This is a genomic window from Fulvimarina thalattae (assembly GCF_040239565.1).
Taxonomy (GTDB): domain Bacteria; phylum Pseudomonadota; class Alphaproteobacteria; order Rhizobiales; family Rhizobiaceae; genus Fulvimarina.
In genome coordinates this window covers 1-55939 of record NZ_JBEHWS010000017.1, presented here as the reverse complement: position 1 = coordinate 55939, position 55939 = coordinate 1, and the positions used below count along the sequence as shown (strand labels likewise).

Sequence of the window (55939 nt, the reverse complement as noted above, 5' to 3'; positions counted from 1 at the left end):
GCATCTTTTCTTCGATGACGCGCTCGAGCTTCTCGGGTTTCAGGTCGACATAGAGTTCGGCAAGGTCCGGTTTCTCGACCCAGACGATCGCGGAATTCTTGCCCGGCATCGGTACCTGTGTGAACGGTCCGGTGCGGGTGTGAAATTCCGTCGAGACCGAATTGTGCGGGACGGCGTGGGAGATGTTGAGAACCAGCGCCGTCTGCGGATAGCGCCAGCTGCGCGTCTTGATGCCCGCCGCCTCGCGCATTGCCGATTTCCGTCCATCGGCCGCAATGACAAGGCCGACTCCGATTGCCGAACCGTCGGAAAGGCGAACCGTGGCACCATCGCGATCCGCTTCGAAGCCGACCGCACTCGCGTCCCGTCGTTCGAGATTTCTCTCGTCTTCGGCGGCCTTGTCCAGAATCTCCGCCAGATCGCGGTTCATGATGTTGTAGCCGAAGGCCGGCAGATCGATTTCCGTTGCCCGAAACTCGACATTGGGCGCGCGAAAGAGCCGGCCGGTGTCGTCGATGAGCCGCATCACGGCGAGCGGCTCGGACTTTTCGCCCACGGCTGATTCGAGGCCGATCCGTTCGAGAAACGCCATCGACGAGCCGATCAGCGCGGTCGTGCGTGTATCGGGCTTGCCGGACGGGGCGATCAGGATCGTGTCGAAGCCGGATTGGGCGAGGGCGATCGCCATGGCGGTTCCGGCCAGTCCGCCGCCGACGACTGCGATATCGCGCTTTTCCATGGCTTGCCTTTGCCTCCAACGTTTCTGGTCTATGCCTCAGTTGAAAGGCAGGACCGAAAATTCGTTCCTCAACCCCGCGAATTACAGGCGAATGCTGCTATGTCCATAAGCGAGATCATGCTTCATGCAGCGACAGATTGCAGCGCTTGAGACCAAGATAAAGGTACCTTCGACGTCATGTCCTTCGATTTGAGCCGGTTTGCGCAATGGCGAGCCTTCCTCGTCCACATCCTCACGGCGACAGGGGCCTTTTTTGCGTTCCTGTCCCTGATTGCGGCGGGCGAGGGCCGATTCGTCGATGCCTTCCTCTGGCTCGGCGTCGGGCTCTTCGTCGACGGCATCGACGGGCCGATCGCGCGCAAGTTCGAGATCAAGCGACGGCTTCCGAACTGGTCGGGCGACATGCTCGATTCGGTGATCGACTATTCCACCTTCAGCCTCATCCCTGCCGTCGCGCTTTATCATTCCGGTATCATCGGCAGACCGCTTTCTTTCGTTGCTGCGGCGCTGATCGTCATCACCAGCGCGATCTATTACGCCGATCTGCGCATGAAGACGAAGGACAACTTCTTCCGTGGCTTTCCGGTGTGCTGGAACATGCTGGTCTTCACGCTCTTTGCGATACATCCGAACGAGCTGACGGCCTTTCTCTTCGTGGCGCTCTGTGCCGTCGCCACCTTCATGCCGATCAAGTTCCTACATCCGGTGCGCGTTCAGCGCTGGCGGGTGCTCAACCTCACTGTGTTCGCGGTCTGGTCGGTTCTCGGTATCGTCGCGCTGATCCAGGGGCTGGAGCCTTCTTTCCTCGTCAAGGCGGGACTCGTGGCTTCGGGCCTCTACCTCTTCGCCATCGGCGGCTTCTTCCAGCTCTACGACAAGTTCACCGGGGCCACCCCGGACGCGGAAGAACCGACCAAACACTGAGATTTTGGGGAGCGAAGACACCATGACGAAAGCAATGCGTATTTACGAAACCGGCGCGCCTGAGGTGATGAAGTGGGAAGAGATCGATCTTCCCGCGCCGTCCGAAGGCCAGATCCGGGTTCGCCAGACCGCCGTCGGGGTCAATTTCATCGACACCTATTTTCGCGACGGCACCTATCCTGCGCCGAGCTTTCCCTTCACGCCGGGCAAGGAGGGCGCCGGCGTCGTCGAAGCGGTGGGGCCGGGCGTCACCGATCTGAAGGAAGGCGACCGCGTCGCCTATGCGGCGGCTGATGGCTCGTACGCCGAAGAGCTGATCATCGATGCCGCCAAGGTCGTGCCGATCCCGGATGGTGTGTCCGACGAGACGGCCGCCGGCATGATGCTGAAGGGCATGACCGCCGAATATCTCCTGAACCGCACCTTCAAGGTCGGCAAGGATACGACACTACTGTTTCATGCTGCCGCTGGCGGCGTCGGCTTGATCGCCGGACAGTGGGCAAAGCACCTCGGCGCGACGGTGATTGGCACCGCCGGCAGCCCGGAAAAGTGCGAACTCGCCAGGGCGAATGGCTACGATCACGTGATCAATTACCGCGAGGAGAACTTCGTTGAACGGGTTGCCGATCTCACCGACGGCAGGAAATGCGACGTCGTCTACGATTCGGTCGGCAAGGATACGTTCGATGGCAGTCTCGACTGCGTGAAACGGCTCGGTATGATCGTCACCTTCGGCCAGTCGTCCGGCGTGGTTCCGCCTTTCTCGACGGCTATCCTCAACCAGAAGGGCTCGCTCTTCCTGACGCGCCCGAGCCTCTTCAATTATACCGCGACGCGCGAAGAATTGCTCGACTGCGCGAAGAACCTGTTCGAGGTGGTGAAGTCCGGCGCGGTCAAGATCGAGATCGGCCAGACCTATCCTCTGTCGGAAGCCGTCCAGGCCCATCGCGATCTGCACGCGCGGAAGACGACCGGGACGACGGTTCTGACAATCGGCTGACAACCGATTCCGACGCGATGCGCGGGGAGGGCGGTTCAGCCGCCCCTCCGCTCGTCAGATTTTGCGTCGCACAATGGAACACCCGGCCTTACTATCGATTGAAGCCAAGTCTCTTCTCTTGCGCTACGGGGCACCCGGTTGACCATTCACATCACACCCAACACCAAAGCATCCCACCAACAAGGCGCTGATCGTCCAGCGTGGCGCGTGCGAGAAGGTCGACCCTATCCGCTCGGCGCAACCTGGGACGGCCTCGGCGTCAATTTCGCAATCTTTTCCGCGCACGCCACGAAGGTCGAACTCTGTATATTTTCGCCAGACGGCGAGACCGAGATCGAGCGGATCGAGCTGCCCGAATATACGGATGAGATCTATCACGGCTATCTGCCCGAAGCGCGGCCGGGGCTCATCTACGGCTATCGCGTGCACGGACCCTACGAGCCCGATGCCGGCCATCGTTTCAATCCGAACAAGCTGCTGCTCGATCCTTACGCGAAACAGCTGCGCGGCGAGGTGAAGTGGGACCACGCGCTGTTCGGCTATACGATTGGTCATGCGGACGAGGACCTTTCCTACGACGAACGCGACTCGGCGCCTTTCATGCCGCGCTGCGTCGTGGTGGATCCGGCGTTTACCTGGGGCAATGAGCGCAAGCCCAATGTGCCTTGGGACCGGACGATCTTCTACGAGACCCACGTAAAGGGGTTCACCCAGCGCCATCCGTCCGTGACCGACTTCGATCGCGGCAAGTTCGCCGGTCTCATGAACCGCGATGTCGTCAACTACATCCGCTCGCTTGGCGTGACCTCCGTCGAATTCCTGCCGATCCATGCTCTCGTCGACGACAGCTATCTCGTCGATCAGGGCCTTCGGAACTACTGGGGCTATAACTCCATCGGTTTCTTCGCGCCCGATCCGCGCTATCTGGCCTCACCTGTCGTCAACGAGTTCAAGGAACTTGTGGCAGCGTTCCACAGTGCCGGGCTCGAGGTGATTCTCGACGTCGTCTACAACCACACGGCCGAGGGTAACGAGAAGGGCCCGACGCTCTCCTTCAAGGGTATCGACAACGCCGCCTATTACCGGCTGCTTCCCGATCAGCCGCGCTACTACATCAATGACACCGGCACCGGGAATACGGTCAACACAAGCCACCCGCGCGTCATGCAGATGGTGACCGACTCGCTGCGCTACTGGGCTGGTGAGATGCGCGTCGACGGCTTCCGCTTCGATCTCGCGACGATCCTCGCGCGCGAACCGAGCGGCTTCTCGCAGGAGTCGAGCTTCCTCCATGCCTGCATGCAGGACCCGCTGCTTTCTCAGGTGAAGCTGATCGCGGAACCTTGGGATTGCGGTCCGGGCGGCTATCAGGTGGGTCAGTTCCCGCCGGGCTGGGCCGAGTGGAACGATACCTATCGCGACATCGTGCGCGGGTACTGGCGCGGCGACGAGGGCTTCATTCCGAAGCTCGCAGGCAAGCTCTCGGCCTCGGCCGACCTCTTCGACAGCCGCGGTCGCAAGCCGTGGGCCAGTGTCAACTTCATCACCGCCCATGACGGTTTCACGCTGAACGATCTCGTCACCTACAACGAAAAGCACAACGAGGCGAATGGCGAGAACAATCAGGACGGCCACGACCATAATATCTCTTACAATTATGGGGCCGAGGGCGAGACTGACGACGAGGAGATCAAGGATGTCCGCCTGAGGCAGATGCGGAACTTCTTCGCGACGCTGCTTTTTTCGCGCGGCACGCCGATGATTCTCGCGGGCGACGAGTTTGCTCGATCGCAGGGCGGCAACAACAACGCCTATGCGCAGGACAACGAAATCGGCTGGGTCGACTGGGAAGCCCCGGAAGAGTCCCGACAGCTTGCTCGTTTCGTCCAGCGCCTCATCAAGCTTCGCCAGAGCCTTCCGATCTTAAGGCGCGGCACGTTCCTGCACGGCACGTTCGACGAGGAATTGGGCGTCAAGGATGTCGCCTGGATACGGCCGGATGGTGAAGAGTTCGAGGATGACGACTGGGAGGACCCGGCTGCCAAATGCTTTGGCGTTCTCCTCGATGGCCGCGCCCAGTCGACCGGTATCCGCCGTCCCGGCACCGATGCGACGATGCTGCTCGTCATGAATTCTCACGACGATGTCGTGAACTTCAAACTCCCGGAAGCCCCCGGAGGTCTACGCTGGCAGCGGGTCTTCGACACGAACACGCCGGAGGAGTTCGAGTTCGAACCCTTCGACTTCGGCCACGACTATATGGTCACCGCTCGCTCGTTCCTGATGTTCCTGATTGAACCAGATAAGAACGAGGAAGGACAGGAAGAGGCGATCCGGTCCTTTGCCTATATCCGCGAAGCACTCGCGCAGGCCGCGGGCGATCCGCTGCCGCTCAAATAGAAGAGAGCGGAAATCGGTCGCTTGGCGTAAAATCGCGATAGCGACCGAACATGATTGGAAGAGGTCGCGCGGCTTAAACCGCGCGACCGATTACTGATCTGAAGGCGCCGATTCGGAATCATCTGCGAACTCCGCCGGATCGAAGACATATTCCGAAGAGCAGAATTCGCATGTGACCTCGATCTTGCCGTCCTCGATGCTCTCCTGGAATTCTTCTTCCGAAAAGCTTTCGAGAACGGTGCGGATGCGCTCGCGCGAGCAGGAGCAATCGTCCGCGACGGTGTTCGCCGGAAACACGCGCACGCCCCGCTCGTGGAAGAGGCGATAGAGCAAACGCTCGACGCCGATCTCAGGATCGGTGAGTTCGGAGGCGTCCACCGTGTCGACGAGCGCGCGGGTTTCGAGCCAGGTATCGTCGAACTCGATCGTGTCGCCGGCCTCGTCGCTGCCTTGCGGTGCATCGCCACCCGGTAGATCAGGCATGCGCATCCGCTCGGGCGCTTCGGGCAGAAACTGGACGACCATGCCGCCAGCCCGCCAGGTCTCGTTGAAGCCATGCTCGCCGCGCCGTGCGATGCGTGCGACCGCAAGCTTCACCGTGGTCGGGATCTGCTCGGACTGGCGGAAATAGGACTCTGCCACCTCTTCCATCGAGGCGCCGTTCAATTCGACGATCCCCTGATAACGCTGGGTGTACTCGCCCTGATCGACGGTGAGCGCGAGGATGCCTTGGCCGAGAAGCGCCTCGGGCGAGGTCGCGCCACTTTCAACGGCCGCCGCGAGCTTCTCCTCGTTGTAGCGGGCATAGGCTCGCACGGATGAGGGCGTCGTGAAGTCGACCACGAGAAGATCGACCGCGCCGTCGGTCTGTGTCTGGGCGATGAACTTGCCGTCGAATTTCAGCGAGGTGCCGAGGAGCACGGTCAGCACGATCGTTTCCGCAAGCAGCCGCGCGACCGGCTCGGGATAGTCGTGCCGATCGAGAATGCTGTCGAGCATCGGGCCGAGCTGCACGGCGCGGCCGCGCGCATCGAGCGGCTCGACATGGAACGGCACCACGGCGTCGTCGCCCGCGAGCGTCATCTCGGCGAGCGTTGTTTCCTGATCAGCCATAAGGTCCGGCCTCCTATGCGAGCCCCAATTTGCTGTCTTCAAGCGCTCCGAAGACCCATGCCATGATGGACTTCTGCGCATGCAGCCGGTTCTCGGCCTCGTCGAAAACCACCGATTGGGGACCGTCCATGACGGCATCGGTGACCTCCTCGCCGCGATGCGCCGGCAGGCAGTGCATGAAGAGGGCTTCGGATTTCGCGTGACGCATCAGGTCTTCGTTGACCTGATAGGGCATGAACACGTTGTGGCCGCGCGCTTGAGCTTCGCGGCCCATGGACACCCAGGTATCGGTGATGACGCAATCCGCGCCGCTCACCGCTTCGACCGGGTCGTTCATAGTTAGGATTTCGGCGCCCTGGTTGCGAGCCCAGGTGACGAAGCGTGCATCGGCTTCCGAGCCTTCCGGCGTCGCGATGGTCATCTTGAAGTCGAACCGGGCGGCCGCCTCGATCCAGGAGGCGGTGACGTTGTTGCCGTCGCCGACCCAGGCGAAGGTCTTGCCCTTCACCGGACCGCGCTTTTCCTCGAAGGTGAGGATGTCGGCCATGATCTGGCAAGGATGGGTGTCGTCGGTCAGGCCGTTGATGACTGGCACCGTCGCACTCTCGGCAAGCTCCATGAGGCGCGCATGCTCCGTCGTGCGGATCATGATCGCATCGACATAGCGCGACATGACCTTGGCGGTATCGGCTATCGTCTCGGAACGGCCCAACTGCATCTCGGTGCCCGACAGGAACAGCGTCTCGCCGCCGAGTTGGCGCATGCCGACATCGAAGGAAACGCGCGTGCGGGTCGATGGTTTGTCGAAGATCATGGCGAGGACCTTGCCTTCGAGCGGCTTGGGCTGCCTCGCACCCAGGGATTTGCGATACGCCGCATCGGCGATGATGGTCCGAAGGTCCCCGCTTTCGACGGCGGCGATATCGAGAAAATGCTTCACAGAGGTCATCGTCGGATCTTACGGCGCTCAGGCGCTCTTCTTGTTTTCGGAAAGGGCGGCGAAGGCGTCTTCGAGGCGCTGCATGGCCTCGCGGATTTCCTCCGGCGTGATCGTCAGAGGCGGCAGCAGGCGTACGACGTTGTCACCGGCCGGGACCGAGAGAAGACCCTCGGCACGAAGGGCTGTGACAGCTTCCGTGTTCGGGCAGACGGTTTTCAGGCCAATAAGGAGGCCCGAGCCGCGCACCTCTTCAAGAACGTCCGGATAGCGATCCTTCAGGGACTCGAGCGACTGCTTGAACAGGATCGCCTTGTCGCGGACGCTTTCGAGAAAGCCGTCTTCGAGGACGACGTCGAGAACCGCGTTACCGACGGCCATGGCCAGCGGGTTGCCGCCATAGGTGGTGCCGTGGGTACCCGGCGTCATCGCCGACCCGGCCGCTTCCGTCGCCAGGCAGGCGCCAAGCGGGAAGCCGCCGCCGATGCCTTTGGCAGTTGCAAGGATATCGGGCTCGGCGCCGCCAGCGTTCTGATGGGCAAAAAAGCGACCCGTCCGACCGACGCCGGTCTGTACCTCGTCGTAGATGAGGAGGATACCGAGTTCGTCGCAGAGTTCGCGCAGGCCGGTGAGGCAGGGTAGGGGCAGTTTGCGCACGCCGCCTTCGCCCTGCACCGGCTCGACGAGGATTGCAGCAACGTCCGGCTCGGTAGCCGCCTTGCGCAAAGCGTCATGATCACCAAAGGGCAGGGATGTGAAGCCGGGCGCCTTGGGTCCGAAGCCTTCAAGATATTTCGCCTGGCCGCCAGCTGCGATGGTGCCGAGGGTCCGGCCATGGAAAGCGCCTTCGAAGGTGAGGACGTTCACCCGTTCCGGCGCGCCGTTTACATAGTGATAGCGTCTCGCCGTCTTGATGGCGCATTCCAGCGCCTCGGCGCCGGAATTGGTGAAGAAGACGCGTTCGGCAAAAGTCGCCTGACACAGCCGATCGGCGAGGCGTTTCTGGCCCGGTATCTCGAAAATATTCGAAACGTGCCAGAGCTTGTCGGCCTGGCTTTTCAGAGCTTCCACGAGATGCGGATGGGCGTGGCCCAGCGCATTGACCGCGATGCCGCCGGCGCAATCGAGATATCGCTTGCCGTCGTTTCCATTCAGCCAGACCCCCTCACCGGACTCGAAGGAGAGCGGCGCCCGGTTATAGGTCGGATAGATCGAAGACGAAGTCTGAGCGGTTGAAGACGGCATGAGCTCGACGAGAGTCCAGAGGAAAGTTGTTGCGCGAACTGGTCCTTCAAAAACGACAAGCCCGCCGCGAAGGGCAGGCTTTCGAGGACCGGTTCGCCGCCGGTGATGTTTCTGGCCTATACCATGCGATAGGCCGTTTTTGTCAACGAAACGCATTCCGCGCGGGCATTTTCGGCCGACTTCGCAGCAGTTCGAAGAGGATGCTTCAGCAAGTCGCGGTCATCACGCTCGGCATTGGCGATCTGGAAGCCTCCACACGCTTCTACGGCGACGGATTTGGCTGGAAGTCGGTTTTCAGCGACGAGTAGATCGTCTTCTACCAGAAGAACCGCTTAGTTCTCGGCACCTGGCTCGTCGATCGGTTGCGGGCGGATGCCGACGTTCTCGAGATGCGGGCACCGGCTGCGATGGCGCTTGCGCACAATGTTCGGGAAGAGGGCGAAGTCGCGCCTTCGATGGAGCGGCTCGTGGCGGCGGGCGGGACCACCCTGCGTCCTGCGGATGCGCCGCCCCATGGCGGACTTCGCGGCTATGTCGCCGATCCCGACGGGAATGTCTGGGAGGTCGCAGTCAATCCGGCCTGGTTGATCGGCGAAGATGGGTTCGTGACATTTGCGGCGGGATAGGACGAAAAAATCGTCCGTAAACGTTCGAACCGGCGACACATGAAGCTTGTGCGAAAGTGTTGCCGGGATGCAAAGGTTGGGGAAAAGCAGAACGAGACGGCGCTGGAAAGCCCGTTTCCCTTGTCACCCGATTCGTCATCATTATAGATAGTAGCCAACGACACTATATTTCGTAGTGAGGCTCGACCAACCATCCAGATGCTGTATGCGTGGCGCAACTCCCAATGTGCCGGCCTGTCTGGATGCGGCCGAAAGCGGCGAAAGGAAGCATGATGAGCTGGACCGACGAACGCGTCAGCACTCTTAAGCAACTCTGGACCGAAGGGCTCAGCGCGAGCCAGATCGCCGACAAGCTCGGCGGCGTGACCCGAAACGCGGTGATCGGCAAGGTGCATCGCCTGAAGCTCGAATCCCGCGGTAAGACGGCGGCCGAAGAGGCTCCTGTAGAGGCAAAGCCAGTGGAAGAGCCCGTTGAGACCGTACAGCAGCAGCCCCAGGTCGAAATAATCGAAGAGACCGTTGTCGCCGGGCGCTTTGCCGCTGCTGCTTCAGCAGCGTCCGCGCCGCGCCCGCAGTCTTTCGGTGCGACGGCTCTCAAGATGGAGCCCGAAGAGGACGAGGATTACGAGGTCGAGCCGGAAACCCGCACCGATGCGAAGACCGGCGAAGTTGTCCCGATCGCGCGCAAGCTGACCCTCGTGCAGCTGACTGAGCGGACCTGCAAATGGCCGGTCGGCGACCCGATGCATGACGATTTCCACTTCTGCGGCAACTCTTCGCGCGATTCATCGCCCTATTGCGAGTTTCACGCCAAGCTCGCCTTCCAGGCCGTGGAACGCCGCCGGGTTCGGTGACAAGGGTCGAGAAGCTGGTTGTCTGATATTCGCCAGCTTACCTGAAGTCGAAACTTCTCAGGCTCGGCTCGGTAGCCGCTTGCGGATTGCGTAAAGCGCGACGGCGGCTGCATTCGAGACATTGAGCGAATGGATCGCGCCCGGCATTTCGAGCCGGGCGAGGGTGTCGCAGGTCGAACGCGTCTTCTGGCGCAGACCCTTACCCTCCGCACCGAGGACGATCGCGATCTTCTCGCCGTCGATCGCCGTCTCGAAATCGCTTTTGCCTTCCGAGTCGAGGCCGATCGTGCGGAATCCCTGCGCCGAAAGCTTCTCCAGTGTCTCGGCCAAATTTCGAACTTCGATCTGCTTGACGTGCTCCAAGGCACCCGATGCCGCCTTGGCGAGGACGCCGCTTTCAGCCGGCGAATGGCGGGACGTCGTGATGAGGCCGTCAGCGGCAAAAGCCGTCGCCGATCTGAGGATCGCGCCGACATTATGCGGATCGGTGACCTGATCGAGAACGAGGATCAGGCTCGCATCGCCCAGCTGATTCAGCCGCAACGGCTCCAGTGGTTCTGTTTCAAGGCACGCGCCTTGATGCACCGCATCGCCGCCGAGAAGTTTGTCGAGGTCTTTCGGCTCGAGCATCTCGACCGGGCAGGGGATTTCACCTTCCGCCATATCAAGCCTGCCGAGCGCATTGCGGGTGACGAAGAGCCGATGGCAGATCCGATCGGGATTCTTGAGAGCCGCCGCCACTGTATGCAGGCCGTAGAGCCGCAGCGGCTCGGGCGCGGAAGGCTCACGCTCGCGTTTCCTGTCGCGGTGCGCCCGCCGCAGGGTGGCGTAGTGAGTATCCTTGGGCGTGTGGGAAGGCTGATCTGAGGTCATTGGGATGCCTTATCGAACCCGGTGACCGCCGACAACTCGGGGTCTTGAGCAGCACTGGTGAAAACCTCCCAAAATTGCAGTTAGAAGGCGTTGACAGACAGGCTCTGTCCGACCATAACGCCACCCGGATGCGGACGGCGCTGCTGCTCGCACCCAACCGGTTTGATGCTTGACCGACAGGCATCGAAACGGCGGCTCGGAGGGGTGTCCGAGTGGTTAAAGGAGACGGACTGTAAATCCGTTCGCTATGCGTACGCTGGTTCGAATCCAGCCCCCTCCACCACCGCCGTCTGTTGTCCGGTTCCGCGGGTATAGCTCAATGGTAGAGCAGCAGCCTTCCAAGCTGAATACGCGGGTTCGATTCCCGCTACCCGCTCCAGACTCAAACTGAACAATCCGTAATTCGAAGAAGGTCGAGGACTTGGTCCGATCGACGGGCATAGCCCCCCTGGCAGCAGAAGCATCGAAAAAGTCTCAGGCCGGAAACATTTCGGTAAGGATATTGGCCCATTCTGACGCGCGATGCGTTGCTGCTTGAACACAGGCTGGATTCAAATCCACGAAGAGCGAAAAAGTGAGTCGATGCGCAAGTCCCGCGCCAGCTTCGCCATGGACGCGCACTGTCATCAATCCGCCAGCCGTCGCTTTTATGGTCGGCATGGGAGTGTTCCAAGCCCATCAAACCGTTTTCAGATCATGGTCTTGCGCGGAGCCGCGGCATCTGACGCCGAAGAACGGCTGCGTCTGAAGTCGACGGTTCGTGACGAGCGAGAAGGAAGACCCCGGCAAGCTTCGGCTGCCATTTTGTCCGGCAAGAAAAGCGTCTTCATAAAATCTCAATGCGGGTCTGCGGCTTCTTGCGGCTTGATTGGCGATGGTGCGCTTTGTTACAGAAACGTGCTCCGGTCACGATCCTTCGAAAGTGGGGACTTTCATAAGGGGACGCGACCGAAGAATGGTGAGAGGGAAAACGTCTATGGTTTCCAACGTTGCGGCGACACGTCGCCGACAGGTCATGATCGCCTCTCTTCTGGGGGTCGGTCTCGGACTGACAGGCTGCCAGGACAAGGGTGCGACGGGCGCGATGGACGACATCGCGACGGACGTGAAATTCGACGAGAAAACCTACGGCGTACCGGCCTCGCCTCGAATGGCCGAACGGACAGCCAGAAACATCAGGAAGGGCGGGGGACGCTCTCAGATCGGCAAACCCTACAAGATCAAGGGTGAGTGGTATTATCCGAAGGACGAGCCGGGTTACGTCGCTTCCGGACAGGCCTCCTGGTACGGGCCGAACTTTCACGGTCGCCTGACCGCCAACGGCGAAACCTACGACATGCGCCATCTGTCGGCGGCCCATAAGACCTTCCCGCTGCCTTCCTATGCGATGGTCACCAATCTCGAAAACGGCAATCGGGTGAAGGTACGCGTCAACGATCGTGGGCCCTTCGCCCATGGCCGGGAGATCGATCTTTCCCAGAAGGCCGCCGAACTCCTCGACTTCAAACACAGCGGCACCGCCGAAGTTCAGGTCGAATATCTCGGCCGCGCGCCGCTGGAAGGCGATGACAGCCAGATGCTGCTCGCAAGCTATTCCCAAGGCGGCGGCACGGCGCAGGACGTGATGGTGGCGTCTTCGGACGATCGCCGTAACGGCATGGCCAGTGCGGCGGCCTATGATAGTTCGGCCAATGCGCCGGTCCCCGGCATCCGGCCGATGCAGAGCCTGTTCCAGAACCAGCCGTCGCGCACCGGCAGGATGATCGACACGCTGAGCTCTTTCCGCGGCGAAGAACGCCGTTCGGGCGCCACCAAGGCGCTAGAAGCGCTGGGCGCCGCGAACGCACCGAAGACCGAGAAAATCCATCTCGGTACGATCGATCGCAACCTGATGGCGAAGGTCGGCAACGTCATCGGCGTCGGATCGAGCGCACGCGCGGAGGCAACAAACCGCGCAGACCTCGTATCGGCCACGGTGACGGCAAATCCGAGTGTCGACAAGGACCGGCTTCTGAAGAAGCTTTGGTCCGCCGGTTTCACGGATGCATTCCCGGTCCGCGACTGAGACTTTCGCGAAACGGCCGCGAGATGGCGCGCTTTCGTAAGGGATAACGGCAATCGGCGCTTTCGCGCGCCGGTGAGGGGCGATAAGAAGGTATATACCTTATCCATCCTTTCCGACGCTGCACCGATGATGCCATTTCAAAAGCCGATGACAGGAGCGCTGCTCGCGGCGCTCGCATTCATTGTCCTCCCCCTCCACGAGGTGTCAGGCCAAGAGGCGGCCAAGAGTGGATACGGCCTGGAAACAGAAGCCCCGCGTGCGATTCTTATCGAAGATCGTACGGGGACTGTGATCCTCGACAAGAACGCCTCCCAGCCCTTCGAACCGGCATCTCTCGCAAAGCTGATGACGATGGAAATCGTCTTCGAGGCGCTTAAAGCGGGCGAAATATCGCTCTCCACTGAATACACTGTCACGGAGCACGCCTGGCGCACGGGCGGCGCGCCGTCCGGCGCCGCGACGATGTTTGCGGCCATCAACTCCTCTATACCGGTCGCTGATCTGATCCGCGGCACGATCATCCAGGGCGCGAACGATGGTGCGATCATCCTGGCGGAGGGTATGGCCGGCTCCGAGGAAGAATTCACCGAGCGCATGAACGCTCGGGCCGAAGAGCTTGGCCTCAAGGATACGCGCTACGCCAATCCGACAGGTCTTCCTTCGGAGGAGGGCGCGCAGCAGACGACCGCGCGCGACCTCGTCACCCTTACGCGGCATCTGCGCACCGAGCATCCCGACCTTTACAAGATCTACGCCGAGCCGGCCTTCGAGTGGAACAAGATCTTCCAGCGCAACCGCAATCCCGTGCTGCGCGGCGATCTCGGCGGGGAGGGGGTCGGAACAGGCTTCTCTGAGGCGAGCGGCTATTCGCTGATGGGTGCAGCCTCCAAGAAGGGGCGCACCTTGCTCCTAGCGCTTTCGGGCCTTGAAAGCGGCGCGGCACGCGAACAGGAGGCCCAGCGGCTTCTGGAGTTCGGCTTCGACGGGCTGATCGAGGCGGACGTGCTCGAAGCCGGCGCCGAACTCGGCGAAGTTCCGGTCTTCAATGGCGTCGTGGAAACCGTGCCGGTGCGCATCCAGGAACCGATCGCGATCCTGCTACCGGAAGATTCGCTCGAAGAGGTGAGCGCGCGCCTTCGATTCGAAGGACCGGTGATTGCACCGGTCGAGGAGGGAGATCTGGTGGGGCTCGTTGATATTCAGGTTTCCGGTGAGACTGTGTATAGCCAGCAGATCTTTGCGGCCGCGCCGGCACCGGTTGGCAGCTTCGCCGAACGGGCGAGCGGTGCCCTTTCGGAACTTGCCTTCGGCTGGACACGTTCGTTCTGAGCTGAACGACAGACGGGAGCTTGGGTGGCCGGAAAATTCATCACGTTCGAAGGTGGCGACGGAAGTGGCAAGACCACGCAGGTTTTGCGGCTTGCAGAGGCGCTTCGCAGGAGCGGCCACGACGTCGTGACGACCCGGGAGCCGGGCGGAACGCCGGGTGCCGATGCAATCCGCCACGTTGTCCTCTCTGGAGCGGCGAAAGATCTCGGCCCGAATATGGAAGCCGTTCTTTTCGCGGCGGCGCGCGCCGATCATCTGAGCAGCGTGATCCGTCCAGCCCTGGAAAAAGGGGCTATCGTCATCTGCGACCGCTTTCACGATTCGACGCGGGTCTACCAGGCGGCGACCGACGAGACCGATCTCAACTTTCTCGACAGGCTTGAGACCGCGACGCTCGATGGCGTGTCGCCGGATCTGACGATCATTCTCGACGTTCCGGCAGAACTCGGTTTCGAGCGCGCCCGCGTTCGGCGATCGGAAGCTGCGGCGGACCGGTTCGAGGCTGATGAGCTGGACATTCATGCGGAGCGTCGCGAACGCTTCCTGGCGATTGCCGAGGACGAGCCGGAGCGCTGCATCGTCATCGACGGGCGAGGCGAGGAGGACGAGATCGCCGAGGATATCGCCGCGGCGGTCGAGGACCGCTTGGGTTTGAAGGCTGACGACGCCAAGGACGAAGCGGTTCGATCCGGCGAAACGGTTTCCGGCTGAATATGGATATCTCCACGCAGGCCGAGCACGACGATCTCGACGGCGTGCCGCCGCCGAAGGCGCAGACAGCGCTTATTGGCCAAAATGGCCCCTTCAAGGAGTTCCGGTCGGCCTTCGCGGCTGGGAGGCTGCATCACGCCTGGCTGCTTCAGGGGCCGCGCGGCGTCGGTAAGGCGACCGCCGCCTTCGCCTTTGCACGCATGCTGCTGGGGGCCGAGCCGACGATGGCGGAGGAGGGCGTTTCGTTTCCGGATCAGGGTTCGATTACGCGGCAGATCGCGACCGACGCCCATCCCGGCGTCATCCACGTCACTCGCGCCGCGCAAGAGCGTGGAGCGGGTTTCCGCAGCCAGATTACCGTCGACGAGGTGAGGCGGCTCGCCCGCTTCTTCCACGCGACCGGCGCCCAGAACAGCTACCGGATCGCGATCATCGATCCGGCAGACGACATGAACCGCAACGCCGCGAACGCGCTCCTGAAAATGCTGGAGGAGCCGCCACGCCGGGCAATCTTCTTCATCATCAATCACGCGCCGGGGCGGCTCCTGCCCACCATCCGCTCGCGCTGCCGCTTCCTGCGGTTTTCAGAACTCGGCGACGATGCATTGCTTGCCGCGATCCGAGCCGTGAAGCCTGACGCCGCCGACGAGAACGCTGATGTTCTGGTCGAGGCCGCCGAAGGCTCGGTTCGGCGGGCGCTTCAAATCGCCGAATATGGCGGGGTCGAGATCCTTAAGGCGCTTGAGCCGCTGCTCGTCGCAGATCGGCCCGATTGGAACGCCTTCGGCGCGATGGCCGATCAGCTGGCGATGCGCGGGCGCGAGGCCTCTTACGATCTGGCGGTCGAAGCAATCACCTCGACGATCGCGAAGGCGAGCGAGAACGCGCTGAGGGCAGGGGCGCTTGGCCGGGCCGCCGAACTTTCCGCGCTCTGGCAGAGCGAGAAAGATCGCGTTCGCGAGGCGGCGGCCTATAATCTCGATCGCAAGCAGGTGCTTTTCACGCTTTACGACCGCTTTCACGAGGCGAATGCCAGCGAGCATGTCGCGGCGGCCTGATCCGCGTCTGAGAGAGATCGCCGTGCTTCATTGAGGCCCGCGCGCTTTTGGTCTATCCCGCGCGCAACCAATGCCAATCTTCAAGAGACCGAATAATACCCATGGCCGAACGGTACTATCTGACCACCGCGATCTCGTATCCGAACGGCAAGCCGCATATCGGACATGCCTACGAGCTGATCGCGACGGATGCGCTGGCGCGCTTCAAGCGGCTCGACGGATACGACGTGTTCTTCCTGACCGGCACGGACGAGCACGGCATCAAGATGCTTCAGAACGCGCGGGCTCAAGGGCTGACGGCGCGCGAGCTCGCGGATGCGAACTCCGCCGAATTCCAGCGCATGTCCGTGGCCCTCGGCGGGTCGAACGACGACTTCATCCGCACCAGCGAGGCGCGGCACAAGATCACCTGTCAGGCGATCTGGAAGCGGATGGAAGAAGCGGGCGACATCTACAAGGATTCCTATTCCGGCTGGTACTCGGTGCGCGACGAAGCCTATTACGGCGAGGACGAGACCGAGCTTAAGGAAGACGGCACGCGGATCGGCCCCCAAGGGACACCCGTCGAGTGGATCGAGGAGGAGAGCTACTTCTTCCGCCTCTCGAAGTTTCAGGAGCCGCTCCTGAAGCTCTACGCCGAGAGCCCGGATTTCATCGGTCCGAACGAGCGGCGCAATGAGGTCGTTTCCTTCGTGAAGTCGGGCCTGCGCGATCTCTCGATCTCGCGCACTACGTTCGATTGGGGTATTCCGGTGCCCGGCGACGAGAAGCACGTGATGTATGTCTGGGTGGACGCGCTCACGAACTATCTGACTGCGACCGGCTATCTTGAGGATGAGAACGGCGAGCGGGCGGGCTTCTGGCCGGCGGACCTTCACGTGATCGGCAAGGACATCACGCGCTTCCACACTGTCTACTGGCCGGCATTCCTGATGTCTGCGGGCCTGCCGCTGCCCAAGCGCGTCTATGCCCACGGCTTTCTCTTCAATCGCGGGGAGAAGATGTCGAAGTCGGTCGGCAATGTGATCGACCCCTTCGCGCTGGTCGAAACCTATGGGCTCGATCGGCTGCGCTATTTCCTGCTGCGCGAAGTGCCTTTCGGCCAGGACGGCAACTACTCGCATGACGGCATCGTCAACCGGACGAATTCCGAACTCGCCAACGATCTCGGCAATCTCGCCCAGCGCTCGCTGTCGATGGTCGCCAAGCATTGCGAGGGCAGGGTGCCGCAGCCGGGCACATTTACGGAGGCGGACAACGCGATCCTGAAGGCGGCGTCCGATCTTCTGCCGCTTTGCCGCGACGCTGCCGACAAGCAGCAGCTGCACCAGATCCTTGCGGCGATCATTGCCGTCGTCAGCCAGGCCAATCGCTATTTCGCGGGAGAAGAGCCGTGGGCGCTGCGCAAGACGGATTTCGATCGGATGCAGACGGTGCTTTATGTAACGGCCGAGGTGCTGCGGACGGTGACAATCCTGCTCCAGCCCTTCACGCCGGAAAGTGCGGGGAAACTCCTCGATATTCTCGGCGTTCATGAGGACGACCGTGGTTTCGACGAATTGACGAATAATGCGCGGCTTGCTCCAGGCAGTGATCTGCCGGCTCCGAAGCCGATCTTCCCGAAATTTGTCGAAGAAGAAGCGACGGCCGCCAGCTGATGTTCATCGTCGACAGCCATTGCCATCTGGACTTTCCGGATTTCGAGGAAGACCGCGACGCGCTGATCGCGCGGGCGAACGCCAATGACGTACGCCTGTTCGTGACCATCTCGACGAAGGTCGCGAAGATCGAGCGGCTCATCGAGCTGACGCGCCGCTATGACAGTGTCTACGCCTCCGTCGGCACCCATCCGAACTCGGCCGACGAGGAGCCGGACGTTGCGACCGAGACACTGGTCGAGACCGCTGGCAAGAACGAGAAGATCGTCGCGATCGGCGAGGCCGGGCTCGACTATCACTATGATCGCGCGCCTCGTGACGTCCAGAAGGCTGTCTTCCGCCGGCATATCGCGGCAGCGCGCGAGACGCAGCTGCCGCTCGTGATCCATGCGCGCGACGCTGACGATGACGTAGCGGAAATCCTGCGCGATGAAAGCGGGAAGGGGGCTTTCCCCTTCATCCTGCACTGCTTTTCCTCGGGCCGAGCTCTGGCGGAAACCGGGCTCGAACTCGGCGGGCACGTGTCCTTCTCCGGCATCCTGACCTTCAAGAAGTCGGACGAACTGAGGGCAATCGCAGCCGACGTGCCGATGGACCGGCTGCTCGTCGAGACCGACGCGCCTTATCTCGCGCCGACGCCCTATCGCGGCAAGCGCAACGAACCCGGCTATACCCGCCACACGGCGGAGGTGTTGGCGGAGGTAAAGGGCGTCTCGTTGGACGAGATCGCGCAGGTGACCTCCGACAACTTCTTCAAGCTGTTCACCAAGGTGCCGGACCCCCGGCCCGCGGCCTAGCCTCGCATGGTGGACGCCGATCCTGGCACGCGGCTGCGGCTCACGATCCTCGGCTGTTCATCATCGCCCGGCGTGCCGCGCGTTTCCGGCGACTGGGGCAATTGCGACCCTTTGAACCCGAAGAACCGGCGCACGCGAACGGCGGCGCTGATCGAACGCATTTCGCCGGCGGGCATCACCCGCGTCGCGATCGATTGCGGACCGGATTTCCGCCAGCAGATGCTCAGCGCCGAGGTTGACCGGCTCGACGCGATTATCCTCACGCATGCCCATGCCGACCACATTCACGGCATCGACGACATGCGCGGCTTCACGCAAATCCAGGGCAATCGCATTCCGGTCTATGGCGATACGGAAACGCTGGCGCGGGTGAAGGAAGCTTTTGGCTACATCTTCAAGACGCCGCGCGGCAGTTCCTATCCGCCAGTCGGCGAAGCGCGTGAAATCGAGGCGGGCAGGGCATTCGCCATCGACGGCCCCGGCGGCGCGCTGTCGATCCTGCCGCTTCTCCAGGTTCACGGCTCCATCACCTCGCTCGCTTTTCGGTTCGGCTCGCTCGCTTACTGCACCGATGTCAGCGATATCCCGCCCTCAACCGAGGCGCAGCTTCAGAACCTCGACCATCTGGTTCTCGGCGCTCTGCAATACTGGACGCATCCAAGCCATTTCTCGCTCGACCAGGCTCTCGGCTGGATCGAGCAGATCGCGCCGAAGGCCGCGACGCTGACTCACATGCACACGCCGCTCGACTATGAGACGGTTCTCCGCGAAACGCCCGAGCATGTGGAGCCCGGCTATGACGGGCTGGTGATCGAACTGCCGGCTACGGACTGAGTATGACAAGCGCGCGAAGTCGCGTTCGGACGAAACGAGCCATCGAAGGGCAGACGCTCGCAGTGCCACACAGCTTCACACGGACCGATCACCCTCGATTCAAAAGTTGCATAATATAGATTATGGAACTGATATGGATGTGGGTCGGCTTGCGCGGGCCTCGTTAACCAAGAAGCCGCCCGCGCCGCTGTTCAGTCAGCCGACATAGCGCCCAGAAGCTTCGATCCCGTTACCGGCATCACTGAAGGTCGGCAGTGAAGCAGCGTCGCGCGGCGGCGGCGCGCCCGCCGGGCTACCGATATCCGGCTTCGTGCTTTCCAAGGCTGCGTCTTATCCTTTTCAGTGGAAAGCACCGCCAACTGGGTTGATGCCGTCGCGCATTCGCGTCTTCGTCTCGAGACCGAACCCACGGAGCCGATGCCATGGAACCTGCCCGCGACATCTCGCGCCTGATCGAGATCATGGCCGCGCTGCGCAATCCCGACGGGGGCTGTCCGTGGGATCTGGAACAGGACTTCGCGACAATCGCCCCGTACACGATCGAGGAAGCCTACGAAGTTTCCGACGCGATCGAACGCGGCGATCGAATCGACCTCAAGGAGGAGCTCGGCGATCTGCTGCTCCAGGTCGTCTACCATTCGCAGATGGCGAAAGAAGCCGGCTGGTTCACCTTCGAGGACGTGGTTGAGGCCATCACCAAGAAGATGATCCGCCGCCATCCGCATGTCTTTGGCGACGCAGAAGCGCGTTCGGCCGGAAGTGCGAAGGGCCAGTGGGAGCGCATCAAGGCGGCGGAAAAGGAAGAAAAAGCCGTTGAAAGGGCGAAAATCCTAGGAGAAAATGCCGGACAAGCCGGCGAGGGGTTTTTGGATAAAGTTCCTAGCGCCTTCCCTGCCCTGACGCTCGCCCTGAAAATCCAAAAGGAAGCCGCGAAGGTCGGCTTCGACTGGTCCGATCCGGAGCCGATCTTTGCGAAGATCGAGGAAGAGATCGGCGAGTTCCGCGAGGCGCTGGAAGCCGTCGGAGGGGGGTCAGACGGAGCGCAGACGGCAAATTCGGCCCGGCCGAATGGCGCGCCGTCCGAGCCGGAAACCGAACGGCGATCGCTCGCCCGCCGCGAGGAAGAGCTCGGCGATCTCGTCTTCTCTGTCGTCAATCTCGCGCGGTTCTACGACGTCGATCCTGAGAAGGCGCTGCGCGGCTGCGTCACCAAGTTCCGTACCCGCTTCCATCACATCGAAACCGCCCTCGCCTCCGAAGGAAAATCGCTTCAGGATGCCAGCCTCGATGAGATGGAGGCGCATTGGATCGCGGCGAAGACCCGTGGTGGGCAGCGGTGAGCGGTGCAGAGATGGAAGCGAGAGTGCTTCGGAAGGCTTGGCTTCGGCAAATCGTGCGCTTCGGCACATCCTGTGAAACCGGGAGATCGCCGTCGTCTGGCGGTCGCCTATGGAGCCGGCAACAACCATGACGCCACTCAAGATCGCTGTCGTGGGGGCGGGGCCGGCGGGGCTCGCCGCAGCCATTCTCCTCGCCCGCCTGGACCATAGCGTCACGATCTTCGAGCAGTTTCCGGAGCCCCGGCCGGTGGGATCCGGGCTCTTGCTTCAGCCGACCGGCATGGCGGTTCTGGCCGAAATCGGCGCTCTTGAAGCGACGTTGGCGCGGGGGCAGCGTATCGACAATCTCGAAGGCCGGCGCGCGTCAGATAAAAGACTCGTGCTCGACGTCGCCTATCGCGATGCCGGGCCGGGCCGTTTTGGCCATGCCGTCCACCGGCACGTTCTGTTCGATGTGCTCTATCAGATCGTCCGCGGCGAGGATTTCGATCTGCGTACGGGCTTCCCGTGTGAAGCGCTCGAAGCGACCGGCGATGGCAATAGGCTGGTTTCGGCATCGGGCGCGAAGACCGAAAGCTTCGACCTCGTCATCGACGCCTCCGGCGCGAGGTCGAAGCTGCGAAGCCTTGCTTTTCCGGATGTAGAGCCAAAGCAACTTCCCTTTGGTGCGATCTGGACGACCGTCGATTTCAGAAGTGAGACGGAGCCGCACAGGCTCGTCCAGCGCTACCGGAAGGCCGATGTGATGGTCGGCGTGCTGCCGCTCGGGCAGCCGTTTGCAGGCGAGGGCAACAAAGCCGCCCTCTTCTGGAGCGTCAAGCCGGATGAATATCCGGACCTCGTGGCAAAGCGCTATGACGCGTTCGCAAACCGGATCGGCAGCTTCTTCCCCGAAGCAGAACCCCTCTTCCGTCGCGCCGAAGGCTTCGAGGCGATGACGCTCGCGCGTTACACTCACCATACCCTGCCAAATCCCGTGAAAGGCCGCCTCGTCTTCATCGGCGATGCCGCACACTCTGCGAGCCCGCAGCTCGGCCAGGGCGCCAACATGGCGCTGCTCGACGCCGCGGCCCTAGCTGCAGCGTTTGCGACGGAGCGGACGGCCGAGGATGCACTGCCGGCCTACGTGAAAAGCAGGCGTCTTCATCTTCGCCTTTTCCAGGCGCTATCGGCTGCGTTCACTCCGTTCTATCAGTCGGATTCGTCTGTCTTTCCGCTCATTCGTGACCGCTTAGTCCCGCCGCTCGCCAGCCTCGGCGTCAGCCGAAAACTGCTGGCGCACATGGTCAGCGGAACGCTGCTCGATCCTATGAAGCGGATTGGATTGAGTGAAGGTTCGGCTCAGGTACTACGTCCTATCGGCGGCTCGCCTTAGCCCGCCTGTGAGTTTTTCCCTCATTCACGCGACTTGGCTTCTTCCTCTTGCAGTCGGGCGGCAATTGACATACTCGGTCACCGAGAAATCGAACCGTACGGTACGGTTCGATCAATATAGAGCTCATTGATGCAAGCTGCACAGCACAGGATCGCGGCAAATGACGGGGCGGTCGGGACCCTGACCGACCGCCAGCGTGATGTGCTGGAAGCGGTTCTGGAGCTCATCGTCAAGGGCCAGCGTCCGCTGTCGATGATCGCGGTGGCGCGGGCGGCATCCTGTTCCAAGGAGACGCTCTATCGCTGGTTCGGCGATCGGGACGGGCTTCTGACGGCGACCGTGCGCTGGCAGGCCGCCAAGGTGCGCGGTATCGATCTGCCGAACGGGCCGATCGACGGCGAGTTCCTGCACACCGCCCTCGCCCGTTTCGCCTCGGACTGGCTGCGGGTCCTCACCGGGCCCACCTCGATCGCGCTCAACCGGCTGGCGATCGCCGAGGCCGGATCCGAAACGCTCGATCTCGGTGCGATCGTGCTTCGCAACGGGCCGGTGGAGATGGCGCGGCGTATAGCGCCGCTTTTCGTTGCCGCTCGGGCGAGCGGGTTGATCGCCTATGCCAGCGAGACCGATGCATTCTCAGCCTTTTTCGGCCTCGTCGTGGGCGACTTGCAAATCCGCATGCTGCTGGGCGATGAGGCCGGCGGAACATTCGACATCGACCGGGCAGCGGATGAAGCCGCCCGGCGCTTCATGACCCTTTTCGGGTCTTAACTGACGGCCGGGCGGAGCCCCCTCCCCGGCCAGAACAAACGGAAGGAAACGACAATGCGCGTCTATTACGATCGCGACGCCGATCTCAATCTCATCAAGGGCAAGAAGGTCGTCATCGTCGGCTATGGCTCTCAGGGCCGCGCTCATGCACTGAACCTGAAAGATTCCGGCTGCGGCGAGATCAAGGTCGCCCTGCGTCCGGGTTCCGCGACCGCCAAGAAGGTGGAAGCCGACGGTCTCGAAGTGCTTTCGGTCTCGGAAGCCGCCAAGTGGGCCGACCTCATGATGATGGCGACGCCTGACGAGCTGCAGGCCGGCATCTGGAATTCGGAGATCAAGGACAATATCCGCGACGGCGCGGCGATCGCCTTTGCTCACGGCCTCAACGTCCATTTCGGCCTCATCGAGCCGAAGGAGTCCATCGACGTCGTCATGATCGCGCCGAAGGGCCCGGGCCACACGGTGCGCGGCGAATACCAGCGCGGTGGCGGCGTGCCCTGCCTCGTAGCTGTCCATCAGGATGCCTCGGGCAATGCGCTTGACACCGCCCTCTCCTATGCTTGCGGCGTCGGCGGCGGCCGCTCGGGCATCATCGAGACGACCTTCCAGGAAGAGTGCGAAACCGATCTCTTCGGCGAGCAGGTCGTCCTTTGCGGCGGCCTTGTCGAGCTCATCCGCGCCGGTTTCGAAACGCTGGTTGAGGGCGGCTATGCGCCCGAAATGGCCTATTTCGAATGTCTGCACGAGGTGAAGCTGATCGTCGACCTCATCTACGAGGGCGGCATCGCCAATATGAACTACTCGATCTCCAACACCGCCGAATGGGGCGAGTATGTCTCGGGCCCGCGCATTATCACCGCCGAGACCAAGGCCGAGATGAAGCGCGTCCTCAACGACATCCAGACCGGGCGGTTCACCTCCGAGTGGATGCAGGAATGGCATTCGGGTGCCGCGCGCTTCAAGGGCATTCGCCGCGTCAACGACAAGCACCAGATCGAGGAAGTCGGCGAAAAGCTTCGTGGCATGATGCCGTGGATCAAGTCGAACGCACTGGTCGACAAAGATCGCAACTAAGCGATGTTAGTACATACGAATAGCGGAGCGTAATCGCGCTCCGGGACGAAGGCCGCGAAGAAATTCGCGGCTTTCTTTTTGGCAGCTATTCACCAGTTCGTGAAAGTTTTGCCCTGACGAAGGGGCGTCGAGCGTCCCTAACGGCAAGATGCGCCAGACGTTTACGCCGTCGTAACCAGTCTCCCACAAAATTGGCGTGAACTCAGAACGCTTGGGACGGTTTTGACGATGGCACCACTTGCCGAACAAGAACTCGATGGATCGGAGCGCCGTATCGCCCCGCGTATGCGGGTTCTGAAGCGGGCCAAGATCATCTTCAACAACGGGTTTTCCACCTTCGACTGCGTTGTCAGGAACGTATCGGCAACGGGAGCCCTGCTTACCCTTGCCGAAGCGGCGCATATGCCGAAGGAATTCCAGATCAAGATCGGCGAGGATAAGGTCCGCCCTGCCCGCCTCGTCTATCGGCGTACGATGTTCGCCGGCATCCGGTTTGCCGATATCCCGGACGAGGACGAAGACGAAAAGCGCGCCAATCCGGCGCCGCCAGCAGCCGCAGCCACGGCTCAAACGCCCCAGGCTCCGTCGATCGCTGGCGATGCGCCCGCCCCGATCGCATCCGGCATTGCCAAGATCCGTCCGCAGGTGTTTCCGAAAGCTGTGGTGCGCAATATGCCGTGGCAGAGCTAAATCGCTAAGACCGGAATATTTCCGCGTCGCACGCGAAAAGCGGGTGGACAGCCCGAAAAGCCCTCTTTATATGCGGGGCACGAAACGCGAGAGCGGTTTCGGCGTGGGTGATTAGCTCAGTTGGTAGAGCAGCTGACTCTTAATCAGCGGGTCGTAGGTTCGAACCCTACATCACCCACCAGTTTTCCAGAAAGTCAGGCATTTGCGGTGAGAACGAGGCGCGAAGCTACGCGGCCTCTCTTGTGACTTTGCAATCCAAGTCGATAATCGTGGATCTCTCGCAGAGATGAGGCTCGTTATCACACCTTCACGAGCGCGAGTGTGGATCGGACAACTTACCGTTTGAGCTCGTCCTGTGCGTTCGGTGCAAACAGGCTCGCTCCGAAGTTTCTCTCGAAGGTCGTGCGGTTCGAGACGTTGAAAAAGCACAACGCGCTGATCTGCCAGTGAAGCTGAAGCGCTGAGATATCTGACCGGAACAGGCCCTTCGCCACGCCTGCCGCCCGAATCCGTTCGAGTTTTTCGATCACGCGCCGATTGGTATCGGCGAGCGAGTCGATCGAAGCCATGTGGCGGGCGCGGTGGATGTTCTCTATCGCCACCAAGCGGATGAATTCGGGACTGGCTCGGTGATGGTCGAAGGTGAACTCGACCAGTCGGATGAGGGCATCCTCCGGCGGTAGACCATCCAGATCGAGGTCCTCTTCCTGCTGGCGCACGTTCGCATAGGCGTCTTCCAGAACAGCGCGGTAGAGCCCTTGCTTGTCTCCGAAATAATAAAAGATCATCCGCTTGGAGGTTTTTGTGCGCTCCGCGATCTGCTGCACGCGCGCGCCGGCAAGCCCGTGTTCGGCAAATTCCGATCGCGCCGCTTTCAGTATATCCGTTCGGACGGCCTCCGGATCCTGCTTCCACGAGCGGGAACCCGACCGCTCCGCTGCTCTCTTCCCCTTCATCCAACAGCCTCCCGACGTTTTCGGCCATATTTAACCGGCCGGTTCAATCAGTTTGATAGAGCTAACCGCTTGGTCCATTGTGCCTTGAAGAAACGACGCCGTGGAGGAGCGGATGACCGTCAGCAGACCCATTACGCAGGATGAAACTATGCTCGCCGGCCTCATCGGCCGCGGGATTTCCCTGTCGCGGACGCCCGCCATGCATATGGCGGAGGCCCAGCGGCAAGGGCTCGCAGGGGTCTACCGCATCCTCGACATGGACGAACCGCAGCGCGCAGACGTCTCGCTGGCCCGCATCCTCGACAGCGCTGAGGTTTCGGGGTTTCAGGGCCTCAACATCACCTATCCGTTCAAGATCGCAGTCACCGAGCATCTCGACGAATTGTCCGACAATGCGAGAGCCGTTGGCGCCGTCAACACCGTCGTCTTCGCGGATGGACGCCGTCGCGGGCACAACACCGATCTCTGGGGTTTTTCAGAGAGTTTTCGCCGTGGTCTCCCGGACGCGAATGTGGGCCACGTGCTTCTTCTGGGCGCGGGCGGCGCCGGCGTTGCCGTTGCCCACGCGCTCGCGGATTGCGGCGTGAAGCGCCTGTCGATCCATGACCGGGATCTGATACGCGCCGAGACGATCGCCTCGCAGGTTGAGTCCAATCGGCCGAATTGCCGTGTCTCGGTCGTGGAAGATGCAGAGGCGCTTTTCACGAACGATCGGCCCGACGGCGTCGTCAACGCCACGCCGATGGGCATGGCAAAGCATCCCGGCACCGCGATCGATCCCAAACTCCTGTCGCCGGATCAGTGGGTCGCGGACATCGTCTATTTCCCACTCGAGACCGAACTCATGGCCGCGGCGCGCGCCAAGGGCTGCCGCGCTCATTCCGGTGCCGGGATGGCTGTCTTTCAGGCTGTCCGGGCCTTCGAACTCTTTACCGGGCGGCAAGCCTGCCCGGACGGAATGAAGGCGACATTCGATGCCTTCGACAACCCATGACGCATCAATCCAGGGAGGAAGCAAAGGCGTAAGCCACTCACGACCCTCATCGCTTCGGTCGCCATTCTCTTCGGCGTTGGCGCCGATCCTCATATGATGGACGTTATTGCTTCGGCATCCATCTTAAAATCAAACGCATTACGGATTCCTATTCATGTCTGAAGCACCTTCCTCGAACCCCTGCATCATCTGCGTAGCGATCACCGGCTCGCTCCCCACCAAGGACGATAACCCGGCCGTACCGATCACGGTGGCGGAACAGGTGGAATCGACGCAGGAAGCCTTCGAGGCTGGCGCCACGATCGCCCATTGTCATGTGCGCGACGACGAAGGAAAGCCGACCTCCGACCCCGAACGCTTCGGACGGCTCAAGGAAGGGATCGAGACGCACTGCCCCGGCATGATCGTCCAGCTGTCGACTGGCGGGCGCTCAGGCGCGGGCCAGGCACGCGGCGGTATGCTGCCTCTCGCGCCCGACATGGCCTCGCTCTCGGTCGGCTCGAACAATTTCCCGACCCGCGTCTACGAGAATCCGCCCGATCTCGTGGAATGGCTCGCGAGCGAAATGCGGACCTATGGCGTGAAGCCGGAGATCGAGGCTTTCGACCTCTCCCACATCTATCAGGCGAAAGCGATGCAGGAGCGCGGTGAGCTTCTCGGCACGCCCTATGTCCAGTTCGTCATGGGCGTGAAAAACGCGATGCCGGTCGTGAAGCGGGTCTTCGACTTCTACGTGGACACCGTGCACCATCTCTTCGGGTCCGACGCCCCCTGGTGTGCTGCTGGTATTGGCCGGCATCAGATCGAGATCAACGACTGGGCGGCGGCCGCCGGAGGCCATCTGCGCACGGGTCTCGAAGACAATATCCGGCTCGACCGCGAGACTCTCGCCCCTTCCAATGCTGCGCTGGTGAAACGCGCCGCTGATATTGCGCAGAAACATGGCCGCACGATCGCAGCGCCTGCCGAAGCGCGGAAAATCCTTGGCTTGAAGGCCGCCTGATCAGGCCTTCGGCATCCCCTTCGGCCGCGTAAAACGCTTTTGGGCGGCGATACGGAACGGCGCGTTCGACGCGCCGAATCCTATGTAACCCGGGCTGCGTTGGACAATCTCGATAAACATGCCGCCGGCGAAGCTCTTCGAGTAGAACTGGAAGAATTCAGCGCTGGCTTCAGAATCATGGAGGATGTTTGCCGCCTCCATCCGAGCCAGTAGCTCGGGCGAAAGCGAAAAGCGAAAAGCGGGCGGCGAGGTCGCGGTAGTAGTTGCCCGGAATGGGAAGGACCTCGAAACCGAGCTTCGCAAGGTGCTCGGCGGTCGCGAAGATATCGTCCGTCGCAAGCGCAATGTGCTGCACCTGTGAGCCGAAGGTTTCTGCGAGAAAGCTGCCCGCCAGCGTGCGGTGGGTTTCGGCGCCATTCAGCGTAACGCGCAGTTTGTGGTCGGGGCTCTCGACCACCTGCGAGCGCACCACGCCATCGGGATCGATGACATCGACCATCGGCGATTTCCGCATCTCGAACAGCGTCGTGTAGAACAGCGTCCAGCTCAGCATGTCTCCATAGGACATGGTCTGCGCGAGGTGATCGACGCTTGTCAGGCCGGCGCCCTCTGCACGTTCGTCGAGACTGACAAATTCCCGATCCCAGACGTCTTCTGTCGAGGGATCGATGAAGTGGAGAACGGAGCCGGACAGGCCGCGAATGGCCGGGATCGCTATTTCTCCATCGCCGATCGGCTGCTCGAAAGGTTCGTCGCCGAGTGCGGCGGCGCGTCGGCTGGTCTCGGAGGCCGAGCCCACATTGAGCCCGATATCGCAGACGGATATGCCGCGAACGGTCCAGGTCCGGCCCGCATGGCCTTCCGTCTCCTGATTCACGATAAAGCGGATATCGCCCTGGCGGTACAGATCGACCGCCTTGTTGCGATGGCGCGCAACCTTGGCAAACCCAAGCGCCTGGAAGAGCTTGCCCAGCTCTTCGGCTTCCTTCCCGCGCGAGGCGAACTCCACGAAGGCGATCCCTTTGGCCGTTTCGCGCGGCGGAATTGCGGGTTGGCGGGGCTTTGCCGGCGGCTCTCGGCGGGCAACGTCGTCCATCAGCGCGACAAGCGAACGATAGCCATCGAGGGTGATCGGCTTCGGCGTGCCACTTCCGTCCCGCTCGCAAACCAGCATGGAAAGTCATACGCATCTAAGCCTTCGCAGTAACCCGATCGGCTCGGCAGCGTCGCTTTCTCGAATGCATGGGCTCCGGCCAACGTTTGCCGAGCGCCCTGCCCCGAAGCGGTTACAATCAGGCTGCGGGTCGTTCGATGCCAAGGAGCTTCGAGGTAACAGACTTGAAGGTCTGTTCGCTGCACGCGCTGACGAGAATTCCGTCTCTGCGAGATGCCTTGTAGGGTTCGCCATCGGAGAACGCGACATGGCCGCCGGCTTCCGAGACGATCAGCGTGCCCGGCGCATGATCCCAGGGCATGATCTTCGAATAAAGGTTGAAATGGGAGCCGCCGGTCGCAAGCATCCGGTACTCGTGCCCGGCATTGCGATAGTTCGCGACCACCTTCACCTGATCGAGGCTGTGGAAGAGCCGCGTGCGATCCCTGGGCTCGAAATAGGTCGCAGAAACGATCCCGATCGCTTCGTCGAGTGCGACAGGCCATGCCACCTTCGCCTTGCGCTCCTCGCCGCTTTTGAAAAGCCAGGAAGCGCCCGCACCCTTTTCGGCACGGATCGTGTCGCCATTGACCGGATCGTGGATCGCCGAACAGACGACCTCGCCCTTCATCGTAACGGCCGCCATGATGGCAAAGAGCGGCAGTCCGGCCGCGAAGTTCGCCGTCCCATCGATCGGATCGACGATGACGGCGACGTCCGCATCGGCGATCTTGTCCAGCGTGCTGGCGTCCTTCGCGACCGATTCTTCGCCCACGAACAGCGCCTTGGACGAAAGGTTCTCGATCTCCTGGCGGATGAAGTCCTCGGTCTCGACATCGGCATCCGTCACCAGATCGATCGCCGAACTTTTCTCGCGGATATTGTCGTCGCCGAGATTGCGGAAATACGGCATGACCTTTTCCGCACCGGCTCGCTTCAGAATATCGGTCAGGCTATCAAGATCGATCGGATTATCAGCCACGTCGCATCACTCCCTGTCGCACGCTCTCGTCGATGGTCCGAGCCCGGCGAAGTCGAAGAGAGAGGGATCGAGAAGATGACTGGGTCTCGCATTGGCGAGAGCCCGCATCATCACCGCCTTGCGTCCCGGAAACCGCGTTTCCAGATCGTTCAGCATCGCCTTCGTCACGTTCCGCTGCAGACCATCCTGGCTGCCACATAGATCACACGGGATGATTGGGAACGCCATCGCTTCGGCGAAACGCGTCAGATCCTCCTCTGCGGAATTGATCAGAGGGCGAAGCACGAGGAGATCGCCCTCATCGTTCAAGAGCTTGGCCGGCATCGCCGAGAGCTTGCCGCCATGGAAAAGATTGAGGAAGAACGTCTCCAGGCAGTCGTCCCGATGGTGGCCGAGGACGAGGGCCTCGCACCCCTCCTCCCGAGCTACGCGATAAAGATGACCGCGTCTCAGCCGTGAGCAGAGCGAACAGTAGGTCGCGTTGTCGGGCAGTTTTTCGGTGACCACCGAATAGGTATCGCGATATTCTATGCGGTGCGCGATGTCGTGCTTCGTCAGCCAGTCCGGCAGCACGTGCTTGGGAAAGTTCGGCTGGCCCTGGTCCAGATTGCAGGCAAGAAGATCGACTGGCAGAAGCCCTCGCCATTTGAGGTCGAGCAGCAGCGCCAGTAGACCATACGAATCCTTGCCGCCGGAAATGGCGACCAGCCAGCGCGCACCCGGCCGCGCCATGGCATTCGCGGAGATGGTCTCGCGAACTTCCCGGATCAGCCGCTTGCGCAGTTTCTTGAACGAGGTGGAAGACGGCGCGCTGGCGAAGAGAGGATGGAAGGTGGCGTCGACGGACGCATCTGCCTCCAGCGGTCCGCCCACTTCCTCGATATTTGCGTCGTCCCGCATGCACACTGCCCTCTTCACCTGATGCCAGTTTATCTATCGGATCAGCGATAGCGATGAAACCGCGAATTCCCGGCTGCCATTCGAGGCAGCGCAACTTGCCTGCGACACCAAACACCGGAGCTTGAAGAAGGGGACCGCTCTTTATGCTCCTGATATGAAAAAAGGCCGCCCATTCGGACGGCCTTCCAAAATCTCGGTGAAGATCGAAATCGATCAGCGCGAATAGAACTCGACGACGAGGTTCGGTTCCATCTGAACCGGGTACGGCACGTCGTGCAGAGCCGGAACGCGCTGGTAGGTCGCGACCATCTTGTTGTGGTCGACCTCTATGTAGTCCGGCACGTCGCGCTCGGCGAGGCCGACGGACTCCATAACCAGGGTCATCTGCTTGGACTTCTCGCGAACCTCGATCACGTCGCCCGGCTTGCAGCGGTAAGACTGTACGTTGGTGCGAACGCCGTTGACGTTGACATGGCCGTGGTTGACGAACTGGCGCGCTGCGAAGACCGTCGGCACGAACTTCGCGCGGTAGACGATTGCGTCGAGGCGGCTTTCGAGGAGGCCGATCAGGTTCTCGGAGGTGTCGCCCTTGCGACGGGCGGCTTCCTCATAGACCTTGCGGAACTGCTTCTCACGGATGTCGCCGTAGTAGCCCTTCAGCTTCTGCTTGGCGCGCAGCTGCACGCCGAAATCGCTCATCTTGCCCTTGCGGCGCTGGCCGTGCTGGCCCGGGCCGTACTGGCGGCGATTCACCGGGGACTTCGGACGTCCCCAGATGTTTTCGCCCATGCGGCGATCGATCTTGTACTTAGCGGATGTACGCTTTGTCATCGCATTTCCTTCGACAAACAAACATGCTCGGACGCTCGATGCGCCGGGCTTTCAAGGAAACGCGCCCTCCTCTGCCCGCCTTTCGGGGGGCCGACAGGACCCGGCGAGGCGCTGCTCGTCGAAAAGTCCGCGGGACACGTTGAAAAGCCGCTCGGACGCCTGTCCGAACGGCTGGTTGGGTGAATAGTGGCTGCAAGCCGCAGCGTCAAGGCCCGGGTCTGGTTTCGCGAAGGCGATCAGATGATCGCGAGCGGCCGGGCTCTCGTCGGCGGTGGCAGGGCTGCGTCGATTTCGGAAAGGTCCTCCGCAGTGAGGTCGATCTCGGCAGCCGCAGCATTTTCGCGAACATGCGTCTCCGAAGACGCCTTCGGGATCGGAAGCACGCCGTCCTGCCGGATCAGATAGGCAAGAGCAATCTGAGCCGGTGTCGCACCGTGCCGCTCGGCAATCGGGCCAAGATGCGACTTCAGCTTCGCCGCGCCTTCGACGCCGAACGGCGTATAGGCCATCACGCCTATTTCCTGGGATCGCAGCCAGTCCCTGAACCCGAATTCGATCCCGCGCTCCGCGACGCTGTAGTAGAGCTGATTGACGACGGGCTTTGCGTTGGGTCCGAGCGCAAGCAGTTCGTCCATGTCGTCACGGTCGAGATTCGATACGCCCCAGTGCCGTATCTTTCCCTGTTCGCGAAGCGCCTCGAAGGCCTCGATCGTTTCACCAAACGGAACCGATCCACGCCAATGGAGAAGATAGAGGTCGATGTGATCGGTCCCGAGACGTTTCAGCGAAGCCTCGCAGGCCGCGATCGTTCCGGAACGCGAGGCATTGCTCGGCAGGACTTTCGAGACGAGAAAGACATCGTCGCGGACCGGGGCGATCGCTTCACCGACAAGCTGCTCCGACCGACCCGACCCGTACATCTCTGCTGTGTCGATCACCGTCATGCCGAGATCGATACCGGTTCGAAGCGCTGCGATTTCACTTTCCCGCTGCTCCGGATTGTCGCCCATATGCCAGGTGCCTTGGCCGATAACGGGTACACTTTCCCCTCGGATGAACTCTGTCTTACGCATCGTGATCCTCTGGTGCTTTCGATCCTCAGACCGCGCCATCTGGCGTGGTTCGGACCGCCGGTAAAGCGTTGGACGAGCCGAATATGAAACGGGCCGCTCGAAAGCGGCCCGCGATCAGTATCTGCCATGAGGACGAAAGCCTCACGCCGCGACGCGGTCACCTTCGGCATCACGCTTGGAGCCGACCACATGGAAGATCAGCCGCTCGGAACCGGCGGTGATCTTCACCGTGTCCTCGTCCTTCACCTTGCCAAGCAGGATTTCCTCGGCAAGCGGGTCCTGGACCTCGCGCTGAATGACGCGCTTCAGGGGACGCGCGCCATAGGCGGGATCGTAGCCCTTTCTGGCGAGCCATTCGCGGCCTTCGGCGTCAAGCTCGATCCGGATCTTGCGCTCGGCCAGAAGCTTTTCAAGACGCTCCATCTGAATGTCGACGATCGCGCCCATCTCCGAACGGTGGAGACGGTGGAAGAGGATCGTCTCGTCGACGCGGTTGAGGAATTCGGGACGGAAGGTCGCCTGAACCACCTCCATCACCCGCTCGCGCGCTGCCTCCGCATCCTCGTTTTCGCCAAGAGCCGTCAGGAATTCGGCACCAAGGTTGGACGTCATGATGATCATCGTGTTGCGGAAGTCGACCGTCCGGCCCTGCCCGTCCGTCAGACGTCCGTCGTCCAGCACCTGGAGGAGGACGTTGAAGACATCCGGATGGGCCTTTTCGATCTCGTCGAACAGGATCACCTGATAGGGCCTCCGCCGCACCGCTTCGGTCAGCGCTCCGCCTTCCTCATAGCCGACATAGCCGGGAGGCGCTCCGATCAGCCGAGCGACCGAGTGCTTCTCCATGAACTCCGACATGTCGAGGCGCACCATCGCGGCCTCGTCGTCGAAGAGGAAGCGGGCCAGCGCCTTGGTCAGCTCCGTCTTGCCGACGCCCGTGGGGCCGAGGAAGATGAAGGAGCCGATCGGTCGGTTCGGGTCCTGAAGGCCCGCCCTCGCCCGGCGCACCGCTCGGCTGACGGCCTGAACCGCCTCGCCCTGCCCGACGACGCGTTTCGCCAGCGCATCTTCCATGCGCAGCAGCTTGTCGCGTTCGCCTTCCAGCATCCGGTCGACGGGAATGCCGGTCCAGCGGGAGACGACCTGTGCCACGTGATCGGGTGTCACCGTTTCCTCGACCATGGAGCCGCTTGCCGACTGATCGGCGCTCTCGGCCTCCTTCAGCTCGGCTTCGAGCTTAGGGATCTCGCCGTAGGCGAGCTCGCCGGCGCGCTGGAATTCACCGTTTCGCTGGGCGATGGCGAGGGCATTGCGCGCTTCGTCGAGCTGCCGCTTGAGATCGGCCGCCTTGCCGAGCTTCGACTTCTCGGCCTGCCAGCTCTGGGTCAGTCGATCGGACTCTTCCTCCAGATTGGCGAGTTCGCCATCAAGACGCTCCAGCCGATCCTTCGAGGCATCGTCGGTCTCCTTGCGCAGCGCCTCGCGCTCGATCTTCAGCTGCATGACGCGCCGGTCGATTTCGTCGAGGGCCTCGGGCTTGGAATCGACCTGCATGCGCAGGCGCGCCGCGCCTTCGTCCACCAGATCGATCGCCTTGTCCGGCAGGAAGCGGTCGGTGATGTAGCGATTCGAGAGCTGCGCCGCCGCGACGAGGGCGGAGTCCGAGATGCGCACCTGATGGTGCTGCTCGTACTTCTCCTTCAGACCGCGCAGAATCGAAATCGTGTCTTCCACCGTCGGCTCCGACACAAAGACCGGCTGGAATCTGCGTGCGAGAGCGGCGTCCTTCTCCACATGCTTGCGATATTCGTCGAGCGTCGTCGCACCGACGCAGTGGAGTTCACCGCGTGCGAGAGCTGGCTTCAGGAGGTTCGACGCATCCATCGCGCCGTCCGCCTTGCCCGCCCCGACGAGCGTGTGCATCTCGTCGATGAAGAGGATCACGCCACCGGCCGCCGACGCGATTTCGGAAAGGACAGCCTTCAGCCGCTCCTCGAATTCGCCGCGATATTTCGCGCCGGCAATCAGCGCACCCATGTCGAGCGCCATCAGCTGCTTGTCGCGCAGGGATTCCGGCACGTCGCCATTGACGATGCGCAGGGCGAGACCCTCGGCGATCGCGGTCTTGCCGACGCCCGGCTCACCAATGAGCACCGGGTTGTTCTTCGTGCGCCGCGACAGAACCTGCACCGTGCGGCGGATTTCGTCGTCACGGCCGATCACCGGATCGAGCTTGCCTTCACGCGCAACGGCGGTCAGGTCGCGAGCGTATTTCTTGAGGGCGTCGTAACCGCTTTCGGCTGACGCCGTGTCGGCGGTCCGGCCCTTGCGCAGATCGTTGATCGCGTCGTTGAGGCCGTTCGCGGTGACTCCGGCCTTCTTCAGGATATCGGCCGTTTTCGCGGACTTCTCGACGGTCATCGCGAGAAGCAGCCTTTCGACCGAGACGAAGCTGTCGCCGGCCTTCTTGGCAATTTCTTCGGCCGTCGCGAAGACCTTGGCGAGTGGCTGGGCAAGATACATCTGGCCGTTGCCTGTAACCTTCGGCATGGCGTCCAGCGCAGCATCGACAGCAAGGCGCACGTCCTTTGGACGGCCTCCGGCCTTTTCGATAAGACCGGCCGCCATTCCTTCCTCGTCGTCGACGAGAACCTTCAGAAGGTGTTCCGGTGTGAATTGCTGATGGTCGCGGGACACGGCCATCGTCTGTGCGGCCTGGATGAAGCCGCGAACCCGTTCGGTGTATTTTTCGATATTCATCGTCGTCTCCCACTATCGATACGACCCGCATTCGGCATCGTTCGAACATGTTTCGGAGCACGGCCCCCTGACCATCAGGCAAGCCGCCCACGACGAATATGGATATTGCGCTGCGTCCAAAAAAGACTGTCACGCCCTGTGGGGCGCACAAAAAGAAAGGGCCCCGATCATCTCGGAGCCCACGTTTCTTCGCAGTAAGAAGGGTTTGTCAGCCCCGCACCTGGCGCTTTGCCTGCAGGGGATCGGCTGCCAGTACCGCAAACACAAGAACGGCGACAACAGCATAGACGAGATTGAAGCCGAGAAGCATGCTCCAGGGTGCATCCGCGCCGCCGAAGACGAATTTCGTCAGAACGGCAGCGACCACATCACACCAGACGATGCCAACGACAATCGCCCAACCAATCGACATGCTCACGAAGAATGCCGGGAGCACCACGGCGATCGCGATCGAGACCCCATACTTCCCGAGATTGGTGACGAAAGCAGAAAAGTCGCCTCCGGCGATGACAGCGACGGCAGCACCTGTCGCGATGCAGCCCAAAATGCCACCAAGGATAATTCCCAGAATGATGCGGTATGTCATTCGACCCTCCTAAGCACCGAGATCGTCAGTTCGGTCAGGAGGACTCAGCAGGCGCCGACCCCTCTCGCACGACCAATCAACTACCCGCAGCTTCGAGGAAGTCAAGAATTGAAACCGACCGCTGAAATAGCTTACTTTTCGGGAACGCAACCGAATACCCTTCTAAAGTGCATTGTTGCGCTTTAGCTGTGGATATCCGGCTGAGCTTTTAATATTTGCAAGAAGATTTGGATCGTCAGCTTCGAATGATCACCCGTTCGAAGCCAGCAGGAAGTCTGGAAGTTCATTCTGCTCGTCGGATGACTTCGCCGTCTGCGAATCGTCCTCGGCGGATTTCACTTTCCGTGGCCGACCCGGCCGGCGCTTCGGCTTGCTCTCGGCATCGTCGCTCTGGCCTGTGGCCTCGGACGTCTCTGCGTCTTCTGCCTTCACCTTCCGCGGGCGTCCGCGTTTGCGCGGCTTTTCGGTTTGATCTTCGCTCTCGCGCGCCACGGCGTCCTGGGCGTTTTCCGTTTCATCGGATTCGCGCTTCGTATTGCGATCGCGAGCCTGGCGATCACGCCTCTCCGAACCGTCACTCTCCTGCGGTTTCTGGAACTGTTCGTCGGCGGGTGCCGAGTGCTCGGCGATCACCGGCTGAGGGCCGGTACCGGCGGGCTCGTTCTCAGATGAGCGATCGCGCTTCTGCCGATCGTCGCGTCCATTGCGGTCGCGGTTGTCGCGATTGCGGCGCTCGTTACGATCGTTGCGGTCGTTTCGATCACTCCCATCGCGATCCCGACGCTCGCCCCGCTCTTGCCGGTCCTGCCGATCGTTGCGGTTCTGCCGGTCGCCGTCATTGTTCGAATTTTGCTCCGAACGATCCTGACGATCATTGTTGCCGAACTCGCGGCGGTCGAAACGATCGTTGCCGGAATACTGATCGTCGTCGTCATCGTCGCGCTGATCGCGATCGTCGCGCTGATTCTGGTTCTGTGGCTGCGCCTGCGCGATAATCCGATAATAATGTTCGGCATGCTGCAGGTAGTTTTCAGCCATGACCCGATCGCCGGAAGCCGACGCGTCACGCGCGAGCTGAGCGTACTTGTCTGCGATGTGTTGCGCGTTGCCGCGGATCTTCACGTCGGGACCGTTCGACTCGTAGCTCCTGGAAAGCGGGTTCGGTCCTTTACGTCCGCGACCGCGCATCCGGTTCTTCTGCTGTCCTGGCCTCATGCTTTTCCTATTCTTACCCGAAGACCGGTTTCAGTTCGGTCATCGTCCTTCTAACGTGGGAGGGCACACCTTGCCCGAGCGTGCGGCCGCAACCTTTTGCGCCGCAGAATAAGACAATCTGATGGTTTCGATACGCCGATCGTCCAAACGGTAATTCGGCATTCGAGGAACGCGGTTTCTTAGCGCCTAATCATTCCACGGCTCCGAAGCGTGTTCGGTAAACCCGAGGAAATTCCTCGCCAATCATGTTCGCTGTCCAACAGACCGTAATAGGGAATTCGGCGCCCTACAAGCCCTAATTTCTAGGATTTCGAGCAACAGGACAAACCGCATGACGCAAAATCACCGAAATCGGTCGCCGCGTTGTCCATCACGTGAAGCGAAGGGCGCGAACGACGCCACCATAGTCCTTTTTCCATTCGGACAAAGTAAAACCCTGCTTTTCGAAAATGCAGGTAACCGCGTCTTGTTGATCAAAACCGATTTCGACGATCACCGATCCGCTTTTGCAAATAATGCTTCGCGTTTCGGATGCGATCGCTCGATAAGCCTCCAATCCATCTTCCCCGCCATCCAGAGCCGCCATAGGATCGTAATCCCGGACTTCCGACGACAGGCCTGCGATGTCCCTTGTGGGAATATATGGAGGATTGGAGATCACCAGATCAAGAGGGCCGGCGATTCCTGCGGCATATTCCGTGCGAACCGCTTTAAACCGATCGTTCACCTCGAGACGCTCCGCGTTACGGCGCGCGGTCGCGAGCGCGTCTTCACTGATGTCGGTCGCAACTGCTGTGGTGCCGGGAAGCTCCGCAAGGATCGACAGGGCGATCACGCCTGACCCCGTGCCGATATCGAGGAAACGCAACGGGCGATCGCCCGCTACCGATTTCAGGAAAGCGATCCCCGTTTCGACAACGATTTCCGTATCCGGCCTCGGTTCGAGCGTGCCTGCAGAGAGTTCGAACTCGTAGCCGAAGAAACCGCGCCGACCCAGAATACGGTGGACCGGCTCCCCTGCCCTTCGCCGCGCGACGAAAGCTGAAAACCGCGCCTCGGCTTCTGGTTCAATCGGCCGTTCCCGCCGCGCGAGCAGAGCGGATGTCTCGATATCGAGCGCGCCGGCCATCAGAAAACGGGCATCCAGCTCGGCATCCGCAATCTGCGCGTCTTTCAGCTCTCGAACGGCCAGGCGGAGCAACCCGCCGATCGTCGGCGTAGCGGTCATATCACTCATCGGCACCGACGGCAGCGAGGAGTTTCGCCTGATGGTCGGAGACGAGCGCGTCGACGAGTTCCTCCATTTCCCCTTCGATCACCTTGTCGAGCTTATAAAGTGTCAGATTGATGCGATGGTCCGTCACTCGGCCCTGCGGGAAATTGTAGGTGCGGATGCGTTCGGAACGATCACCCGAACCAACTTGGCTCTTGCGTGCGGCGGAGCGCTCGTCGTCGTATTTCTGGCGCTCCATGTCGTAGAGCTTAGCCTTCAGCACTTGCATCGCCTGGGCACGGTTCTGGTGCTGGGACTTTTCCGAGGACGTCACGACGATGCCGGTCGGCAGATGGGTGATGCGGACCGCAGAATCCGTCGTGTTGACGTGCTGGCCACCAGCACCCGACGATCGCATCGTGTCGATGCGGATATCTTCGGCGCGCACATCGACATCGATGTCCTCGGCCTCCGGCAAAACGGCCACCGTCGCAGCAGAGGTATGGATACGCCCGCCGGATTCCGTCTCGGGCACCCGCTGGACGCGGTGAACACCGGACTCGAATTTGAGCCTTGAGAATACGCCGTTCCCCTTGATCGCGGCGATCACTTCCTTGAAGCCACCGATCTCGCCTTCGCTTGCGGAAAGCAGCTCTACTTTCCAGCGGTTCAGTTCCGCGTAGCGCTGATACATCCGGTAGAGATCACCGGCGAAAAGCCCGGCCTCCGAGCCACCTGTCCCTGCTCGAATTTCCAGGATCGCGCCCTTCGCGTCGGCGGCATCCTTCGGCAGGAGCAGGATCTGAATGCGTCCGCGCAGGAATTCGCGCTTTTCCTTCAGGTCCGCGATTTCCGCTTCGGCGAGGCCGCGCATCTCGCGATCGGCCTCAGGGTCGTTCAGGAGAGTTTCTGCGTCCTGGAGTTCGGTCTCAAGCGCCCGGAATTCTCGTATCGCAAAAACGACCTCCTCCAGCGAGGCATATTCCGCAGCCAGCTTCGAATAGATTTCGTGCTCCGGCCCCTTCGCCATATCCATTTCGAGGCGTTCGAAGCGGGAGAGGATTTCGTTGAGTGCGGCTGTCGGTAGATTGGCCATATTGGGAATGGACTTTCGGTGGGACTTCCGGCCGTCTCGGCTGCTTCATCAGCCGCGGCACTCCGTGGTGCCTGAAATATCGTCGGTTCGGGAAGCCTGACTGTTTGAGGGCGTTCCTACTGCGTCGCTCGCCGCCGGAAAAGGCCTTGGCGCCAGGAATGGATAATCGACCGGCTACAACGGCACGCCGTTCGCCACCGCGAATTCCGTCAGCATGGGCAGAAGATCGGCAGGCGGCTCCTGGCTCGCAAGCTGTTCGTCCACAAGCTGCGTCGCTTTGACGACATCGAGTTCGAGAATCATCGCTTTCACCGGCCCGATCGAGGGTGGCGCCATGGAAATCGACCGGAAACCGATCGCGAGCAGGGCGAGCGCCGCGACGGGTCTCGCCGCCATCTCGCCGCAGAGGGTGACGGGCACACCATGGCGATTTCCGGCATCGATGATCGTCTTCAGAGCTCGCAGGAAGCTCGGGGAGAGATCCGAAAATCGGTTGGCGACCCGTGGATTGCCCCGGTCAACGGCATTGAAGAACTGGAAGAGATCGTTCGAGCCGACGGACATGAAGTCCAGATGCGGCATGATCTGGTCGAGCTGGAAAATGAGGCTCGGCACTTCCAGCATCGCGCCGAATTTCAGGCTGCTCGGTCTTGCATAGCCGAAGCGATCGAGATGGGCGAGTTCGCGATCGACGATCTTTCGCACTGCATGGATTTCGTAGCAATCGGAAACCATCGGCACCATGAAACGCAATTCGCGTCCCGCTGCGGCTTTCAGGAGCGCGCGAAGCTGCGTGCGCAGAAGTCCAGGCCTGTCGAGAGACAGCCGAACCGCACGATAGCCGAGCGCCGGGTTCTCTTCGGAGAGCTTGGCGAGGTAAGGCAGCACCTTGTCGCCGCCGACATCAAGCGTGCGGAACGTCACGGGCTTGCCCGCCGCGGTATCGAGCACGGCCTTGTAGAGCCGCTGCTGGTCGTCGGTGCGCGGCATGGTCGAGGCGATCATGAACTGGAGCTCGGTGCGGAAAAGCCCGATCCCCCCGGCTCCCGTCTCTTCGAGATGCGGCAGGTCGACCAGGAGGCCCGCATTCATCTGAAGATCGATCTTCACGCCGTCGCGGGTCACCGCAGGCCGATCGCGCATCCCCGCATAGCGCTCCTTGCGCTTGGTGCGGAATGCGATCTTGTCGTTGTAGGTCTCGATCACGTCCTGCATCGGGCGCAGGTGGACGCAGCCATCTTCCCCGTCGACGATCGCGACATCGCCATTTTCGGCCATGGAAACGATACCAGCAGCCTGACCAACCACCGGAATTCCGAGCGCCCGCGCGACGATCACCACATGGCTTGTCGCAGCGCCTTCCTCCAGCACAAGAGCCTTGATGTGACTGCGGCGGTAATCAAGAAGCTGCGCCGCGCCCATATTGCGCGCAACGAGAATCGCATCGTTGATCTCCTCGAGCGCCGAGCTTGAATGACCGATCAGCTGGCGCAGCAACCGGTTCGCCAGATCGTCGAAATCGTGCAGCCGCTCCCGGATATAGGCGTCGGAGAGATGCATCATCCGCGCACGCATGTCGGACTGGACTTTTTCGACCGCGCCTTCCGCCGTCAATCCGTTGCGGACTGCTTCCTCCAGCCGGCGAACCCAGCCGCGGTCGTAGGCGAACATGCGATAGGCTTCGAGAACGGCCTTGTGTTCGCCCTCGCCCGGAATGTCCCGCCGCGAGATCATGTCTTCGATTGACGAGCGAAGCTCCGAAAGTGCTTCGTTCAGCCGCTCGACTTCTTCTTCGACATGCTCGTTGAAGAGATTGGTGACGACGACGCGCGGTTCGTGCAGCACGACATGGCCGAGGCCGATACCGTCTGAAAGCGCATCGCCGTTGAAGCTGACGGGCCTCGAAAGATCGAGCGTGACGCCAGGGCGCGAGAGCCCTTCCAGACCACCGCCCGCGATCATCTCCGCGACGACCATCGCCACGGTTTCGAGCGCCTCGGATTCTTCTTCCTTGTAGAGGCGCTCGGTCTTGTTTTGCACCGTCAGGACGCCGAGCGTCCGCCCTGCCCTCAGGATCGGCACGCCGAGGAAGGACGTGTAGACCTCCTCGCCGGTCTCCGGAATATAGGTGAAGGCAGGATGGTGCTGGGCCTGCTTCAGGTTGAGTGGCCGGGCCGTCGCCGCGATCGTGCCAACCAGACCCTCGCCGAGGCGCAGCTGTGCCAGATGGACCGATCCGGGATTGAGGCCTTGGGTGGCGTAGAGTTCGAGAACGGAATCGGAGCGCAGGACGTAGAGCGAGCAGACCTCGGCGACCATATTGCTCGCGATGAGCTCGACGATCCTGTCGAGTCGCGTCTGGCGATCGAGCGACTCTGCCATGAGCGCCCGTATGCTGCGCATCAGAACGCGCGGACCTGATATGTCGCTTCCGATCACGCGTGACGTCCGTTTCTAAAGCAAAGGCCGATCAGGCGTCGGCGACCTTGACCGCCAATACCTGACCTTCGTTCGTTTCAATTTGCAACGGAACCCCGTTCCGCACGCCTGATGCTGTCCCCTCACATCGGCTTGGCGTGTCTTTAACGGGGCTCTGTAACCGCATCAAGTCTCCCGCGCTCGTTCGGCATCAGCTATTCAGAGATGCATTTCCTCCGGGCGGGACTTCGAAGGGACCGGCGCTTGCCGGTCCACCCAATGTTGGGAGGCTTGTCCCATGTCGGGACAAGGCGGTCAAACCTTGTCCAATCCGTAGACGGAATGGAGGCGGCGCACCGCGAGTTCGGTGAAGTCGCTGTCGATCAGGATAGAGATCTTGATTTCCGAGGTGGTGATCGCCCGGATATTGACCGGGATCTTCGCCAGCTCCTTGAAAGCCGTCGCGGCGACACCGGTATGGCTGCGCATTCCGATGCCGATGACCGAAACCTTGGTGAGCCCGGCCTCGCTCTGGATCGCGTCATAGCCGCTTTCGGCCTTCGTCTTTTCGAGGACATCGACGGCCTTGGAAAGGTCGGCGGCCGGAACCGTGAAGGTCATGTCCGTCGATTCGCCCGATTCCGAAATGTTCTGGACGATCATGTCGACGTTGACGCCGGCATCGGCCAACGGGCCGAAGATCGCGGCGGCAACGCCGGGACGGTCGGCGACGCGCCGCAACGAAATCTGCGCTTCGTCCTTCGAATAGGCGATGCCGGAGACGACTTCCTGTTCCACGATCTCATCCTCGTCACAAATCAGCGTTCCCGGGGGATTTTCGAAATCACCCATCTCCGGGGCATCGGGATCATCGAATGAGGACCGCACGAAGGTGCGGACCTTATGAACCATCGCAAGTTCGACCGAGCGCACCTGAAGAACCTTCGCACCGAGGGATGCCATTTCCAGCATCTCTTCGAACGCGATCTTGTTCATGCGGCGCGCCTTGGGAGCGATGCGCGGGTCGGTCGTATAGACGCCGTCGACATCCGTATAGATATCGCAGCGATCCGCGTTGAGCGCGGCTGCGAGCGCGACGGCCGACGTGTCCGATCCACCCCGACCAAGCGTCGCGATACGATTGTCCGGCGCGATTCCCTGGAAGCCGGCGACGATCGCCACCTGCTTCTCGGAGAACCGGCGGACGATTTCCGATCCGTCGATATCGCCGATGCGCGCGGCACCGTGTGCGTCGTCGGTCTTCAGCGGGATCTGCCAGCCGAGCCAGGAGCGCGCGTTGACGCCCATTTCCTGGAGCACGATCGCCAGAAGCCCCGCGGTTACCTGCTCGCCGCTTGCGACGACAGCATCGTATTCGCGTGCATCGTGCAGCGGGCTCGCCTCGCGGCACCAGCCAACGAGTTCGTTGGTCTTACCGGCCATCGCGGATACGACGACGGCGACATCGTGGCCGGCATCGAACTCGCGTTTGACGTGCCGGGCCACATTCCGGATGCGGTCGATGTCGGCAACCGAAGTGCCGCCGAATTTCAGAACGAGACGGGCCATGGAATGATGAGCAGGGCGGCAGCCAGACGCTTGAAAAGTCCGCCGCGAAGTCCTTCGGGTTACGTAGTGGATGTCTGCGCGGCGCTGTCGCACCGAAAAGCGCGAGTTCCCTAACCGAGGCCGTTCGATTTTACAACGGTGAATGAGTGGGAAGAGCGAACAGGGCGGCAGGAATGCTCACAGCCTGCGCGGCATCACGGCGCATCGTCCGGCGATTTACCTTGACTTCGTTGCCGCCCGCCGAAATTCGATGATCGAGAGAGACTTCAAATCGCGCAGGACAGAGCCATGAGCCAAGCACAGGGAAATACGATCGACCAGGACGAGATCGACCGGTTCTCCAAGCTCGCGGCAGAGTGGTGGAATCCGAAGGGCAAGTTCAAGCCGCTACACAAGTTCAATCCCACCCGTCTCGAAGAGATTCGCGAACAGGTCGCCCTCAATTTCGATCGGCCGCTCGGGCAGTCGAAGCCCTTCGCAGGCCTTTCGCTCCTCGACATCGGTTGCGGCGGCGGGCTGATTGCCGAGCCGATGCGGCGCCTCGGCTTCGACGTAACGGCTGCGGACGCTTCGGAGACGAATGTCGAGGTCGCAAAGCTCCACGCCAAGGAAGCCGGTCTGGACATCGATTATCGGGCAACGACCGCCGAGGCGATCGCGACGGAAGGCAAGACCTTCGATGTTGTCCTGGCGCTCGAAATCGTCGAGCACGTTGCCGACGTGCCGTTCTTCCTGACGACCTGTGCTGACATGGTGAAGCCGGGAGGGCTTCTTTTCGTCGCGACGATCAACAGGACGGCCAAGGCCCTCGCATTCGCGATCGTCGGCGCGGAATACGTGCTGGGCTGGTTGCCCAAAGGCACTCACCAGTACTCCAAACTTGTCCGTCCGGAAGAGATCGAGGGACCAGTCAGCGCAGCCGGCATGAGCGTGATCGAAGAACTGGGTGTCGTCTATCATCCGCTCGAAGACGCCTGGAAACGGTCAACGGACACCTCTGTTAACTACATGACCATCTCGCGCCGCCCTGCCGCCTGATCTGGGCTCGACACAGACGAGATCGCCGGGGCTGAAAACCCTGTTTCGCGGGCTCAGTGTGTCCTATTTACTTCATGGTAACGTGAGCAAATTATTCAGGCAGGTCGAGCACTCTTAAAGCGCGAGTTAAGCTTTGAGTAACCACGATCGGCTTATCATCCGAAAATCGCGCATGAAGCGCCATTCGGCCAAGCTGTGACGACCGTCTGTATGTGGTCTTCCGGCAGCAGCATGTGAGGACGAATATGCCCACCCACAATTCGGAGAACGCGATCCGCGAACAGTCCTGTCCGATTTCGCTGGATCTCCTGGCAAAACTCATTCGGACCGAGGACGATGTTCGCGAAGAACTGATCCTTGAGATTCCCGGCGAGGAACGGGCTGCGCTTGGTTTCTTCTGCTACAGCCGGGTCCACCTCAGAAGCCTTGCGTTCGACGTGGTCCTGCAGTGCGAGATGAAGGATCTTCGTCAGTATGCGGGCGCCAAGGGCGACCTCCTTCGGCAGCAGGCTCTCGACTTCAAGAAGCAAGCAGCTTCAAGGAATCGCAGCAGTCGGGGCATCACGCTTGCACGGCGCGCAGTCGCTTGACGCCGAGCGATCTGCCCGCCGTAACGTAGCCAACGCAGATAAAAGTCAGTTCTTGTCTTCCGGTAGAGCTGGCATCGGGAAGGCCATGATGCCCTCCTCGTGAAGAGCCTTGACCTCTTCGCGGCTCGCTTCGCCGTAGACGCCCTTCTTCGTGCTCTCCCCGTAGTGGACGCGCCGCGCCTCCTCGGCGAATTTCGTGCCGACATATTCCGATTTCTTGCGCAGGGCACGGACCTCTGTCTGCAACGCGGACCACAGCTCTTTCATCTTTGCTAAATTCTGATCGGGAGGCGTTTCGGCGGCCACCGTCGTCACGCTACCCGACGTCGATTCGGACTGGGTATCGGAGGCTTCCTTGGAAGCGTCCGTCTTTGCGTTTAATCCTATCGCAGGCCGCATCAGAGCCTTTTCGACATTCGTTTCGCCACAATAGGTACAAGTGACGAGACCGCGACTCAGCTGCGTTTCGAAATCGGATGTGGACCGGAACCAACCATCGAAACGATGCCCGTCACAGCACTTCAGCGCAAAATGAATCATTTCGCGGCCATCTTGGGCTGGCGAGACACCTCGTCTGCGCCGTCTGAACCGACGGCATTCGACACCACGACCCTCTTCCCGGCGGACTGGAAGACGCGGGCATTGGAGAGAGTGGGAATTTTCGCCCGGGTCTGGCCGACGAGAGAGAGATCGATGTCGGCGACGGCGATGCCGGGTTCGTTGCCCTGAACCTCCGCGAGGACGCGGCCCCAGGGATCGACGATCAGCGAATGGCCGTAGGTGTCGCGCCCGTCCTCGTGAACACCGCCCTGTGCTGCTGCAATCACGAATGCTCCGTTCTCTATCGCCCGGGCCCGCAGCAAAACGTGCCAATGCGCCTCGCCGGTCTGGCGGGTGAAGGCGGCCGGCGCGGTGAGGATATCCGATCCGGCGATCGCTTCTTCGCGGAATAGATGCGGGAAGCGCATGTCGTAGCAGATCGCGAGCCCCAGATTCGCCGAAGTGCCATTTGGTGTGATCGCGGCGATCGTGGCGTCTCCGCCCGGCCGATAGGTCCGCGATTCCCGCCAGCTTTCGCCGCCGTCGAGATCGACGTCGAACATGTGGATCTTGTCGTAGGACGCCAGCTTACCGCCGTCGGGACCGAAAACGATGGCGCGATTGGCGACCTGTCCGTCTTCCAACGCGACGGCAATCGACCCGACATGGATATGAATGGCGTGTGCCTTGGCGAGCCGCGCGGCTGTCAGCGCCACCGGATCATCGGCCTCGGGAGTGAGATACTGCCTGAGGGTCTCGCGGTCGCGCTGAACCATGTTGGTCATCTCAGGCGACTGAACGTAGTCCGCCCCGGCTGCGACCGCTTCCTCGACGAGCGCGGCGAAGCGATCGGCGTTCTCCGCCGGATCGATACCCGATCGCATCTGAAGAACGGCGGCGCGAAAGACGGTCATTCCTGTAAATTCCCTATCGAGATCGCCCGCCAGATATCACGCGTTGAGCATGGGATCGAGCTTGCCGGCCCGTTCGAGCGCGAAGAGATCGTCGCAGCCTCCCACATGGGTCTCGCCGATGAATATCTGCGGAAACGTCGAGCCGCCCTTGGCCCGCTCGCGCATTTCCTGCCGCAGCTCCGGCGAGCCGGTTGCGTCTTTCTCTTCATAAGCAACGCCCTTTTCGTCCAGCAGCCGTTTGGCCCGGGCGCAGAAGCCGCAGAGCTGGCGAGTGTAGATGGTTATGTCGGGCATGAGACCTTCCTGACGCTGGAACGGTGCGAATTGATCGAGGATATGGCCTTACATATCGAAAGCCGCAACCCGCGCGAACGTCAGCACATTCACCGAATGCGCTCCGGCGCGTTTCAGCGCCTTCGTCGCGCTTGAGGCTGTCGACCCCGTAGTGAAGACGTCGTCGATGAGAAGAACGGACTTTCCAAGCACCTCATCGCGGCGTTCCGCTCGGACCTTGAAGGCACCACGGACATTGTCACGCCGCTGGTTGCGGCCGAGGCCAACCTGCTTCCTCGTCGGTTTGATGCGATCGAGAGCAGCCGGCGCAAACTGGAGACCCGTGGTCTTTGCGATGGAGCGCCCGATTTCGGCGGACTGGTTGAATTGCCGCTGCCAGAGCCGCCGTCTGTGAAGCGGCACCGGGATGACCACATCGCTCGCTGCAACGAGCTCACCTCCGGCTCGCATCATCCAGGCCGCCATCAGCGGTACGAGATCGAGCCGATCGCGATATTTGAGCGAGGACACCAACCGGCGCGCCATGTCGTCGTAGAGAACGACGGCGCGCAGTTTTTCGAAGGGCGGCGGATCGGCGATCGCTTCGGCCGAGACGATCCCCTCACCCGGATCGTAGGAAAAAGGCAGGCAGAGAATGTCGCAATAGGGTCGTTCGATAAACCGGAGTTTGGCCCAACAAGCAGGGCATAAAGCGGAGGGCTGACCGACGCCGATCCCGCAGCCTGTGCAGATCGGCGGGAACAGAAGATCGCCGAGACGCCTTGCCAATTGATCGCCGCGCTGCTTCAGGGCCTGCAAGTTCCGAAACCTTTCGCAGCTGGTGGGCATCTCGTGGGGAGAAGCCACATTGGGCCCGGCACTATGCCGGAACATCCTGACTATATCCGCGTCCGCGCGGGAAGACACATTATCAAGAGGCGGTTATGTCGATTGCGCCGGAAACATCGGTCGGAACAGTTATCGATCGAGAACTGACGACCCGGCGCCGGGTCCGCCGCGCCGTCGCTCAAGGTGGCGATCGACCGGATTTTCTCCATCAGGTTTCGGCGGAAGAACTGACGGAGCGGCTCAGCGTCACCAAGCGCGAGTTCGAACGATGTCTTCTCGTCGACGACGTCTACGCTGCTCTCGGGCCGAGGATTGCAGGGCTGGCAAATGTCGACGCCGTGATATCGAGCGCTCCGCATCCGCAGCTTCTCGAAGGGGCGCCCGCCGCCGTGGTCGCGGACGAGGAGGCCCTGCCCTTTGCAGCCGGATCGCTCGATCTCGTCCTTTCCAATCTCACCCTTCATCTGACCAATGATACGCCAGGGACGCTCATCCAGATCAGGCGAGCGCTCAAACCGGACGGGCTCTTCTCCGCGGCTTTGCTGGGTGGCGAAACGCTGAACGAACTGCGTCAGTCGCTCCTCGCAGCCGAAGCGGAGGCCTCCGGAGGCGTCTCCCCACGCGTCGTCCCGTTTCCCGATATTCGAGACCTGGGCGGCCTGCTTCAGCGTGCCGGCTTCGCCCTTCCTGTCACCGATCAGGATCGGCTGACCGTTCGATATGACACGATGTTCGAGCTGATGCGCGATATTCGCGCGATGGGGCTCGCTAACAGTCTCGTTCAGCGATCGCGTCGCCCCTCGACCCGAGCGTTCTTTCTTCGGGCTGCCGAAATCTATGCGGATCGGTTCTCGGACGCCGACGGACGCATTCGCGCAACGTTCGACTATGTCTATCTGTCTGGATGGGTACCGCATGAAAGCCAGCAGAAGCCGGCCCGGCGCGGCAGCGCCAAGGCCAGCATGAAAGACGCGCTGGAACACCGCGAACGGTAATTTGCGGGCACTTTCAACAGCGTTTTCACGAGAGCCGGAAAGCGGCAGGCGGTCAGCCGCCGGCTATGGCGTTGGCGACCGCAGTCGAGATATTGGCGAACGCGGTCGGTAGATCGAGTAGTGCCAGACTGGAGACCAGCCCGACTGCGATAATGCCTGCGATCAGTACGTATTCGATCGCAGTTGCCCCACTCTGGTCCTCGACCAGGGAACTCATTTTCTGCAGAGCGCGTACAGGCTTCGAAATCGGTTCACTCGCCATCAGCACGCCCCCTGCTGGCGTCCATCCGGCCACATCAGGCAAGGGCCCGCACCCGATTGAAGGACGCTGCGCTGAACTCGATAGGTGGTCGACCGAGCCTGCGAGGTGATCGACCCGGTCGTCATCTGATCGATGTTGGCGCCGCTCATGGCCGCCAAGGTGCTGTTCTGTCCCTGCTTCACGGCCGGAACCACGATCAGCGTCACGGCAGCGACACCGAGGCCGAAGAGGACCGAACCCCGGATCAGGACCGACCTGAAATGACTCAGAGGCGAAGTCAGATCGTAGTCGTCGATGTCCTTGCTTCTGATTTCGAATTCGGTCATCGATCTCTCGTTTCCGGCTTCAGGCACTGGTCGCGATCATCCCTCGGAACAGATGAACTTTCGCTTAAAACCGTGTTCAGTTTGCACAGACAATTTTATCTTTTTCAGAAGATAGGCCGTTACTTACGCTAGGTTAGTCTGTTGTCGTGATTCTTATGGTTGGCTAGATCTTATCCGAGAAGCTCCACCAGCGGTGGAATCAACGGCTCGTCGGCCGGCGGCATAGGATATGACCGAAGATCCCGAGCACGAACCCATTTGAGCGCCTGCCCTTCCTGCCCTCGGGGGATACCTTCGTAACGCCGGCATACGTAAAGCGGCATGAAGAGATGGAACGCGTCGTAGCTGTGGCTCGCGAAGGTCAGCGGGGCAAGGCACGCAGACCGCGTCTCGATTCCGAGTTCTTCGCGAAGCTCCCGGATCAGCGTTTCCTCGGGCGTTTCTCCCGGTTCCAGCTTTCCGCCCGGAAACTCCCACATGCCTGCGAGGTTCTTTCCCTCCGGACGCTGCGCCAGAAGAATTCTGCCGTCCTGATCGATCAGCGCACAGGCCGTGACGAGGAGAACGGGTTTATGCGATCCGTCGGTCATTGTGTGGACGTGTTTCTGGTGCGGTATTCGTACCGATAGGCTTCCTGAAAGCCGAAGGATCGATAAAGCGCGAGACCGGCCTCGTTCGAGGCTTCGACCTGCACCCAGGCCGTTTTGGCACCGCGATGGCGCACATGGCCGAGGGCCGAACTGACGAGATCGCGGCCAAATCCCTCGCGCCGCCGACCGCTTGCGACCGCGACGTCGAGAACCCCTGAGATATCCCGCTCGTGGATCGCCATCGCGACGCCGAGCGGCTTCCCGTCGACATCTTCCCTGATGAACATCGTCTTGACCGGCGCAATATCCTCGATCACGCGCTTCAGGCCGTTGGCGAGTTTCGGCGAGCGTTCGTGTACCGTGAGACTCGCTTCGACATAGCGCTCGACATCCTTGAACGGCAGGCGGTCGATCGAACCCGACAGATCGATTGCGGACAGATCTGCGGTCAGGACGCAGGTTTCGTCGAACCGCTTCCAGCCCTCGACATCGAGGTGGTCGACCAGTTCCTTGGGCGCGAGCGGCGACAGGCGGAACGTCAGAGTGCGTCCCGCATCGCGAAAGCGTTGCGATGCCTGTTCGATGCGCTCGGCGATCCTCGCATTGTCGCCGGGATCGAGCGGATTGACGGAATTCAGGCGTTTCGCCGGATAGGCCGGCGTCAACCGGATGGCCCAGGTGCCGTCGAACTCGGTCGACGTCGCTGGAAACGCGCGGAAGCCCAGCGCTTCGAGACGCCTGATCTTCGCGAGTTGGCTGCTAAGGTCAGCTTCTGTAGTCGCCATTGATCGCGACATACTCCTTCGTCAGATCGCAGGTGTAGACCGTCCAGCGGCCTTCGCCGAGACCGATATCGACCCCGACCTCGATCGTGTCGTGCTTCATGACGGCAGCCGCGACGCTTTCCTCGTAGTCGGGATCGCGTTCGCCGTCGACCGCCACGCGAACATCGCCGAACGAAATCTTCAGCCGGTCCCGATCGGCTTCCTCTCCGGCCTTGCCGACAGCCATGACGACCCGGCCCCAGTTTGCGTCCTCGCCGGCGACAGCCGTCTTCACCAGCGGAGAATTGGCGATAGACATCGCGATCCGCTTGGCCGAAAGGTCGCTCACAGCGCCCTTCACGCTGACCACGATCTCTTTTCGTGCGCCCTCGCCGTCCCGCGCGATCTGGCGGGCGAGGTCGAGGCAGAGTCCGTTGAGAGCTTCCTTGAATTCTGACAGGCGCGGATCGAGCGCATCCCCGATCGGCTCGCAACCACGAGCCTGCGCGGCCCCGGTCGCGAAGAACAGCAGTGTGTCCGAGGTGGACGTGTCGCCATCGACCGTCGTCGAGTTGAAGCTTGGCGCGACGGCGTCGGCCAGCATGGCCTGAAGCGCCGGCGCTGAAACGGGTGCGTCCGTGGCGATGAAGGACAGCATCGTCGCCATGTCGGGCGCGATCATGCCGGCGCCCTTGGCAATGCCGTTGATCGTTACCGGCACGCCGTCGATGGATACCGTTCGCGAGAGGAGCTTCGGATAGGTATCCGTCGTCATGATCGCATCGGCCGCTTCACGCCAGCGATCGGGCTTTGCCTCATCTGCCAGATCGTCGAGAAGACCGACGAACTTCGTCTGATCGAGCGGCTCGCCGATAACACCCGTCGAAGCGAGGAATATCTCGTCCGGCGAACAGCCGACAGCCTTCGCCGCCGCCTCGCTCGTCAATCGCGTCGATTCCTCGCCGCGCTTGCCGGTGAATGCATTGGCATTGCCCGAATTGACGACGAGCGCCCTCGCCCGCCCGACGGCAAGATTGCGTCGGCAGACATCCACCGGCGCCGAGGCGCAGCGGGAGGTCGTAAAGACGCCCGCGACCGCAGCCGGTTCGTCGAAGACCATAAGCAGGAGATCGGTGCGCCCGGCATATTTGATGCCCGCTGATGCGGTTGCGATGCGCAGGCCGTCGATCGCGGGAACATCGGGAATGGAGGCGGGCGCAAGCGGCGAAACGTGCGGTGCCGTTTCCGGCGTCGATTTATGCGGCATGATCATGGTCTCATACTGGGGCCGGAAACGGTTTGCCGTCTCCTATAACAAAATGGCCGTCTCCTACGAAGACGGCCACATCCTGCTTCTACATCTTCTTACCGCCAGCGGCCGAAGGATCAGTTCGCGGTTCCGCCGCGCATCTCGGCGGCAGCCGCATCGGCCTTGGCCTTCAGCTCGTCCATCTGCTTCTTCACGGCCGGATCGACATAGGTGACGCCGAGCTTCTCGCGCGCATCGCCGACGAGACCGACATACTTCTCCTGAAGAACGGCGCGGCGAATCTGGTCCTGAACCTGTTCGAAAGACGGCGGTTCTGCCTGGCGCTTTTCCTCGACCTTGATCACGTGCCAGCCGTATTCGGTCTTGACCGGCTCAGTCGTGATGCTGCCAGGCTCGAGCGCGAACGCTGCTTCGGAGAAGGGCGGGACCATTTGTCCCTTGGCGAAGAAGCCGAGGTCGCCGCCGTTCGGACCGGTTGGACCCGTCGACTTTTCCTTGGCGACTTCGGCGAAGTCCGCACCGTCCTGCAACTCCTTGATGACAGCCTTTGCCTCGTCCTCCGTTTCGAGAAGAATGTGTCGTGCGTGGACTTCCTCCTCGGGCTCGATCGCCGAGATTTCCTCATCGTAGCGCGCCCGGAGTTCCTCGTCGTTGACGGTGCTTACACCCTCCTTAGCGAAATAGGCATTGTGCAGGGTCCGGTCGCGCAGGAAATCGATTGTCGCGGCGGTCTCGGCGTCATCCTGCAAAGAAGCCTCTTCGGCCGCCTGTGCGAGCACCTTGATATCGATCAGTGCCGCAAGAACGGCGATGCGGCGCTGGTCTTCCGGCACGCGCTGGAAGTCCCCGCCGATCTCATTCTGCGCGGCATTGAGGTCGGCTTCCGTGATTTCCTCGTCTCCGACGGTCGCGACGACGGAAGATTGGGCAAAAACAGGCGCCGCCGTCATGAGTGCAATGGCGGCCGTTGCGGAAATCAAGCCGAGACGTTTGCTCTGAAGCATGGTGAAACGCGTCCTTGGAGATGTGATCGTTCGATGAAACACCATGGCCAGGTTCCATCGCTCGACCTATGAAAGATCGCGAAAAACATGGCCTTTCGATGCCTGCACAGTCTGAAAGTGCAGGCGTAAGCGCCGTTGACAACGGTTTGGGGCACTCTTATCTCTCGCCCGTCCCGAAAGTCCAGCCGCCTTCGGATTAAGTTTTGCCAAGGCTCCCCGTGGCCATTTGCGGGTCGATACGAGAGCGCGGCGGCCGGGCTCGGTCCGGCGCGACATGCCGGTCAAATCGCAACAGGTCGAGAAGGACTGGTTCATGCTGGGTTTCGGCGGAATCGCCCGCAAATTGCTTGGTTCGTCGAACGACAGGCTCGTTAAAAAATATCGACACCAGATCGATGCGATCAATGCGCTGGAAGACGAGTTTTCCCAGCTGAGCGACGCCGAGTTGCGTGCCAAGAGCGACGAATTCAAAGCGCAGCTTGCTGAAGGTAAGACGGTCGACGATCTTCTCGTTCCGGCCTTCGCGGTCGTAAGGGAAGCGTCGAAGCGCACCCTCGGCATGCGCCATTTCGATGTGCAGCTCATCGGCGGTATCGTTCTCCACAAGGGCAATATCGCGGAGATGAAGACCGGTGAGGGCAAGACCCTCGTCGCGACGCTCGCCGTCTATCTCAATGCGCTTGAGGGAAAGGGCGTTCACGTCGTCACGGTGAACGACTACCTCGCCAGCCGCGACGCCGCCGACATGGGCCGCCTCTATGGCTTTCTCGGTCTGACCACCGGCGTCATCGTGCATGGTATGAGCGATGCGCAGCGACGCCAGGCCTACGCCTGCGACGTCACTTACGGCACCAATAACGAACTCGGCTTCGACTATCTTCGCGACAATATGAAGTATGAGCGCGCGCAGATGGTGCAGCGCGGTCATCACTATGCGATCGTCGACGAGGTCGACTCGATCCTGATCGACGAAGCACGCACGCCGCTGATCATCTCTGGTCCGCTCGACGACCGCTCGGAACTTTACAAGACGCTCGACGCCTTCATCCCGCAGCTTTCGGAAGAGGACTACGAACTCGACGAGAAGCAGCGCACGGCGACCTTCACCGAGGATGGTACGGAAAAGCTGGAGCGTCTGCTTGAAGAGGCCGGACATCTTCAGGGCGCCTCGCTCTACGATATCGAGAACGTCGCAATCGTCCATCACGTCAACAATGCGCTGAAGGCTCATCAGCTCTTCCAGCGCGACAAAGACTACATCGTCCGTGGCGACGACGTGGTCATCATCGACGAGTTCACCGGCCGCATGATGCCGGGCCGGCGCTTCTCCGAGGGCCTGCATCAGGCGCTAGAAGCCAAGGAACAGGTGACGATCCAGCCCGAGAACCAGACGCTCGCCTCGATCACCTTCCAGAACTACTTCCGCATGTACGACAAGCTGTCCGGCATGACCGGTACCGCTCAGACGGAAGCGGCCGAGTTCGGCGATATTTACGGACTAGACGTGATCGAGGTTCCGACGAACCTGCCGATCGCGCGTATCGACGAGGACGACGAAGTCTATCGGACCTTCGAAGAGAAGTTCCAGGCGATCAGCAAGGAAATTCAGGAGGCCCATTCGCGCGGCCAGCCAATTCTCGTCGGCACGGTCTCGATCGAGAAGTCCGAGCACCTTGCCGAAATCCTGAAGCGCGATGGCATGAAGAACTTCAAGGTTCTGAACGCCCGCCACCACGAGGAAGAAGCCGGCATCGTCGCCCAGGCCGGCGTGCCGGGCGCAGTGACGATCGCCACCAATATGGCGGGTCGTGGTACGGACATTCAGCTCGGCGGCAATCCGCAGATGCGGATCGACACCGAACTCGGCGACATGCCGGAAGGTCCCGAGCGCCAGAAGGCGGAAGCCGCGATCCGCGCCGAGGTCGGCCTTCTGAAAAAGCAGGCTATCGAAAACGGTGGGCTCTACGTTCTCGCGACCGAGCGTCACGAATCCCGCCGCATCGACAATCAGCTGCGTGGCCGTTCCGGCCGTCAGGGCGATCCGGGCCGTTCCAAGTTCTATCTGTCGCTTCAGGACGACCTGATGCGCATCTTCGGCTCCGACCGTATGGACGGGATGCTGCAGAAGCTTGGCCTCAAGGAAGGCGAGTCGATCGTCCATCCCTGGATCAACAAGGCTCTGGAACGCGCCCAGAAGAAAGTCGAGGCTCGCAACTTCGACATCCGCAAGAATCTCCTGAAATACGACGACGTGATGAACGATCAGCGCCGCGTCGTGTTCGACCAGCGAGTCGAGCTGATGGAGGCAAGCCCGGACGAGGTCGCCGAGACGACCACCGATATGCGGCACGAGACGATCGAAAGTCTCGTCAAACGGCACATTCCGGAAAAGAGCTATCCGGAGCAGTGGACGACGACTGAACTCCGCGACGAAACGCGTGATACGCTCAATCTCGACCTTCCAATTGTCGAATGGGCTCAGGAAGAGGGCGTTGCGGAAGACGATATCCGCGAGCGGATGACGGATGCCGCCGACAAGCACGTCGCCGATAAGACCGAGCGGTTCGGAACGGACATGATGGCCTATGTCCAGCGTTCACTGGTGCTCCAGACGATCGATGGTTTGTGGCGCGAGCATCTCGTCAATCTCGACCATCTGCGCAATGTCGTCGGTTTCCGCGGCTATGCCCAGCGTGATCCGCTGAACGAGTACAAGTCCGAGGCTTTCGAGCTCTTCCAGACCATGCTCGCCAATATGCGCGAGCGTGTGACGACCCAGATCATGCAGGTCGAGATCGTCCAGCAGGACGAGGCCCAGCGCGATCTCGCTCCACCTGAAGAGATGGAAGCGCATCATTTCGACGCCACCACTGGCGAGGATATGATGGGCGACGGCTCGGACCGGATGACGGCGAATTTCACGCCGACGGAAGCTGACGGCCTGCGGGTCGATGCCGACAATCCGGATCAGTGGGGCCGTGTCGGCCGCAACGAGGCCTGCCCGTGCGGTTCGGGCAAGAAGTTCAAGCACTGCCACGGCGCCTACGTCTGAGGCAGATTCCTGACGGAAACTGTCATCCTCGGGCTCCGTCCCGAGGATCCAGTACGGCGCCGGCGCCTTTCGTCAGGACTGCGACGACCCCATCCGCGGTTTCATGAACACGCACCGCATTCCGGCTTCTGGACCCTCGGCTCGGCACCCGAGGGAGACGGAGCATGGGCTGGGATGGAAGTCCCTCGGTGGATTCCAGGGTGAAGTGCAACGTGATCATGAGAAGCGGATTTGGACGTCTTTGCCAAGTTCTTTGAGCATGGCTTGGAGAGGCGTGACGAAGCCGAGGCATTTTCTCGGTGTCGTATTG

54 protein-coding genes and 3 tRNA genes (1 of these 57 cut by a window edge) are annotated in these 55939 nt (G+C 61.4%); 27 read left to right on the top strand and 30 right to left on the bottom strand.

The features are described from left to right. Positions 1–739: the 5' portion of a UbiH/UbiF family hydroxylase gene (locus ABRA89_RS17575; RefSeq protein ID WP_349942797.1), read on the bottom strand. 485 nt of this gene lie to the left of the window's left edge; 739 of the gene's 1224 nt are visible here — the first part of the coding sequence; the start codon lies at positions 737–739; its stop codon lies beyond the left edge, outside the window. A 177-nt stretch (positions 740–916) separates the two neighbouring features. Between ABRA89_RS17575 and pcsA the strand changes: the two genes are divergently transcribed. The 3 genes from pcsA to glgX all read left to right on the top strand — a co-directional run bounded on the left by pcsA (position 917) and on the right by glgX (position 5063). Continuing rightward, positions 917–1663 carry a phosphatidylcholine synthase gene (gene pcsA, locus ABRA89_RS17570; protein ID WP_349942796.1) on the top strand — a complete coding sequence of 249 codons (747 nt, stop codon included), beginning with the start codon at positions 917–919 and terminating at the stop codon, positions 1661–1663. Positions 1664–1685: 22 nt separating this feature from the next. After that, the gene (locus ABRA89_RS17565; protein WP_349942795.1) at positions 1686–2663 is read left to right on the top strand and encodes a quinone oxidoreductase family protein; all 978 of its coding nucleotides are present in this window, start codon (positions 1686–1688) and stop codon (positions 2661–2663) included. 150 nt (positions 2664–2813) lie between these two features. Beyond that, a complete protein-coding gene (glgX, locus tag ABRA89_RS17560; protein WP_349942823.1) occupies positions 2814–5063 on the top strand; it encodes a glycogen debranching protein GlgX in 2250 nt (749 codons plus the stop codon). 90 nt (positions 5064–5153) lie between these two features. Here glgX and ABRA89_RS17555 read toward each other — a convergent pair whose 3' ends face one another. Genes ABRA89_RS17555 through ABRA89_RS17545 form a run of 3 tightly spaced genes read right to left on the bottom strand, consistent with a single transcriptional unit; the run spans position 5154 to position 8358 of the window. Continuing rightward, complete coding sequence (locus ABRA89_RS17555; RefSeq protein ID WP_349942794.1) at positions 5154–6176, bottom strand: Hsp33 family molecular chaperone; 1023 nt, start codon at positions 6174–6176, stop codon at positions 5154–5156. Positions 6177–6189: 13 nt separating this feature from the next. Further along, the gene (gene argF, locus ABRA89_RS17550) at positions 6190–7125 is read right to left on the bottom strand and encodes an ornithine carbamoyltransferase (protein WP_349942793.1); all 936 of its coding nucleotides are present in this window, start codon (positions 7123–7125) and stop codon (positions 6190–6192) included. 18 nt (positions 7126–7143) lie between these two features. Beyond that, the gene (locus ABRA89_RS17545) at positions 7144–8358 is read right to left on the bottom strand and encodes an aspartate aminotransferase family protein (protein ID WP_349942792.1); all 1215 of its coding nucleotides are present in this window, start codon (positions 8356–8358) and stop codon (positions 7144–7146) included. A 29-nt stretch (positions 8359–8387) separates the two neighbouring features. Here ABRA89_RS17545 and ABRA89_RS17540 point away from each other — a divergent pair, with 29 nt between their 5' ends. The 3 genes from ABRA89_RS17540 to ABRA89_RS17530 all read left to right on the top strand — a co-directional run bounded on the left by ABRA89_RS17540 (position 8388) and on the right by ABRA89_RS17530 (position 9838). Further along, positions 8388–8666, top strand: a complete 279-nt coding sequence (locus ABRA89_RS17540) for a VOC family protein (RefSeq protein WP_349942791.1) — start codon at positions 8388–8390, stop codon at positions 8664–8666. Positions 8667–8747: 81 nt separating this feature from the next. Continuing rightward, positions 8748–8984, top strand: a complete 237-nt coding sequence (locus ABRA89_RS17535) for a VOC family protein (RefSeq protein ID WP_349942790.1) — start codon at positions 8748–8750, stop codon at positions 8982–8984. 272 nt (positions 8985–9256) lie between these two features. Further along, on the top strand, positions 9257–9838 hold the full coding sequence (locus ABRA89_RS17530; RefSeq protein ID WP_349942822.1) for a GcrA family cell cycle regulator: 582 nt from the start codon (positions 9257–9259) through the stop codon (positions 9836–9838). Positions 9839–9895: 57 nt separating this feature from the next. On the opposite strand, the gene rlmB is transcribed toward ABRA89_RS17530, so the two are convergent. After that, on the bottom strand, positions 9896–10711 hold the full coding sequence (gene rlmB / locus ABRA89_RS17525) for a 23S rRNA (guanosine(2251)-2'-O)-methyltransferase RlmB (RefSeq protein WP_349942789.1): 816 nt from the start codon (positions 10709–10711) through the stop codon (positions 9896–9898). A 198-nt stretch (positions 10712–10909) separates the two neighbouring features. Between rlmB and ABRA89_RS17520 the strand changes: the two genes are divergently transcribed. From ABRA89_RS17520 to ABRA89_RS17480, 9 genes are all read left to right on the top strand, one after another. Continuing rightward, positions 10910–10994 (top strand) — tRNA-Tyr (locus ABRA89_RS17520). A gap of 22 nt (positions 10995–11016) precedes the next feature. Next, positions 11017–11090: transfer RNA gene (locus ABRA89_RS17515), tRNA-Gly, on the top strand. A 597-nt stretch (positions 11091–11687) separates the two neighbouring features. Next, positions 11688–12776 (top strand): septal ring lytic transglycosylase RlpA family protein, encoded by a 1089-nt coding sequence (locus tag ABRA89_RS17510; RefSeq protein ID WP_349942788.1) that lies wholly within the window; start codon positions 11688–11690, stop codon positions 12774–12776. 126 nt (positions 12777–12902) lie between these two features. Then, positions 12903–14105, top strand: coding sequence for a D-alanyl-D-alanine carboxypeptidase family protein (locus ABRA89_RS17505; RefSeq protein WP_349942787.1), 1203 nt, complete (start codon positions 12903–12905; stop codon positions 14103–14105). Positions 14106–14129: 24 nt separating this feature from the next. After that, positions 14130–14816, top strand: a complete 687-nt coding sequence (gene tmk, locus ABRA89_RS17500; protein WP_349942786.1) for a dTMP kinase — start codon at positions 14130–14132, stop codon at positions 14814–14816. 2 nt (positions 14817–14818) lie between these two features. Beyond that, a complete protein-coding gene (locus ABRA89_RS17495; protein ID WP_349942785.1) occupies positions 14819–15874 on the top strand; it encodes a DNA polymerase III subunit delta' in 1056 nt (351 codons plus the stop codon). 101 nt (positions 15875–15975) lie between these two features. Continuing rightward, positions 15976–17532: a methionine--tRNA ligase gene (gene metG / locus ABRA89_RS17490; protein WP_349942784.1), complete on the top strand. Its 1557-nt coding sequence runs from the start codon at positions 15976–15978 to the stop codon at positions 17530–17532. Then, positions 17532–18329 carry a TatD family hydrolase gene (locus tag ABRA89_RS17485; protein WP_349942783.1) on the top strand — a complete coding sequence of 266 codons (798 nt, stop codon included), beginning with the start codon at positions 17532–17534 and terminating at the stop codon, positions 18327–18329. The genes metG and ABRA89_RS17485 overlap by 1 nt, the downstream gene beginning before the upstream one ends. A 6-nt stretch (positions 18330–18335) precedes the next feature. Continuing rightward, on the top strand, positions 18336–19163 hold the full coding sequence (locus tag ABRA89_RS17480; RefSeq protein WP_349942782.1) for an MBL fold metallo-hydrolase: 828 nt from the start codon (positions 18336–18338) through the stop codon (positions 19161–19163). Positions 19164–19358: 195 nt separating this feature from the next. Here the strand turns inward: ABRA89_RS17480 and ABRA89_RS17475 are convergent, their stop codons facing one another. After that, positions 19359–19484 (bottom strand): hypothetical protein, encoded by a 126-nt coding sequence (locus ABRA89_RS17475; RefSeq protein ID WP_349942781.1) that lies wholly within the window; start codon positions 19482–19484, stop codon positions 19359–19361. A 101-nt stretch (positions 19485–19585) separates the two neighbouring features. Between ABRA89_RS17475 and mazG the strand changes: the two genes are divergently transcribed. The 6 genes from mazG to ABRA89_RS17445 all read left to right on the top strand — a co-directional run bounded on the left by mazG (position 19586) and on the right by ABRA89_RS17445 (position 24594). Next, positions 19586–20503, top strand: coding sequence for a nucleoside triphosphate pyrophosphohydrolase (gene mazG / locus ABRA89_RS17470; RefSeq protein ID WP_349942780.1), 918 nt, complete (start codon positions 19586–19588; stop codon positions 20501–20503). Between the two features lie 127 nt (positions 20504–20630). Further along, complete coding sequence (locus tag ABRA89_RS17465) at positions 20631–21878, top strand: FAD-dependent oxidoreductase (protein WP_349942779.1); 1248 nt, start codon at positions 20631–20633, stop codon at positions 21876–21878. 129 nt (positions 21879–22007) lie between these two features. After that, positions 22008–22649 (top strand): TetR/AcrR family transcriptional regulator C-terminal domain-containing protein, encoded by a 642-nt coding sequence (locus ABRA89_RS17460; RefSeq protein WP_349942778.1) that lies wholly within the window; start codon positions 22008–22010, stop codon positions 22647–22649. 54 nt (positions 22650–22703) lie between these two features. Further along, complete coding sequence (gene ilvC, locus ABRA89_RS17455) at positions 22704–23723, top strand: ketol-acid reductoisomerase (protein WP_349942777.1); 1020 nt, start codon at positions 22704–22706, stop codon at positions 23721–23723. A gap of 228 nt (positions 23724–23951) precedes the next feature. Then, the gene (locus ABRA89_RS17450; protein WP_349942776.1) at positions 23952–24413 is read left to right on the top strand and encodes a PilZ domain-containing protein; all 462 of its coding nucleotides are present in this window, start codon (positions 23952–23954) and stop codon (positions 24411–24413) included. A gap of 105 nt (positions 24414–24518) precedes the next feature. Next, positions 24519–24594 (top strand) — tRNA-Lys (locus ABRA89_RS17445). A gap of 154 nt (positions 24595–24748) precedes the next feature. Here ABRA89_RS17445 and ABRA89_RS17440 read toward each other — a convergent pair. Beyond that, on the bottom strand, positions 24749–25369 hold the full coding sequence (locus tag ABRA89_RS17440; RefSeq protein ID WP_349942775.1) for a TetR/AcrR family transcriptional regulator: 621 nt from the start codon (positions 25367–25369) through the stop codon (positions 24749–24751). Between the two features lie 112 nt (positions 25370–25481). Between ABRA89_RS17440 and ABRA89_RS17435 the strand changes: the two genes are divergently transcribed. After that, the gene (locus ABRA89_RS17435; RefSeq protein ID WP_349942773.1) at positions 25482–26363 is read left to right on the top strand and encodes a shikimate dehydrogenase; all 882 of its coding nucleotides are present in this window, start codon (positions 25482–25484) and stop codon (positions 26361–26363) included. A 154-nt stretch (positions 26364–26517) separates the two neighbouring features. Then, positions 26518–27366 (top strand): 3-oxoadipate:acetyl-CoA acetyltransferase, encoded by an 849-nt coding sequence (locus tag ABRA89_RS17430; protein WP_349942772.1) that lies wholly within the window; start codon positions 26518–26520, stop codon positions 27364–27366. Here ABRA89_RS17430 and ABRA89_RS17425 read toward each other — a convergent pair whose 3' ends face one another. The 13 genes from ABRA89_RS17425 to ABRA89_RS17365 all read right to left on the bottom strand — a co-directional run bounded on the left by ABRA89_RS17425 (position 27367) and on the right by ABRA89_RS17365 (position 43162). Then, positions 27367–27567: a hypothetical protein gene (locus ABRA89_RS17425; RefSeq protein WP_349942770.1), complete on the bottom strand. Its 201-nt coding sequence runs from the start codon at positions 27565–27567 to the stop codon at positions 27367–27369. It lies immediately after the preceding gene. Continuing rightward, positions 27542–28540 (bottom strand): 4-hydroxyphenylpyruvate dioxygenase family protein, encoded by a 999-nt coding sequence (locus ABRA89_RS17420; RefSeq protein WP_349942769.1) that lies wholly within the window; start codon positions 28538–28540, stop codon positions 27542–27544. The genes ABRA89_RS17425 and ABRA89_RS17420 overlap by 26 nt, the downstream gene beginning before the upstream one ends. A gap of 118 nt (positions 28541–28658) precedes the next feature. Continuing rightward, complete coding sequence (locus ABRA89_RS17415) at positions 28659–29501, bottom strand: inositol monophosphatase family protein (RefSeq protein WP_349942768.1); 843 nt, start codon at positions 29499–29501, stop codon at positions 28659–28661. A 6-nt stretch (positions 29502–29507) separates the two neighbouring features. Next, a complete protein-coding gene (gene ttcA / locus ABRA89_RS17410) occupies positions 29508–30401 on the bottom strand; it encodes a tRNA 2-thiocytidine(32) synthetase TtcA (protein ID WP_349942767.1) in 894 nt (297 codons plus the stop codon). A 213-nt stretch (positions 30402–30614) separates the two neighbouring features. Beyond that, positions 30615–31232, bottom strand: a complete 618-nt coding sequence (gene rpsD, locus ABRA89_RS17405) for a 30S ribosomal protein S4 (RefSeq protein ID WP_349942766.1) — start codon at positions 31230–31232, stop codon at positions 30615–30617. A gap of 236 nt (positions 31233–31468) precedes the next feature. After that, positions 31469–32305 carry an aldo/keto reductase gene (locus tag ABRA89_RS17400; RefSeq protein ID WP_349942765.1) on the bottom strand — a complete coding sequence of 279 codons (837 nt, stop codon included), beginning with the start codon at positions 32303–32305 and terminating at the stop codon, positions 31469–31471. 141 nt (positions 32306–32446) lie between these two features. Then, positions 32447–35065, bottom strand: coding sequence for an ATP-dependent chaperone ClpB (clpB, locus tag ABRA89_RS17395; protein WP_349942764.1), 2619 nt, complete (start codon positions 35063–35065; stop codon positions 32447–32449). A gap of 208 nt (positions 35066–35273) precedes the next feature. After that, positions 35274–35651 carry a hypothetical protein gene (locus ABRA89_RS17390; RefSeq protein ID WP_349942763.1) on the bottom strand — a complete coding sequence of 126 codons (378 nt, stop codon included), beginning with the start codon at positions 35649–35651 and terminating at the stop codon, positions 35274–35276. A gap of 249 nt (positions 35652–35900) precedes the next feature. Then, positions 35901–36866 carry a DUF4167 domain-containing protein gene (locus ABRA89_RS17385; protein WP_349942762.1) on the bottom strand — a complete coding sequence of 322 codons (966 nt, stop codon included), beginning with the start codon at positions 36864–36866 and terminating at the stop codon, positions 35901–35903. 370 nt (positions 36867–37236) lie between these two features. Then, positions 37237–38094 carry a peptide chain release factor N(5)-glutamine methyltransferase gene (gene prmC / locus ABRA89_RS17380; protein ID WP_349942761.1) on the bottom strand — a complete coding sequence of 286 codons (858 nt, stop codon included), beginning with the start codon at positions 38092–38094 and terminating at the stop codon, positions 37237–37239. 1 nt (position 38095) lies between these two features. Continuing rightward, a complete protein-coding gene (prfA, locus tag ABRA89_RS17375; protein ID WP_349942760.1) occupies positions 38096–39175 on the bottom strand; it encodes a peptide chain release factor 1 in 1080 nt (359 codons plus the stop codon). A 174-nt stretch (positions 39176–39349) separates the two neighbouring features. Beyond that, on the bottom strand, positions 39350–41557 hold the full coding sequence (ptsP, locus tag ABRA89_RS17370; RefSeq protein ID WP_349942759.1) for a phosphoenolpyruvate--protein phosphotransferase: 2208 nt from the start codon (positions 41555–41557) through the stop codon (positions 39350–39352). Positions 41558–41908: 351 nt separating this feature from the next. After that, positions 41909–43162, bottom strand: coding sequence for an aspartate kinase (locus ABRA89_RS17365; protein ID WP_349942758.1), 1254 nt, complete (start codon positions 43160–43162; stop codon positions 41909–41911). A 288-nt stretch (positions 43163–43450) separates the two neighbouring features. On the opposite strand from ABRA89_RS17365, the gene ubiG reads away from it, so the two are divergent. Together ubiG and ABRA89_RS17355 are read left to right on the top strand one after the other, a co-directional pair. Continuing rightward, positions 43451–44200, top strand: a complete 750-nt coding sequence (gene ubiG / locus ABRA89_RS17360) for a bifunctional 2-polyprenyl-6-hydroxyphenol methylase/3-demethylubiquinol 3-O-methyltransferase UbiG (RefSeq protein WP_349942757.1) — start codon at positions 43451–43453, stop codon at positions 44198–44200. Positions 44201–44445: 245 nt separating this feature from the next. After that, positions 44446–44790, top strand: a complete 345-nt coding sequence (locus tag ABRA89_RS17355; RefSeq protein ID WP_349942756.1) for a hypothetical protein — start codon at positions 44446–44448, stop codon at positions 44788–44790. A gap of 45 nt (positions 44791–44835) precedes the next feature. On the opposite strand, the gene ABRA89_RS17350 is transcribed toward ABRA89_RS17355, so the two are convergent. The 4 genes from ABRA89_RS17350 to ABRA89_RS17335 are packed head-to-tail and all read right to left on the bottom strand — an operon-like array spanning position 44836 to position 47336. After that, complete coding sequence (locus tag ABRA89_RS17350; protein WP_349942755.1) at positions 44836–45330, bottom strand: DUF1178 family protein; 495 nt, start codon at positions 45328–45330, stop codon at positions 44836–44838. After that, complete coding sequence (locus tag ABRA89_RS17345) at positions 45327–46244, bottom strand: carbon-nitrogen hydrolase family protein (RefSeq protein WP_349942754.1); 918 nt, start codon at positions 46242–46244, stop codon at positions 45327–45329. The genes ABRA89_RS17350 and ABRA89_RS17345 overlap by 4 nt, the downstream gene beginning before the upstream one ends. A 36-nt stretch (positions 46245–46280) precedes the next feature. Continuing rightward, complete coding sequence (grxC, locus tag ABRA89_RS17340) at positions 46281–46538, bottom strand: glutaredoxin 3 (RefSeq protein ID WP_349942753.1); 258 nt, start codon at positions 46536–46538, stop codon at positions 46281–46283. A gap of 48 nt (positions 46539–46586) precedes the next feature. After that, on the bottom strand, positions 46587–47336 hold the full coding sequence (locus ABRA89_RS17335) for a ComF family protein (protein WP_349942752.1): 750 nt from the start codon (positions 47334–47336) through the stop codon (positions 46587–46589). Between the two features lie 131 nt (positions 47337–47467). On the opposite strand from ABRA89_RS17335, the gene ABRA89_RS17330 reads away from it, so the two are divergent. Further along, positions 47468–48361 carry a methyltransferase domain-containing protein gene (locus ABRA89_RS17330; RefSeq protein WP_463671316.1) on the top strand — a complete coding sequence of 298 codons (894 nt, stop codon included), beginning with the start codon at positions 47468–47470 and terminating at the stop codon, positions 48359–48361. Positions 48362–48413: 52 nt separating this feature from the next. On the opposite strand, the gene ABRA89_RS17325 is transcribed toward ABRA89_RS17330, so the two are convergent. The 6 genes from ABRA89_RS17325 to ABRA89_RS17300 all read right to left on the bottom strand — a co-directional run bounded on the left by ABRA89_RS17325 (position 48414) and on the right by ABRA89_RS17300 (position 52577). Beyond that, the gene (locus tag ABRA89_RS17325) at positions 48414–48578 is read right to left on the bottom strand and encodes a Flp family type IVb pilin (RefSeq protein ID WP_349942750.1); all 165 of its coding nucleotides are present in this window, start codon (positions 48576–48578) and stop codon (positions 48414–48416) included. A 44-nt stretch (positions 48579–48622) separates the two neighbouring features. After that, entirely contained in the window at positions 48623–48949 is a 327-nt protein-coding gene (locus ABRA89_RS17320) for a hypothetical protein (protein WP_349942749.1), read from the bottom strand. 170 nt (positions 48950–49119) lie between these two features. Then, positions 49120–49539, bottom strand: coding sequence for an 8-oxo-dGTP diphosphatase MutT (gene mutT, locus ABRA89_RS17315; protein ID WP_349942748.1), 420 nt, complete (start codon positions 49537–49539; stop codon positions 49120–49122). After that, positions 49536–50324 (bottom strand): GNAT family N-acetyltransferase, encoded by a 789-nt coding sequence (locus ABRA89_RS17310; RefSeq protein WP_349942747.1) that lies wholly within the window; start codon positions 50322–50324, stop codon positions 49536–49538. The genes mutT and ABRA89_RS17310 overlap by 4 nt, the downstream gene beginning before the upstream one ends. Further along, complete coding sequence (gene argJ / locus ABRA89_RS17305) at positions 50305–51570, bottom strand: bifunctional glutamate N-acetyltransferase/amino-acid acetyltransferase ArgJ (protein ID WP_349942746.1); 1266 nt, start codon at positions 51568–51570, stop codon at positions 50305–50307. Before argJ ends, ABRA89_RS17310 begins: the two co-directional genes overlap by 20 nt. Before the next feature lie 119 nt (positions 51571–51689). Then, on the bottom strand, positions 51690–52577 hold the full coding sequence (locus ABRA89_RS17300) for a peptidylprolyl isomerase (protein ID WP_349942745.1): 888 nt from the start codon (positions 52575–52577) through the stop codon (positions 51690–51692). Between the two features lie 313 nt (positions 52578–52890). Between ABRA89_RS17300 and secA the strand changes: the two genes are divergently transcribed. After that, a complete protein-coding gene (secA, locus tag ABRA89_RS17295; RefSeq protein ID WP_349942821.1) occupies positions 52891–55629 on the top strand; it encodes a preprotein translocase subunit SecA in 2739 nt (912 codons plus the stop codon). Positions 55630–55939 lie beyond the last annotated feature (310 nt).

What these genes read in the sequence shown, in the direction of transcription:
- ABRA89_RS17425 (WP_349942770.1), bottom strand. Translation starts at nt 27,567, where the DNA reads ATGGAGGCGGCAAACATCCTCCATGATTCTGAAGCCAGCGCTGAATTC.
- mutT (WP_349942748.1), bottom strand. Translation starts at nt 49,539, where the DNA reads ATGACCGACGGATCGCATAAACCCGTTCTCCTCGTCACGGCCTGTGCG.
- secA (WP_349942821.1), top strand. Translation starts at nt 52,891, where the DNA reads ATGCTGGGTTTCGGCGGAATCGCCCGCAAATTGCTTGGTTCGTCGAAC.
- ABRA89_RS17365 (WP_349942758.1), bottom strand. Translation starts at nt 43,162, where the DNA reads ATGGCCCGTCTCGTTCTGAAATTCGGCGGCACTTCGGTTGCCGACATC.
- argF (WP_349942793.1), bottom strand. Translation starts at nt 7,125, where the DNA reads ATGACCTCTGTGAAGCATTTTCTCGATATCGCCGCCGTCGAAAGCGGG.
- ABRA89_RS17555 (WP_349942794.1), bottom strand. Translation starts at nt 6,176, where the DNA reads ATGGCTGATCAGGAAACAACGCTCGCCGAGATGACGCTCGCGGGCGAC.
- rpsD (WP_349942766.1), bottom strand. Translation starts at nt 31,232, where the DNA reads ATGACAAAGCGTACATCCGCTAAGTACAAGATCGATCGCCGCATGGGC.
- ubiG (WP_349942757.1), top strand. Translation starts at nt 43,451, where the DNA reads ATGAGCCAAGCACAGGGAAATACGATCGACCAGGACGAGATCGACCGG.
- metG (WP_349942784.1), top strand. Translation starts at nt 15,976, where the DNA reads ATGGCCGAACGGTACTATCTGACCACCGCGATCTCGTATCCGAACGGC.
- ABRA89_RS17480 (WP_349942782.1), top strand. Translation starts at nt 18,336, where the DNA reads ATGGTGGACGCCGATCCTGGCACGCGGCTGCGGCTCACGATCCTCGGC.
- ABRA89_RS17430 (WP_349942772.1), top strand. Translation starts at nt 26,518, where the DNA reads ATGTCTGAAGCACCTTCCTCGAACCCCTGCATCATCTGCGTAGCGATC.
- clpB (WP_349942764.1), bottom strand. Translation starts at nt 35,065, where the DNA reads ATGAATATCGAAAAATACACCGAACGGGTTCGCGGCTTCATCCAGGCC.
- pcsA (WP_349942796.1), top strand. Translation starts at nt 917, where the DNA reads ATGTCCTTCGATTTGAGCCGGTTTGCGCAATGGCGAGCCTTCCTCGTC.
- ABRA89_RS17465 (WP_349942779.1), top strand. Translation starts at nt 20,631, where the DNA reads ATGACGCCACTCAAGATCGCTGTCGTGGGGGCGGGGCCGGCGGGGCTC.
- ABRA89_RS17400 (WP_349942765.1), bottom strand. Translation starts at nt 32,305, where the DNA reads ATGCGTAAGACAGAGTTCATCCGAGGGGAAAGTGTACCCGTTATCGGC.
- ABRA89_RS17300 (WP_349942745.1), bottom strand. Translation starts at nt 52,577, where the DNA reads ATGCTTCAGAGCAAACGTCTCGGCTTGATTTCCGCAACGGCCGCCATT.
- ABRA89_RS17450 (WP_349942776.1), top strand. Translation starts at nt 23,952, where the DNA reads ATGGCACCACTTGCCGAACAAGAACTCGATGGATCGGAGCGCCGTATC.
- ABRA89_RS17495 (WP_349942785.1), top strand. Translation starts at nt 14,819, where the DNA reads ATGGATATCTCCACGCAGGCCGAGCACGACGATCTCGACGGCGTGCCG.
- ptsP (WP_349942759.1), bottom strand. Translation starts at nt 41,557, where the DNA reads ATGGCAGAGTCGCTCGATCGCCAGACGCGACTCGACAGGATCGTCGAG.
- rlmB (WP_349942789.1), bottom strand. Translation starts at nt 10,711, where the DNA reads ATGACCTCAGATCAGCCTTCCCACACGCCCAAGGATACTCACTACGCC.
- mazG (WP_349942780.1), top strand. Translation starts at nt 19,586, where the DNA reads ATGGAACCTGCCCGCGACATCTCGCGCCTGATCGAGATCATGGCCGCG.
- ABRA89_RS17325 (WP_349942750.1), bottom strand. Translation starts at nt 48,578, where the DNA reads ATGAGTTCCCTGGTCGAGGACCAGAGTGGGGCAACTGCGATCGAATAC.
- ABRA89_RS17435 (WP_349942773.1), top strand. Translation starts at nt 25,482, where the DNA reads ATGACCGTCAGCAGACCCATTACGCAGGATGAAACTATGCTCGCCGGC.
- grxC (WP_349942753.1), bottom strand. Translation starts at nt 46,538, where the DNA reads ATGCCCGACATAACCATCTACACTCGCCAGCTCTGCGGCTTCTGCGCC.
- prfA (WP_349942760.1), bottom strand. Translation starts at nt 39,175, where the DNA reads ATGGCCAATCTACCGACAGCCGCACTCAACGAAATCCTCTCCCGCTTC.
- ttcA (WP_349942767.1), bottom strand. Translation starts at nt 30,401, where the DNA reads ATGCGGGACGACGCAAATATCGAGGAAGTGGGCGGACCGCTGGAGGCA.
- ABRA89_RS17440 (WP_349942775.1), bottom strand. Translation starts at nt 25,369, where the DNA reads ATGAAGGGGAAGAGAGCAGCGGAGCGGTCGGGTTCCCGCTCGTGGAAG.
- ABRA89_RS17350 (WP_349942755.1), bottom strand. Translation starts at nt 45,330, where the DNA reads ATGATTCATTTTGCGCTGAAGTGCTGTGACGGGCATCGTTTCGATGGT.
- ABRA89_RS17460 (WP_349942778.1), top strand. Translation starts at nt 22,008, where the DNA reads ATGCAAGCTGCACAGCACAGGATCGCGGCAAATGACGGGGCGGTCGGG.
- ABRA89_RS17545 (WP_349942792.1), bottom strand. Translation starts at nt 8,358, where the DNA reads ATGCCGTCTTCAACCGCTCAGACTTCGTCTTCGATCTATCCGACCTAT.
- ABRA89_RS17535 (WP_349942790.1), top strand. Translation starts at nt 8,748, where the DNA reads ATGCGGGCACCGGCTGCGATGGCGCTTGCGCACAATGTTCGGGAAGAG.
- ilvC (WP_349942777.1), top strand. Translation starts at nt 22,704, where the DNA reads ATGCGCGTCTATTACGATCGCGACGCCGATCTCAATCTCATCAAGGGC.
- ABRA89_RS17505 (WP_349942787.1), top strand. Translation starts at nt 12,903, where the DNA reads ATGATGCCATTTCAAAAGCCGATGACAGGAGCGCTGCTCGCGGCGCTC.
- prmC (WP_349942761.1), bottom strand. Translation starts at nt 38,094, where the DNA reads ATGACCGCTACGCCGACGATCGGCGGGTTGCTCCGCCTGGCCGTTCGA.
- ABRA89_RS17310 (WP_349942747.1), bottom strand. Translation starts at nt 50,324, where the DNA reads ATGGCGACTACAGAAGCTGACCTTAGCAGCCAACTCGCGAAGATCAGG.
- ABRA89_RS17530 (WP_349942822.1), top strand. Translation starts at nt 9,257, where the DNA reads ATGAGCTGGACCGACGAACGCGTCAGCACTCTTAAGCAACTCTGGACC.
- ABRA89_RS17485 (WP_349942783.1), top strand. Translation starts at nt 17,532, where the DNA reads ATGTTCATCGTCGACAGCCATTGCCATCTGGACTTTCCGGATTTCGAG.
- ABRA89_RS17565 (WP_349942795.1), top strand. Translation starts at nt 1,686, where the DNA reads ATGACGAAAGCAATGCGTATTTACGAAACCGGCGCGCCTGAGGTGATG.
- ABRA89_RS17345 (WP_349942754.1), bottom strand. Translation starts at nt 46,244, where the DNA reads ATGACCGTCTTTCGCGCCGCCGTTCTTCAGATGCGATCGGGTATCGAT.
- ABRA89_RS17385 (WP_349942762.1), bottom strand. Translation starts at nt 36,866, where the DNA reads ATGAGGCCAGGACAGCAGAAGAACCGGATGCGCGGTCGCGGACGTAAA.
- ABRA89_RS17320 (WP_349942749.1), bottom strand. Translation starts at nt 48,949, where the DNA reads ATGACCGAATTCGAAATCAGAAGCAAGGACATCGACGACTACGATCTG.
- ABRA89_RS17510 (WP_349942788.1), top strand. Translation starts at nt 11,688, where the DNA reads ATGGTTTCCAACGTTGCGGCGACACGTCGCCGACAGGTCATGATCGCC.
- ABRA89_RS17390 (WP_349942763.1), bottom strand. Translation starts at nt 35,651, where the DNA reads ATGACATACCGCATCATTCTGGGAATTATCCTTGGTGGCATTTTGGGC.
- ABRA89_RS17355 (WP_349942756.1), top strand. Translation starts at nt 44,446, where the DNA reads ATGCCCACCCACAATTCGGAGAACGCGATCCGCGAACAGTCCTGTCCG.
- ABRA89_RS17420 (WP_349942769.1), bottom strand. Translation starts at nt 28,540, where the DNA reads ATGCTGGTTTGCGAGCGGGACGGAAGTGGCACGCCGAAGCCGATCACC.
- argJ (WP_349942746.1), bottom strand. Translation starts at nt 51,570, where the DNA reads ATGCCGCATAAATCGACGCCGGAAACGGCACCGCACGTTTCGCCGCTT.